Annotated in this window: 46 protein-coding genes (1 of these 46 running past the window's edge); 23 read left to right on the plus strand and 23 right to left on the minus strand. The window is 59.7% G+C overall.

The genetic code is table 11. From position 1 onward, the window contains the following. Positions 1 to 431: 431 nt before the first annotated feature. From VEB01_RS13205 to VEB01_RS13220, 4 genes are all read right to left on the minus strand, one after another. The gene (locus VEB01_RS13205) at positions 432 to 1,343 is read right to left on the minus strand and encodes a helix-turn-helix transcriptional regulator (protein WP_324876162.1); all 912 of its coding nucleotides are present in this window, start codon (positions 1,341 to 1,343) and stop codon (positions 432 to 434) included. A gap of 84 nt (positions 1,344 to 1,427) precedes the next feature. Then, positions 1,428 to 3,374, minus strand: coding sequence for a molybdopterin biosynthesis protein (locus VEB01_RS13210; protein ID WP_324876163.1), 1,947 nt, complete (start codon positions 3,372 to 3,374; stop codon positions 1,428 to 1,430). Then, complete coding sequence (locus VEB01_RS13215) at positions 3,364 to 4,584, minus strand: molybdopterin molybdotransferase MoeA (RefSeq protein WP_324876164.1); 1,221 nt, start codon at positions 4,582 to 4,584, stop codon at positions 3,364 to 3,366. Before VEB01_RS13215 ends, VEB01_RS13210 begins: the two co-directional genes overlap by 11 nt. A gap of 35 nt (positions 4,585 to 4,619) precedes the next feature. Continuing rightward, positions 4,620 to 5,051 (minus strand): YcgN family cysteine cluster protein, encoded by a 432-nt coding sequence (locus tag VEB01_RS13220; RefSeq protein WP_324876165.1) that lies wholly within the window; start codon positions 5,049 to 5,051, stop codon positions 4,620 to 4,622. Between the two features lie 375 nt (positions 5,052 to 5,426). Between VEB01_RS13220 and VEB01_RS13225 the strand changes: the two genes are divergently transcribed. From VEB01_RS13225 to VEB01_RS13235, 3 genes are all read left to right on the plus strand, one after another. Then, a complete protein-coding gene (locus VEB01_RS13225) occupies positions 5,427 to 6,341 on the plus strand; it encodes a D-hexose-6-phosphate mutarotase (RefSeq protein ID WP_324876167.1) in 915 nt (304 codons plus the stop codon). Positions 6,342 to 6,404: 63 nt separating this feature from the next. Beyond that, positions 6,405 to 7,154 carry a tRNA pseudouridine(65) synthase TruC gene (gene truC, locus VEB01_RS13230; protein ID WP_324876168.1) on the plus strand — a complete coding sequence of 250 codons (750 nt, stop codon included), beginning with the start codon at positions 6,405 to 6,407 and terminating at the stop codon, positions 7,152 to 7,154. Positions 7,155 to 7,162: 8 nt separating this feature from the next. Then, positions 7,163 to 7,993: an NYN domain-containing protein gene (locus VEB01_RS13235; protein ID WP_324876170.1), complete on the plus strand. Its 831-nt coding sequence runs from the start codon at positions 7,163 to 7,165 to the stop codon at positions 7,991 to 7,993. Positions 7,994 to 8,005: 12 nt separating this feature from the next. Here VEB01_RS13235 and VEB01_RS13240 read toward each other — a convergent pair whose 3' ends face one another. Continuing rightward, a complete protein-coding gene (locus VEB01_RS13240) occupies positions 8,006 to 8,251 on the minus strand; it encodes a hypothetical protein (RefSeq protein WP_324876172.1) in 246 nt (81 codons plus the stop codon). Between the two features lie 697 nt (positions 8,252 to 8,948). Between VEB01_RS13240 and VEB01_RS13245 the strand changes: the two genes are divergently transcribed. Continuing rightward, positions 8,949 to 9,749 carry a motility protein A gene (locus VEB01_RS13245; protein WP_324876173.1) on the plus strand — a complete coding sequence of 267 codons (801 nt, stop codon included), beginning with the start codon at positions 8,949 to 8,951 and terminating at the stop codon, positions 9,747 to 9,749. 15 nt (positions 9,750 to 9,764) lie between these two features. Continuing rightward, positions 9,765 to 10,805 carry a flagellar motor protein MotB gene (locus tag VEB01_RS13250; protein WP_324876176.1) on the plus strand — a complete coding sequence of 347 codons (1,041 nt, stop codon included), beginning with the start codon at positions 9,765 to 9,767 and terminating at the stop codon, positions 10,803 to 10,805. A gap of 450 nt (positions 10,806 to 11,255) precedes the next feature. On the opposite strand, the gene VEB01_RS13255 is transcribed toward VEB01_RS13250, so the two are convergent. After that, entirely contained in the window at positions 11,256 to 12,485 is a 1,230-nt protein-coding gene (locus VEB01_RS13255; RefSeq protein ID WP_324876178.1) for a CapA family protein, read from the minus strand. A gap of 172 nt (positions 12,486 to 12,657) precedes the next feature. Here VEB01_RS13255 and smrA point away from each other — a divergent pair, with 172 nt between their 5' ends. Genes smrA through greB form a run of 3 tightly spaced genes read left to right on the plus strand, consistent with a single transcriptional unit; the run spans position 12,658 to position 14,925 of the window. Then, on the plus strand, positions 12,658 to 13,254 hold the full coding sequence (gene smrA, locus VEB01_RS13260; RefSeq protein WP_324876180.1) for a DNA endonuclease SmrA: 597 nt from the start codon (positions 12,658 to 12,660) through the stop codon (positions 13,252 to 13,254). A gap of 27 nt (positions 13,255 to 13,281) precedes the next feature. Beyond that, positions 13,282 to 14,379, plus strand: a complete 1,098-nt coding sequence (locus VEB01_RS13265; RefSeq protein WP_324876182.1) for a phosphotransferase enzyme family protein — start codon at positions 13,282 to 13,284, stop codon at positions 14,377 to 14,379. Between the two features lie 39 nt (positions 14,380 to 14,418). Then, on the plus strand, positions 14,419 to 14,925 hold the full coding sequence (greB, locus tag VEB01_RS13270) for a transcription elongation factor GreB (protein ID WP_324876184.1): 507 nt from the start codon (positions 14,419 to 14,421) through the stop codon (positions 14,923 to 14,925). Positions 14,926 to 14,987: 62 nt separating this feature from the next. Here greB and VEB01_RS13275 read toward each other — a convergent pair whose 3' ends face one another. Together VEB01_RS13275 and VEB01_RS13280 are read right to left on the minus strand one after the other, a co-directional pair. Continuing rightward, a complete protein-coding gene (locus tag VEB01_RS13275; RefSeq protein ID WP_324876186.1) occupies positions 14,988 to 15,305 on the minus strand; it encodes a hypothetical protein in 318 nt (105 codons plus the stop codon). A gap of 240 nt (positions 15,306 to 15,545) precedes the next feature. Beyond that, positions 15,546 to 16,166: a nucleotidyltransferase family protein gene (locus VEB01_RS13280; RefSeq protein ID WP_324876187.1), complete on the minus strand. Its 621-nt coding sequence runs from the start codon at positions 16,164 to 16,166 to the stop codon at positions 15,546 to 15,548. Between the two features lie 91 nt (positions 16,167 to 16,257). Between VEB01_RS13280 and VEB01_RS13285 the strand changes: the two genes are divergently transcribed. From VEB01_RS13285 to VEB01_RS13295, 3 genes are read left to right on the plus strand one after another with little or no spacing between them, the layout of a single operon-like run. Then, complete coding sequence (locus tag VEB01_RS13285) at positions 16,258 to 16,719, plus strand: (2Fe-2S)-binding protein (RefSeq protein WP_324876189.1); 462 nt, start codon at positions 16,258 to 16,260, stop codon at positions 16,717 to 16,719. Positions 16,720 to 16,721: 2 nt separating this feature from the next. Continuing rightward, entirely contained in the window at positions 16,722 to 18,899 is a 2,178-nt protein-coding gene (locus tag VEB01_RS13290; protein ID WP_324876191.1) for a xanthine dehydrogenase family protein molybdopterin-binding subunit, read from the plus strand. A gap of 10 nt (positions 18,900 to 18,909) precedes the next feature. Further along, positions 18,910 to 20,031 (plus strand): XdhC family protein, encoded by a 1,122-nt coding sequence (locus tag VEB01_RS13295; protein WP_324876193.1) that lies wholly within the window; start codon positions 18,910 to 18,912, stop codon positions 20,029 to 20,031. 116 nt (positions 20,032 to 20,147) lie between these two features. On the opposite strand, the gene VEB01_RS13300 is transcribed toward VEB01_RS13295, so the two are convergent. Next, positions 20,148 to 20,753, minus strand: a complete 606-nt coding sequence (locus VEB01_RS13300) for a CPBP family intramembrane glutamic endopeptidase (protein ID WP_324876195.1) — start codon at positions 20,751 to 20,753, stop codon at positions 20,148 to 20,150. Between the two features lie 9 nt (positions 20,754 to 20,762). Continuing rightward, positions 20,763 to 22,157 carry a high affinity choline transporter 1 gene (locus VEB01_RS13305; RefSeq protein ID WP_324876197.1) on the minus strand — a complete coding sequence of 465 codons (1,395 nt, stop codon included), beginning with the start codon at positions 22,155 to 22,157 and terminating at the stop codon, positions 20,763 to 20,765. A gap of 575 nt (positions 22,158 to 22,732) precedes the next feature. Between VEB01_RS13305 and VEB01_RS13310 the strand changes: the two genes are divergently transcribed. Further along, positions 22,733 to 23,071, plus strand: coding sequence for a hypothetical protein (locus tag VEB01_RS13310; protein ID WP_324876199.1), 339 nt, complete (start codon positions 22,733 to 22,735; stop codon positions 23,069 to 23,071). Between the two features lie 16 nt (positions 23,072 to 23,087). Here VEB01_RS13310 and VEB01_RS13315 read toward each other — a convergent pair whose 3' ends face one another. From VEB01_RS13315 to VEB01_RS13330, 4 genes are all read right to left on the minus strand, one after another. After that, on the minus strand, positions 23,088 to 23,264 hold the full coding sequence (locus tag VEB01_RS13315; RefSeq protein WP_324876201.1) for a hypothetical protein: 177 nt from the start codon (positions 23,262 to 23,264) through the stop codon (positions 23,088 to 23,090). 629 nt (positions 23,265 to 23,893) lie between these two features. After that, on the minus strand, positions 23,894 to 24,451 hold the full coding sequence (locus tag VEB01_RS13320; RefSeq protein ID WP_324876203.1) for an SRPBCC family protein: 558 nt from the start codon (positions 24,449 to 24,451) through the stop codon (positions 23,894 to 23,896). 79 nt (positions 24,452 to 24,530) lie between these two features. Beyond that, positions 24,531 to 25,004 (minus strand): CYTH domain-containing protein, encoded by a 474-nt coding sequence (locus VEB01_RS13325; RefSeq protein WP_324876205.1) that lies wholly within the window; start codon positions 25,002 to 25,004, stop codon positions 24,531 to 24,533. A gap of 79 nt (positions 25,005 to 25,083) precedes the next feature. Then, positions 25,084 to 26,007 (minus strand): LysR family transcriptional regulator, encoded by a 924-nt coding sequence (locus VEB01_RS13330; protein ID WP_324876207.1) that lies wholly within the window; start codon positions 26,005 to 26,007, stop codon positions 25,084 to 25,086. Between the two features lie 128 nt (positions 26,008 to 26,135). On the opposite strand from VEB01_RS13330, the gene VEB01_RS13335 reads away from it, so the two are divergent. From VEB01_RS13335 to VEB01_RS13375, 9 genes are all read left to right on the plus strand, one after another. After that, complete coding sequence (locus VEB01_RS13335) at positions 26,136 to 26,597, plus strand: YybH family protein (RefSeq protein WP_324876209.1); 462 nt, start codon at positions 26,136 to 26,138, stop codon at positions 26,595 to 26,597. A gap of 272 nt (positions 26,598 to 26,869) precedes the next feature. Beyond that, entirely contained in the window at positions 26,870 to 27,451 is a 582-nt protein-coding gene (sodB, locus tag VEB01_RS13340; protein WP_324876211.1) for a superoxide dismutase [Fe], read from the plus strand. 260 nt (positions 27,452 to 27,711) lie between these two features. After that, the gene (locus VEB01_RS13345; RefSeq protein ID WP_324876212.1) at positions 27,712 to 30,195 is read left to right on the plus strand and encodes a PAS domain S-box protein; all 2,484 of its coding nucleotides are present in this window, start codon (positions 27,712 to 27,714) and stop codon (positions 30,193 to 30,195) included. Continuing rightward, on the plus strand, positions 30,195 to 30,560 hold the full coding sequence (locus VEB01_RS13350) for a response regulator (protein ID WP_324876213.1): 366 nt from the start codon (positions 30,195 to 30,197) through the stop codon (positions 30,558 to 30,560). Before VEB01_RS13345 ends, VEB01_RS13350 begins: the two co-directional genes overlap by 1 nt. A gap of 13 nt (positions 30,561 to 30,573) precedes the next feature. Next, positions 30,574 to 31,917, plus strand: coding sequence for a sigma 54-interacting transcriptional regulator (locus tag VEB01_RS13355; RefSeq protein ID WP_324876215.1), 1,344 nt, complete (start codon positions 30,574 to 30,576; stop codon positions 31,915 to 31,917). Positions 31,918 to 32,261: 344 nt separating this feature from the next. Next, positions 32,262 to 32,462, plus strand: a complete 201-nt coding sequence (locus VEB01_RS13360; protein ID WP_324876217.1) for a hypothetical protein — start codon at positions 32,262 to 32,264, stop codon at positions 32,460 to 32,462. Positions 32,463 to 32,761: 299 nt separating this feature from the next. Beyond that, positions 32,762 to 33,403, plus strand: coding sequence for a hypothetical protein (locus VEB01_RS13365; protein ID WP_324876219.1), 642 nt, complete (start codon positions 32,762 to 32,764; stop codon positions 33,401 to 33,403). A 180-nt stretch (positions 33,404 to 33,583) separates the two neighbouring features. Then, a complete protein-coding gene (locus VEB01_RS13370; RefSeq protein ID WP_324876220.1) occupies positions 33,584 to 35,881 on the plus strand; it encodes a GspE/PulE family protein in 2,298 nt (765 codons plus the stop codon). A gap of 67 nt (positions 35,882 to 35,948) precedes the next feature. Then, positions 35,949 to 38,180 (plus strand): CHASE2 domain-containing protein, encoded by a 2,232-nt coding sequence (locus VEB01_RS13375; protein ID WP_324876222.1) that lies wholly within the window; start codon positions 35,949 to 35,951, stop codon positions 38,178 to 38,180. Between the two features lie 156 nt (positions 38,181 to 38,336). Here VEB01_RS13375 and VEB01_RS13380 read toward each other — a convergent pair whose 3' ends face one another. Both VEB01_RS13380 and VEB01_RS13385 read right to left on the minus strand, forming a co-directional pair. Then, entirely contained in the window at positions 38,337 to 40,157 is a 1,821-nt protein-coding gene (locus VEB01_RS13380; protein WP_324876224.1) for a FecR domain-containing protein, read from the minus strand. Then, positions 40,111 to 41,517: a tetratricopeptide repeat protein gene (locus VEB01_RS13385; RefSeq protein WP_324876226.1), complete on the minus strand. Its 1,407-nt coding sequence runs from the start codon at positions 41,515 to 41,517 to the stop codon at positions 40,111 to 40,113. Before VEB01_RS13385 ends, VEB01_RS13380 begins: the two co-directional genes overlap by 47 nt. Before the next feature lie 122 nt (positions 41,518 to 41,639). On the opposite strand from VEB01_RS13385, the gene mltB reads away from it, so the two are divergent. Beyond that, entirely contained in the window at positions 41,640 to 42,830 is a 1,191-nt protein-coding gene (gene mltB / locus VEB01_RS13390; RefSeq protein ID WP_324876227.1) for a lytic murein transglycosylase B, read from the plus strand. A gap of 122 nt (positions 42,831 to 42,952) precedes the next feature. On the opposite strand, the gene VEB01_RS13395 is transcribed toward mltB, so the two are convergent. The 4 genes from VEB01_RS13395 to VEB01_RS13410 form a co-directional block, all read right to left on the minus strand. After that, positions 42,953 to 43,972, minus strand: coding sequence for a multicopper oxidase domain-containing protein (locus VEB01_RS13395; protein ID WP_324876229.1), 1,020 nt, complete (start codon positions 43,970 to 43,972; stop codon positions 42,953 to 42,955). Between the two features lie 18 nt (positions 43,973 to 43,990). Further along, positions 43,991 to 44,920 carry a multicopper oxidase domain-containing protein gene (locus VEB01_RS13400; protein WP_324876231.1) on the minus strand — a complete coding sequence of 310 codons (930 nt, stop codon included), beginning with the start codon at positions 44,918 to 44,920 and terminating at the stop codon, positions 43,991 to 43,993. Between the two features lie 262 nt (positions 44,921 to 45,182). Further along, complete coding sequence (pbpC, locus tag VEB01_RS13405; protein ID WP_324876233.1) at positions 45,183 to 47,453, minus strand: penicillin-binding protein 1C; 2,271 nt, start codon at positions 47,451 to 47,453, stop codon at positions 45,183 to 45,185. Between the two features lie 88 nt (positions 47,454 to 47,541). Next, complete coding sequence (locus VEB01_RS13410) at positions 47,542 to 53,997, minus strand: alpha-2-macroglobulin (RefSeq protein WP_324876235.1); 6,456 nt, start codon at positions 53,995 to 53,997, stop codon at positions 47,542 to 47,544. Positions 53,998 to 54,329: 332 nt separating this feature from the next. On the opposite strand from VEB01_RS13410, the gene VEB01_RS13415 reads away from it, so the two are divergent. Continuing rightward, positions 54,330 to 55,208, plus strand: coding sequence for a hypothetical protein (locus tag VEB01_RS13415; RefSeq protein ID WP_324876237.1), 879 nt, complete (start codon positions 54,330 to 54,332; stop codon positions 55,206 to 55,208). 156 nt (positions 55,209 to 55,364) lie between these two features. Here the strand turns inward: VEB01_RS13415 and VEB01_RS13420 are convergent, their stop codons facing one another. The 3 genes in view from VEB01_RS13420 to VEB01_RS13430 are tightly spaced (each overlapping or abutting the next) and all read right to left on the minus strand, a layout consistent with a single transcriptional unit that may run on beyond the window. Then, positions 55,365 to 56,843 (minus strand): cbb3-type cytochrome c oxidase subunit I, encoded by a 1,479-nt coding sequence (locus VEB01_RS13420; protein ID WP_324876239.1) that lies wholly within the window; start codon positions 56,841 to 56,843, stop codon positions 55,365 to 55,367. Continuing rightward, a complete protein-coding gene (locus VEB01_RS13425) occupies positions 56,843 to 57,448 on the minus strand; it encodes a cytochrome c (RefSeq protein WP_324876241.1) in 606 nt (201 codons plus the stop codon). Before VEB01_RS13425 ends, VEB01_RS13420 begins: the two co-directional genes overlap by 1 nt. Continuing rightward, on the minus strand, positions 57,445 to 57,671 hold the 3' portion of the coding sequence (locus tag VEB01_RS13430; RefSeq protein WP_324876243.1) for a hypothetical protein. 133 nt of this gene lie beyond the right edge of the window; the window shows 227 of its 360 coding nt (coding positions 134-360); its start codon lies off the right edge, out of view; the stop codon is at positions 57,445 to 57,447. The genes VEB01_RS13425 and VEB01_RS13430 overlap by 4 nt, the downstream gene beginning before the upstream one ends.

Raw genomic sequence — 57,671 nt, forward strand, 5'->3', positions numbered from 1 at the left:
GGCACGGGCGTGATCTCCCAAGGGCGGAAACGGCATCCAGTCGCTCGAACCTGGCGTGCCCGCCAGGTGTGAGTCTTAAGACACGGAGTATCTCCAAAATCTTAAGAACATCACGAAATCGATAATACAAGGGCGGGATAACGCGACAGCGGTTCCCGGCCGCTTCGTTGCCCGAAACGCTTCGCTTATTCGGGCCTACACGCTGATCCCGATTTACGATTGTAGGCCGGGATAAGCCAGTCCTGAGCCCGGTCGAAGGGGCGATAGCCGTTCCCGGCGGACGGTGCAGAACAGCGGAAATGCCGGACTCATTGGTCGGGAGCCGGTTGGCACGCACAGCGCCCGAAGGGCATGTTACCGGGAATGCCGGATACGCTTCGCTTAATCCGGCCTACAAACACTGTAAAACTGATGTGGAAAAACCGTCTGGATTACGGGCTGTTGTACAAGACTTCGCCCAGAGCTCCGATATCGTAGCCGCCCAAGCTGCGGGCTTTTTCCGAAAATTCCGGTGTGCGGGTGAATTTCAGCAGGGTCTGAAACGGCGGCTCGAAGTAATCGCGCCGGCGGATGACCAGATCGAAGCGTTCGCGCGCCAGCGGCAGAAATTCCAGCTTCATCTGGCGGGCCACGGACTGCACCGCGATGCCGGCGTCCGCTTGGCCGCTACACACGGCGAGACCCGTATCGACATGGCCGCGCGCCGGCTGGGGCAGGAGGTTCAACGCCTCGACCGAGAGGCCCGATTGCTTGAGCAAATGCCGGAAGAGCAGGCGGCTGCCAGCTCCTTCCTGCCGTTCGATGATGCGCGCGCGGGTTCGGGCCAAATCGGAGAGGGCACGGATGCCCAGCGGATTTCCGGCAGGCAGCACCAGTCCTTGCTCCCGCCAGGCCCAGTGCAGGACCACGATTTCGCTGCCCTTCACATGTTCCTTGATCGCCGGCAGGTTGTATTCGCCGCTTTCCGGATCGAGCAGGTGAAGGCCGCACAGTACCCCTTCGTCGGCGGCGAACCGCTCCAAACCCTCGGTGCTGCCGTTCATCTGCATCGCCAAAGGGTAACCGGTCTCTCCCAAGGCCCATTCCAGCAGCGGATCGTGACTGCCGACCACGACTTGCGGCAGCGGCCGGGTTTCCGTCGTCGGCTGCATCTGGAAATCGCTGTTTTGCTTGAGCCAGATATCGATCTGTTGCTTGGGAAACAGCCACTTGCCCGTAACCCGCGTGCAGGGAATGCGCTTTTGAGCGAGCAAGTCGTAAATCTTGCGCTCTTTCAGCCGTAGATAACGGGCCACTTCGGGGACCGTCATCATGTCCTGCGTGTCCGATTCGTCCTTCAGCATGATTGGGTCTCAAATCGCCTTAAGCGGAAAAGATTCAGGAATATACGTAATGAAACTAGAAGGATTGTAACCCAAGAGCTTCGGCTACGGACGAAAGCCCAGATTGCCCAGCGCTTGCCGTACCCGATCGTCCGTGAGCAATTCCCGAAACTGGCGGACGCCGGGGCGTTCCAGACGGCTTTTCGGCACCAGAAAGTCGTAATGCTCGTCCTGGACGGGTATGAACCCGAGACCATATTGAGCGGCGACCGTCTCGATGGCGACGCCCCAGTCGGCGCGGCCTTGCGCCACGGCGGCGGCCACCGCGTTGTGCGATTTGGGCTGGACGGCGTAGCCCGGCAGCGGCCGGCCTCCGAGCAAGCGGTCGATCAGGATGCGCGTTCCGCTGCCGGTATTGCGGTTGATCATGAGACAGCTCGCATCCTCGCGCGCCGCGGCGAGCGCCCCTTCGAGCGTTTTTCCCGCAAACCGGACGTCGTCCTTGCGGAAGACGATGCCTTGCATGCGGCGGTAGCCGGGGACGAGTTCGAGTTCCGGAGTCAGCAAGTGGCGGTTGTATTCGCCGGTCGCCGGGTCCATGAGATGCACCCCGGCGATGTCGCATTCGCCCCGCTTGGCCGCCGCCGCGCCGCCCATGCTGCCGACGTAGAGGGCTTTGGCCGCCAGGCCGCGCTGCTGCAATAGCGTCAGCAGGTAGTCCAGCCCCGCGCATTGGCTGCCTACGAACACCAGTTCGGCGGGTTCCAGCGCCTGGCCGAGCAGTTGCACCGAGACCGCGCTGCCGGCGGGAACCTGCTCGGTGCGCTGATCGATGGCGATAAAGCCGTCGGCGAAGCTGAAGGCCGTCACCGCCCCCGAGCCTTTTCCCATCGGGTAGGCCGCGAGCCCATCGTCGGTCGGCATCAGGCTCACCAAGAGGTACTCGGTGCGCCCGCGCTCGGATGTGATCCGCATGGGCAGCGTGGCTTCGACCGATCGGGTTCGCGCGGCCGGCAGTCCCGCCAAGCGCCTCAAAACCGGAGCGACGAATTCGTGGAAGTTGAAGATGGCCGAGGTGGGAAAGCCGGGCAAGACGATCACCGGCTTGCCGTCGGTGACGGCCAGGCAAATGGGTTTGCCGGGTTTGAGGGCCACCCCGTGCGCGACCACGCCGGGGTTCTTTAAGGCACTAACGGCTCGGTAGGACAGATCGCCCGCGCCTTTCGAGGTGCCGCCGGACAGCAGCGCCATGTCGCATTCCAAACCCCGCTTCAATGCGCTCGCAAGCGCCGTTTCGTCATCCGGCACCACGCCGAGTTCGACTGGTTCGCCGCCCAATTCGCGCACGGCGGCCGCGAGTATCGTGCCGTTGGAATCGTAGACCTTGCCGGGTCGCAGCGGCTCGCCCGGCGAAACGATTTCGTTGCCGGTGGAGATGATGGCGACCCGCGGGCGGAGGTAAACCTCCACCTCGTCCAGACCGATGGCGGCCAAAACCCCGAGTTCCCGCGACGTGAGCCGTTGCCCGGCGCGCATCACGGTTTCGCCTTTGGCGACGTCGGTGCCGGCGAAAGCGACGAACTGGCCGGGCAAGGCGGGCTTGCGGATTTCGATGCGGAGCGGCCGCCGGTCTTCCAACAGTTCGGTGTGCTCGATCATCACCACCGCGTCGGCGCCGCGGGGCAGCATGCCTCCAGTGGCAATGGGCGTGGCGGCCCCGGCCGTGACGGCAATCGAAGGCTCGACGCCGGGCGCGAGCACTTCCGGGTTCAGAGACAACACGGCCGGAGCCTCGGCGCTTGCGCCGAAAGTATCTGCGGACCGGACCGCGAAGCCATCCACGCTGGCCCGGTCGAAAGCCGGCACGTCCACGGGGGCGCTCACGGTGCGCGCCAGTACCCGGCCCAAGGCTTCGGCGAGCGGAAGGGATTCGTTGCCGGACGGCTCCAGCCGAAGATGGGCATGAAACCGCGCCGCCGCTTCCGTGCGGTCGATGACATCCAGAAACTGTTCCTGGCGGGCCGCGCGCCGCAGGTCGTCGTTATCGGACATGGTTCGGTTCCGAGTCCAGGGAGTTATAAAGGAATACGGTCACTTCGGCGCCGGACGGATAGCCTTCGCAATCCTCGGGCACCAGCAGAAATCCGTCGGCGGCGGCGAGGGCCGAGAGGCGGGTGTTGCCGCCCGTGGCGACGGGCTCGGCGCCGTTCGGCGTAAGCCGCACCCGGCAATAGTCGACGCTGCCGAGTTCCGAGCTGATTTTCTTGGTTAAAACGACCCGCCGTTCCGGATACGGCCAGGCCGTGCTTCGGCCGGCCATACGCCGTATAGCCCGGCCTGCTAAAAGATCGTAGGCGCAGAAGCAGGCGACCGGATCGCCCGCCAGGAGAAACACCAATGTGTTCCCGATGCACCCGATGCACCCGATGCCGGCCGAGCGGCCCGGTTCCAGGGCGATGCCGTGCCAGGCCAGTTCTCCGGCGGTGTCCAGCGCTTCGGCGGCGCGGTCGTTCCAGCCTTCGCCGCTGCTTCCCACGACCAGCGTCGCTTCGATTTCATTTGTGCGGAGCGCTTCCGCGATCGCATCGTCGGACACGTGCACGCACGCTTCGACTTCGCCGCCGTCCCGCGCCACCAGCGCCTTCAACATCGACGAACCGGCTTCGAAATGCTGGTGAGTACTACGAGGCTGCCCCGGGACGGCCAAATCATCGCCGGTGGTCACGATCCGTACTTTCGGGCGCCGGATGACCGGAATACGGTCGATCCCGCAGGCGGCCAGCAGTGCCAAATCCTGGGCGCGCAAGGGTCTTCCCTCGGGTAAGATCGGGCTGTCGCAACCGATGTCCTTGCCGCGGCGCGCGATGTTTTCGCCCGGCGCAACGGCGGCCGCAACGTTCACGAAGCCGCTTGTTTCTTCGACTAGCGCGAGCGGAACGATCGTATCAGCTCCCTCGGGCAACGGCGCTCCCGCCGCGATTCTCGATGCCGTTCCGGGCTGTAGGACGAGTGATGTATCGTGCAGGATCAGCGAGACCGGGCTATAAGCCCCCGCCCCGATGGTTTCGAGCCCGTGTACGGCATAGCCGTCGACGGCGGCGCGGTCGAACGGGGGGACATCGATGGGCGACGGCACCGCTTCGGCGAGAACGCGTCCATAGGCTTCGGATACGGCGATTCGCTCCGGCGGCAACGCCGAAATCCGCCGGTCCAGCCAGCGCAGCACCTCGTCGACGGATTCGTAGCGGGTGAAGGTTTTCATGGGTGACGATTTAGCACCCCGGTTTGAAGGCCCATTCAATCCCGCCATTCGATAACGTGATCTTCCAGGCAATCCGCCTCGGCTTCCGGTATGGCATATCGGCGTACGGAAACGCCGGCATCGTGAACGGATTCAGGATCACCGGAAACCAGGGGATGCCAAGCGGGCAGGTCTTTGCCTTCCGCCAGCAAGCGGTAGGCGCAGGTGGGCGGAAGCCAATGGTATTGCGTGAACCCGGCACGCAAATTCAGACATTCCGGAACCGATACCGTGCGCTCTTTGTAGTGCGTACAGCGGCAAGCCTCGATGTCGAGCAGTCGGCACGCCACGCTGGTGAAGAACAACTCACCGGTGTCTTCGTCCTCCAGCTTGTGCAGGCAGCATTTCCCGCACCCGTCGCACAGCGACTCCCATTCGTGCTCGGTCATCTCGGCCAGTGATTTTTCGTGCCAGAAGGGATTTTTCATGGGTCGGTTACGCGGCTGATGAGTTCGGAAGGCTCATTTTAGTCGCAAAACCGTCCGGTGAGTTCGATGGCGAGCCCTCTCCCGTAAGGGGAGAAGGGATTCCATCGGAGCTTTTTAGCCAATTTTGTTTATCCGAGCGCGACGCCTGTTGCAATAGTGAGCCGCTTTTGCAATAAAGTTCGCCCCCGGTTAGACGGTAGTCGCAATCCGATTAGAACATCATGCCGCAACTCACCAGGCTGGGCGACGCCCAACCCAAACATGCCGCCTGCCGCGTGCCTTCATTCGAGCGTTGCCCGCGATCCGATTTGCCGGCGGCGAGACTTGTCTAATGGCTGAGTCTTCATATCAACCCCAACCCTGACAGGAGGATTTATGGACCCGAACGACATTTCCGTTTTAGACAAGCGTTTCGGCATCGCCGGCGAAGTAGTCTTCAAGGAGGGTCCCAGCGGGCTGGGGGTGGTGGAAATCAGCAACGGTCTTGCCATGGCGAGCATTGCCTTGCAGGGGGCTCACTTGATGAGCTGGGCGCCGCATCGGGAGGAACTGGTCATTTGGCTGTCGCCGAAGGCGAAGTTCGGGCCGGGCGAAGCGATCCGCGGCGGTGTGCCGGTGTGCTGGCCGTGGTTCGGGCCTCATCGGAGCGAATCCGCTTTTCCCGCTCACGGCTTTGCGCGCACCGTGCCGTGGGAAGTGATCGAAGTGCAGGCGTTGGAGGACGGTTCGACCCGATTGGGTTTCCGCCTCATCCAGAACGACGAGACGCACGCCCAGTGGCCGCATTCGACGCCGCTCGCGCTTTACATGACCATTGGCACGGCCCTGGAGATGGAACTGGTGACGCACAACCTGGGGCTCGCGCCCGTCACGATCGGCGAGGCGCTGCATACCTATTTTCAAGTCAGCGATATCCGCCGGATCGCGATTCACGGTCTCAAAGGCTGCCTCTATATCGACAAAACGGACGACGGCCGACTCAAGCAGCAATCGGGGCCCGTAACCTTCGACGGGGAGACCGACCGCATTTATCTCGAGTCCACCGCCGATTGCCTGATCGACGATCCGGGTTTAAGCCGCCGCATCCGCATCGCCAAGCGGGGCAGCCGTTCCACGGTGGTGTGGAATCCGTGGGCCGAGAGGGCCGAAGCGCTGGGCGATTTCGGCGAGAATGGCTATCTCGGCATGGTGTGCGTGGAAAGCGCCAATGCCGCGGACGACGTGGTGACGATCGCGCCGGGCGGGACGCACCGCCTGTGGGTGCGCTACACGGTGGAGTCGATGCGTTGAGCGCTGGGCGGGTTATGCTTTTCGGTTTCGCGAACCTCGGCGCTGGATTAACCTAGCCGAGCCATGGAAATCCTCTATCAGGACGACTCTCTCGTGGCGGTGGACAAGCCCGCCGGCTTGCTCGTCCATCGAAGCGATATCGACCGTCATGAAACCCGGTATGCCATGCGGATCGTGCGGGATCGGCTCGACCGCCGGGTATACCCGATCCATCGCCTGGACAAGCCGACCTCGGGCGTGTTGGTATTCGCGCTTGATTCGGATACCGCCCGGCGGATGACGGAATTATTCTCCGGCGGAGCCGTCGAGAAGAGTTATCTTGCCGTGGTTCGCGGCTACACGGACGAAACCGGCATGATCGACTATGCGCTGGAAGAGCAACTCGATCGGATGACCGACGCCAAAGCGCGGCTGGACAAACCGGCCCAGCCGGCGGTAACGGTCTATCGCCGGCTGGGGATCGTGGAGCTGCCTTTCGCAGTGGGCCGTTACCCGACCGCCCGTTACTCGCTGTTGCGGGTCTCGCCGAAAACCGGGCGGAAACATCAGATCAGGCGTCACATGAAGCATATTTTTCATCCGGTCGTGGGCGATACCAGCCATGGCGACGGGCGCCACAACGATTTCGTCAGGGCGCATTTCGGCTGCCATCGATTGCTGCTCTGTGCGACCGACTTGGTGTTTACTCATCCCCATACGGGGGAGAGGCTCCACGTGAAAGCGCCCTTGGATGACACTTTTCAAAGCATCGTAAACGACCTCGGTTGGAGCTTCGTCTTGAGCGAAGCCCTCGAATTCGGCCATTCACACTAAAGAAGCCTATGAGCCATACACCCAAAACCCAGATCATGGCCTTGTTCTGCGACTTCGAGAACATCGCTCTCGGCGTCCGCGACGCCAAATACGCCGCCTTCGATGTTCAGAAGGTGCTGGAACGGCTGCTTCTCAAGGGCAATATCGTCGTCAAGAAGGCCTATTGCGACTGGGACCGCTACAAGGAGTTCAAAGGCGGCATGCACGAGGCGGCCTTCGAGTTGATCGAAATCCCGCACGTGCGCCAGTCGGGCAAGAATTCCGCCGACATCCGCATGGTCGTCGACGCGCTCGACTTTTGCTACACCAAGTCGCACGTCGACACTTTCGTGATCATCAGCGGCGATTCCGACTTTTCGCCCCTGGTCAGCAAGCTGCGGGAGAACAACAAGGTCGTCATCGGCGTCGGGGTGAAGAAATCCACGTCCGATTTGCTGATCGCCAACTGCGACGAGTTCATTTTCTACGACGACCTGGTGCGCGAGGCGGCAAAGCCTAAGCCGAAGTCGAAGCGCGCGCCCGTCAAGACGTCGCGCCAAGCTGTAGCACCCGGCGAAGGCGAAAAGAAGACCGAGGAAGACAAGAAACAGCAAGCGCTGGATTGGGTGCTGGAAACGGTCGAAGATCTTTTGGAGGAGCGCGGAGAAGAGGAAAAGGTGTGGGGATCGATGGTCAAGCAGGCGCTGAAACGGCGAAAACCCGGCTTCAACGAAAGCTATCACGGGTTCCGCACGTTCGGGAAATTGCTGGAAGACGCGCAAGAACGGAAATTGTTGAAACTGGAATACGACGAGAAATCGGGTGGCTATATCATCAACAGCTTAAGCCGCGAAGATTAGAGGATCTCACTCTTACCAGGGCTTGCCGAAATACACCGGGCCTTGAAAGCCGCGTCTTTTGTATTCGCGCTCGATTTCTCCTTTCAGCACCGTCGGAATCCCCGTCAGCTTCAACGCGGTTAACTGGTATTCCAGATAAAAGAACGCTGCGCGCGGATCGCCCAGCGTTAGATTGTCGATATAAGTCCTGGCGATCATCGACCACCGTCTTGGATCCGGAAACTGGATGATTTGAGCGGTTGATTCGACTGTTTCCATTTCGGGCCACCTTACTCCGTTCGACTTCGGCGGGCGGCGCTTTGTTCACTGCGGATGTCGATTTTCGGGCTATAAGTTGATCCTGCCAAAAGAATCGATTTTCGTTATGGCATATCGGTGATGGGGATTTGAAAGCCGCCTAAACAGTGCCGCCGTTGGCAGCGCCTTGTTTGAGAGCGGGTCTCGCCCCGCAGGCGAGTTACTTTTCTTTGCTTGCCCAAAGACAAATTTGTCTGGAACAAATTTGGACGCGCGAAGTGCGCCCGAAGGGTTTGCGCCAGGACAGGCGCAAATCCAAAGTAACCCAAAGAAAGGGCACCCGGAGAGCGCCCTCGTCCTGCGCGTCACCGCCTTGAGCCGGGGGCGACCGAAGGCACGTCCGTGTGCCTCGGCCACCGCACCCGATCCATCGGGTGCCCCTATGGGCTGTTCCGGCCCAAGACGGCGATGCTCGGAGGCGCTCTAACGGGATTCAAACGTGTAGCGCCCGCCATGGCGGGCGCTACACAAGATCAGAAAACGCTCTAACACCCCGGTAGCGATTGCCGGTTCTGGCAACCCGCTGCCGTTTGATCGCGTCAAAAATCCGACGCAAGATCGGTGAAAGTCTTCAGATTGCTGATTGCAAAAGAAATATTTGATAGGAACGGAATCTGCATAAACGCATCCGGTAAAACCAAAATCGAGCGGAAGCGTTATGAAAGCCGTTATCGTAAAAGCATTGGGCGGATTGGGGCTGCTCGGCCTCTTTTCTCTGCTCCTGTGGGCCGACCCCTCGGGCCGGTACTTCAATGTCTCGGGTCTTTTTCTGGTGGTCGCGGGCACGTTCGCCGCGACTGTTCTTGCCCATTCGTTTCGCGGGGTGACCGATTTGTTGCGCAGGCTTCGGAGCAAGCTTGGAAATAAAGCGTCGATGGACAACGACGATCTGGACGTTTTCCTGCGCGTTGTGGAAGCCCATCGCCAAGGCGCTGTTCGCGCGGCCGAGCAGGCGGCCCGCCGGCTGCAGGAGCCTTTGCTTCGAGCCGGCGCGGAACTGGTGATCAATCGCACCCCGCAAGCCGACCTGACGCGGATGCTCCAGTGGAAAATCGGGGCGCAGCGGGAGCGGGATCAGGCCGAAATCCAGATCATTCGCACCATGGGTACCTTCGCGCCCGCCTTCGGCATGCTGGGAACACTCTTCGGCCTGATCGAGATGATGTACGGTTTGGACGCCAATCGCATGGAGCAGATCGGTGAGGCCATGGGCTTCGCCATGCTGACCACGGTGTACGGGCTGGTGCTGACCAACCTGGTGTTGAAGCCCATCGCGACGCGCTTGGAAAGGCGCGCCAAGGAGAATCTGGCCTGGTCGTACGTGCAGATGGAATCGGTGCTCATGCTGCACGACCGGTGTCATTCGGCGATGTTCCGGGACTATTGGCAAGCCTTCTTCGACCAGCCGGAGACGAACGAGCCGATCGATTCGCTCCCGCTTAGCATGGCCAACTCGTAGTCACAGGATTTCGGTATGCCATTGAACGACGCACCGGCGACAACGCGTTCCCGGCGGCCGGACACCGGGCGGGAAGCCGTCATCGATCCCTGGCAAGCGGCGGCGGCCGAACGCACGACCGAGCAGGGCGGCTGGCTGCTGAACTATTTGGATGTGATGACCTTGCTGTTCACGTTCTTCGTCATGCTGTTCGCCTATCAAAAGGCGATAACGGCAGAGTCGAAAATCGCTCAGGCGCCAACGTTGGTTAAACCGATGGTGGCAACGGCCCCGATTCCGATTTCTCCCGCGATCATGAAGGAGTCGAAGCCGGTATCGGCGAACGAAACCTCGGCCTCTCCGCCGGTCCAAAAGATCGCGGATAGAGCCCCTAAAGCCAAAGCCGAGATCAAGGTTCAGCCCGCTTACCCGGTACAGATGCGGGTTGTGTCCGAGGCAAACGCGTCCCTTGGCAAATCCGAGGCCGAAGAAGCGGATGTCGAGGCGAGTCCTTCGGCGCAAAAGGCCGGGGAAACTCCAGCTTTGGCCGAACGATCCGGAAAGTCGTTTCCGCCTGTTTCCGAGAAAGGGTGGATAAGCGAAGTCGGCGATACGACCGTGAGCCCGGCGGCTTCTTTGGGTGAAGCGTTCTCGGACGCGGAGTTCAGTGGTTCGGTCGAGGTTTCGGCAGGGAGCGGGGAAGTCCGCCTGGAGATCAACGACGCGATTCTGTTCGATCCGGCCAGCGCCGATTTGAAGCCCGAAGGCTCGGACCTGCTCAACCGTCTGGCCGGCGTGCTCGGCACGCAAGGCGGAACGATCGCCGTCGAGGGCCATACCGACGACCGGCCCATCGCCACGCCGCGGTACCGGTCCAACTGGGATCTGTCCACAGCTCGGGCGAGCACCGTCACTCGCTATTTGATCGCGCACGGCGTTTCCCCCGAGCGCTTGCGCGCCGTCGGCCTGGCCGACACCCAGCCGCGCGAGGCCAACGGCACGCCGGAAGGGCGGGCCCGGAATCGCCGCGTGTCGATCGTGATGTTCCTGGCGCGCAAGGGCGGCGTGAAAACCTGAGCGGGGCCGGTTTTAGCGTTTTTCGCTATGGTGTAGCGGTGGCGTGGATTGGGAAGGCGCCAAACGGTACCGCTAAACGCGGCGATGGTTTTAGAGCGGGGAGCCGCCCCGCACGCGGGGTACGCTGCGAACTCCGTCCCTGGAGTTCGCCCTTCGGGCCAGCCGCTGGCTGTCCAAATTTGTTCCGGACAAATTTGTCTTTTGCTTGGCCAAAAGAAAGTACCTCAAGGCCACCCGAAGAGCGCCCTAATCCTGCGCGTCACCGCCCAGCACCGGGGGCGACCGAAGGCACGTCCCTATGCCTCGGTCGCCGCGCGGCATCGTGCCGCGCCCCTTCGTGCTAATCCGGTCCCAGGCGGCGATGCTCGGGGACGCTCTAACGGGGCTAAGACGTATAGTGCCTACGATGGCGGGTGCTACACCAAACCAGAAAACGCTCTAATCGTTCGATTACCGCCAGCGAAGCACCAAACGCCGGCCGTCGAGCGCCTCGACGGCTCCGCCGAATTGGCTATTTTCCCGGTCGAGCCGATCCCGAATCCAGTGGACATCCGCCTCGGACGGCCGGTTCAAGCGAAACCGCTTGATTTGCAGCGGGATCATTTCAAGGCTCGATAATTTCCCGTCGGCGGGATTGACGGTCGGGAAATACATCAGCGCCAAATCGCCCCGGAACGATTCATAGCCTTCGATCCCTTCGTAATCGTTGATGAAATCGCCGCAGCCGTAGAGGATAAGCTTGTCCCGGTAAACCTCCAAGGCTTTGGGGTGATGGGACGAATGGCCGTGAACGACATCGACGCCTGCATCGTCGATCAAGGCATGCGCAAAGCCGCGCTGTTCGTCGGGAATTGCGTAGCCCCAATTGCCGCCCCAGTGTATCGACGCCACGACGATATCCCGCTCCTGTTTGATGCGCCTTATCCGATCAGCAAGCCGCCGTACCGTTTCGGAAGACAAATCGGGCGGCCGGTTCACGCCGGGTTTGTCGTCCGCCGCCGCCCATTCGGGCGGAATTCCGCTTGAACCGCAACCGAAGCCGAAGACCAGCACCCGCCCCTGGCCGGCGATATCCAGAATCGCCGCAGCTTCCGCTTCCCGGCGGTTTCGGCCGGCGCCCGCGGTTTTCAACGAGCTTTGTTCCAGAGTGTCCAGGGTGTCGGCCAGACCCCGATAGCCCCAGTCGAGCACATGGTTGTTGGCCAGCACGCAGCAGTCGATCCGGGCTGCCGTGAGGCAAGCGATATTGGCGGGATGCATCCGATAATGGATGTCTTTGTCGCGCCAGTAATCGTTGCTGGCGGTGATCGCCGTTTCGAGGTTGATTACGCGAACATCGGGCCTGGCGCGCTCGAATTCGGCGAGGGCATCGCCCCAAACGTAGGAAAAGCCGACGGGATGCGAAATGGGGCCGTAGAGCTGTTCGCCCAGCTTTACGTAAGCCTTCGCGTTTTTTAAATAAGGCTCGTAAAGACGCGGATCGCCGGGATGCGGCAGGATCTGGTCGATACCTCGTCCGGTCATCACGTCGCCGCACAAAAACAGCCTTATGCTGTTTGGGCTCGGCTCCATGGGCGCAACCTCCTTACCGTAGAGTTGTCGAAAAGGTTCGCGGGCGGCGAGCAGGCCAAGGCCGACGATGCCCGTGCGTGCGATGAAATTTCGGCGACCGCGGTTCATGAATCATCCGCCATCCGTCGACATAAGTTCCGCCTCCGTTTTAACTAGCAGTGTCGGGGAAACCCTCTATGCCTGTCGGTAAAGTTTGCTATGCTCTTCCGGGCTTTGTACTTCATCAACCAGCGATTACCAAACCCGTCGCACGGACTCGACATTAGATCGGGTAGAAGATATGACCGACGACGACCTGAAATTATTTCACCAAGAAATGGCGGATGTACGGCCCATCGATGATTCCGGCCGAGCCATCCTCACCCAGCGCGAGACCCCCACGCCCGGTCAGCTCTACCGGCGCGAGTCGGCCCAGCGCGGCAATGCCTTCGACGAAAACCGGCTTCCGACGGCTTTTGTCGAATTCGTTCACCCCGAAGCCGTCATCAGTTTCAAGCGCGACGGAATTCAAAACGGCGTCTTTCGAAAGCTGCAGCAGGGGAGGTATGAGATCGAGGCCATGTTGGACTTGCACGGTCTGACGGTGGAGCAGGCGCGCCACGAAGTCTATCGGTTCATCCGCGACTGCCTGCGCAACGACGTGCGATCGGCCTTGATCAGCCACGGTAAGGGACGGGGGAATAAGGAGCAGAAGCCGTTGCTGAAAAGCTATCTGACACGCTGGCTGCCGATGTTCTCGGAGGTGATGGCGTTTCACAGTGCGCAGAAATGGCACGGCGGCGCCGGCGCTGTTTATCTGCTATTGCGCAAGAGCGAGAAGCAAAAGGAAAAGACCCGTGAGCGCTTAGGGTTATCCTCCGGCAAACCCGTTCCCTGACTGTTTCGGCGTGTAGGAGACGTTCGGATGGCTATGGACTCGAGCGAAATCGCGGACCGTATCGCCCGGCATTTCGTGACCGAAAAGGGTGATCTCAGCGTCAAGCCCTTGGGCGACGGTCTCATCAACGATACGTTCCTGGTGACCGAAGAACTGCCCGATGGGGAACGATTCGTCCTCCAGCGCATCAACAGCCGGGTTTTCCCTGAGCCTAGGCTGATCATGGAGAACCTCCGGATTTTGTTGAGCCATGTCCGGGAGCGTCAAGCCGGTACCGCTGATGTCCGCGACCTAAAACTTCCCGAAATTCGGCCCACCCGCGCCGGCTTGGATTTCTGGGCGGACAGCGAGGGCGATTTTTGGCGCGCCCTGAGCTTTATCCCGAATACGGGGAGCCACAACGTCTTGCATGATTCCGTCCAAGCGGAGGAAGCGGGTTATGCGCTGGGACGGTTCCACGCCCTGACCGCCGATCTTGATCCCGGATTGTTGCACGACACCTTGCCGGGTTTTCATATCGCACCCCGGTACCTCGCCCGCTTCGAGAAGGTTGCCGCCGGCGTCCAAACGGTTCCGGACAGTGAGGAGCTTCGTTTCGCCCTGGACTTCGTCGGTGCGCGCCGCTCTTTTTTTGCCGTGTTGGAAGACGCAGCGCTGCCGCTCAGAGTCATCCACGGCGATCCGAAGCTCAATAATGTGTTGTTCGACGAGCATAGCGGACTCGCCGCCAGCCTGATCGATCTCGACACGGTGAAACCGGGGCTCGTTCATTACGATTTAGGGGATTGCCTTCGCTCCTGCTGCAACCGATCGGGCGAAGCCGCGGATGATGCCTCGACTGTCGCGTTCGATCTCGACGTGTGCCGCGCCATTCTCCGGGCTTATTTCGCCGAAACCGGAGCCTTTTTGACCGCTATCGAGCGTCGCTACTTGTATGACGCGATCCGGCTGCTTCCCCTGGAATTGGGTTTGCGGTTCCTGACCGATCATTTGGAGGGCAACCGTTACTTCAAGGTCGAGCGGCCGGGGCAAAACTTGCAGCGGGCATTGGTCCAATTCCGGCTGGCGGAAAGCGTCGAGACCCAGGAAAAATCCATCCGGCGCTTGATCGACGAGCGGGCTTGATATACTCCCCAGCCACAAAATAAACACGATATTTGATCCATGGCACGCTGGCGGCCTCCATCCTCGAAATCCTCACCCTACATCACCGCGGAAGGGGCAGAAAAGCTTCAAATCGAACTCAAAGGCTTGTGGGAGCGCCGCGCCGATGTGACCAAGCATCTTTCGGCCGCCGCCGCCGAAGGCGACCGGTCGGAGAATGCCGAATACATCTACCGGAAGAAGGAATTGCGGGAAATCGACCGCCGCATTCGCTATCTGCAGAAGCGCCTGCCGGAGCTCAAGGTAGTCGTCCAATTGCCGTCGGATAAGAATCGTGTGTTTTTCGGGGCTTGGGTGACCCTGGAGAATGCCGATGGCGAAGAATCCACCTACCGCATCGTCGGTTCCGATGAATTCGACCCTCAAAAAGGCTGGATCAGTGTCGATTCGCCCATGGCCCGAGCCCTGCTCAAAAAAGCCATCGACGACGAAGCGATCGTGAATACGCCCACGGGACCTTTGCGGTGCGTGATCGTGGATATCCGTTACAAGCCCGAGATGTCCTGAGTGCGTATGGAAACTTAATTTGGCCTAGCGAATTTTGGGCAAACTTTTTGGCTTTGAGTGCGTTAACCGCCCAACCTTTTCTTCCGTTCGTCGATGTAAGTACGGTGTCCGGCGCGGATTTTGTCCCGCTCCGCCCTATCTTTCGTGCTATCCAGCTTGAGCAGATATTCGCAGCGCTCTTTTTCGCTCATTAGGTCCGCGCCATAAATATGCGAGAAGACTTGAACGGTTCGGGCTTTATCGGTCAACTCCTGAACCGGCTCGCTGAACTGTTCTTCCTGCTGCGTCTCTTCCGTACCGGGTTTTTCAACGGCCTGAACAAAAGAGCCGGACAAAAACAAGAGGGTTAGCGAAGAAGCTATTAATCGTCCCTTTTTCATGACGCGCTTCCTAACTGTTGAAGTGTGGAAATGAAAAGCAATAACCCCAAAACGACGGTTCCGGAGCCTTTTATGGCGCCGCGCCGTTGGGAAGGAGTCAATAACGATTTAGAAGAGTTATCAGGCGGGAAGTTCTTAAGAGATAGGCGGATCGATCGATGGAAAGCCAGGGGGCCGTGTGTTCTTGGCAAAGGGAGTCGGAATTGATTCTGAACGGGTTTGGGTGCTGCGTGACAATGGTTAGTGGCTATCCGGCGAACTCGTCAGCCGCGCATAATCTTCCTCGGTATCTATGTCCACGCCGGCTTCCGGTAAATCGACGAATACGGTGGATTGAAGATGCCGAAAGATGATCTTCTTCGCGCCCTGATCGCCTGTAAGCTGGCCTAGATCGCCAAAAAGCGAGCGGTGAAACACCGCCGGTGCGCCGAACGTATCGCCGTAGCGGGAGGCGGCGACGGGCGGGTGAGAAGCGCAAAAAGCCTCGACGAGGCTGTCCAAATGACGATGCTCGATCACAGCCTGATCGCACAGGGCCAGAAGCACCGCGTCCAGCTCCGGAGCCTCGCCGTTCAGCGCCGTTACGCCTGTCCGGATCGAGCCACCGATACCTTCCTCCCAATCCGGATTAACGACGGTCAGCAGCCGAAGCCCGGCCAGTTCACTTCCGAGCTCCTCCACGCTGGCGCTCAGAACGACGACAGCGGGCGAACATTGCGAGGCCAAGGCCGCCTTCGCCGCCCGGCGCAGCAGGCTTTCGCCGCGATAAGTCAGCAGTTGTTTCGGTCTGCCCAGACGCCGGGAGCCCCCAGCGGCGAGCAGTACCAGGCCGATTTTCGGCTCGTTCGGGTTAGTTGACATCGTCAGGCGCCTCGGGCATTTTGCCGACTAAGCGGCTTAAACCGCGCGTGCGGTGCGGCTTCCATTATAGACACCGCCGAGGAGGGAACACATGATCGCGCTGAACGTTAACGGCAAGAGTTATCAAGTGGACGTTTCCGGAGACACCCCGTTGCTCTGGGTCTTGCGGGATCATCTCGGGCTCACCGGCACCAAGTACGGCTGCGGCGTGGCCGCATGCGGCGCATGTACGGTGCATGCCGATGGGGAACAGACCCGCGCCTGCATCACCCCGGTCTCCAGCTTGGGCGGCAAACAAATCACGACTATCGAAGGATTGTCCGCACAGGGCGATCACCCCGTGCAGAAAGCCTGGATCGAAGGGGACGTGCCGCAATGCGGCTATTGCCAGTCGGGCCAGATCATGGCGGCCGCGGCGCTGCTTGTGAAAAATCCCAATCCCAGCGATGCCGATATCGATAGCGCGATGTCGGGCGTGCTGTGCCGCTGCGGAACCTATCAACGCATCCGCAAGGCGATACACCGCGCGGCGGATATGGCCAAGGGAGGCTAACCATGAGCGTCGAACTCACCAATCCCGGACGCCGGCAATTCCTCAAATCCTCCGCGCTGATCGGCGGCAGCCTGGTCATTGCGTTCTATCTGCCGCGCACCATGAAGTTCGCCATGGCGGCGGAAGAACCGGCCAAGACTTATCCGCCCAATGCGTTCATCCGCATCGGCGAGGACGAAACGGTCACGATCCTGATCAACAAGTCGGAGATGGGGCAGGGCGTTTATACCTCGCTCGCAATGCTGGTCGCCGATGAGCTGGAGGCCGATTGGAGCAAGGTGAAGGTCGAATCCGCTCCGGTCGCGCCGGTTTACAACCATACCGTCTGGAACATACAGGCCACGGGCGGCAGCACCAGCGTGGCGACCTCCTGGGAGCAGCTCCGCAAGGTCGGCGCGGCCGGGCGCATGCTTTTGATTCAGGCCGCCGCGGATACGTGGAAGGTCAAGCCGGATGCCTGCCGTGCGGAGATCGGGTATGTGATCCACAAACCGACCCAGCGGCGGCTCTCTTACGGTGCCTTGAGCGCCAAGGCCGCCGAGCTGCCGATGCCGGCCCAAGTCAAGCTCAAGGACCCCAAGCAGTTCAAGCTGATCGGCAAACCGATCCGCCGTCTCGACACGCCGGCCAAGACTAATGGCACGGCCCAGTTCGGAATGGACGTGCAGCTGCCGGGGCTGCTGACCGCCTTGATTGCGCGGCCGCCGGTGTTCGGTGCCAAAGTTAAGAGCTTTGATGCCGCCCAATCTAAGGCCGTTGTCGGCGTGGTCGACGTGGTTCAGGTTCCGTCCGGCATCGCCGTGGTGGCGAAGGATTTCTGGTCGGCCAAGAAAGGGCGCGATGCTCTGGAGATCGTGTGGGACCGGGGACCGAATGCCGATCTGTCTTCCGCGAAGCTTCGCGAGGAGTTCACCCGATTGGCCCAGACCTCGGGCCTTCCCGCCAAAGAAAAAGGCGATGCGACTAGCATTCTCGCCAAGATCGCCAAGATCGCCAAACCGCTCAGCGCCGAGTACGAAGTGCCCTATCTCGCCCATGCCCCTATGGAGCCCTTGAACTGCACGGTGGACCTTCGCGAGGACCGCTGCGAGATTTGGACCGGCACCCAGTTCCAGACGATCGACCGCAACCAGGCCGCGGCGATCGCGGGACTCAAGCCGGAACAGGTCGAGCTTCACACGACCTTCCTCGGGGGCGGTTTCGGGCGGCGGGCAAACCCGCAGTCGGATTTCGTGAGCGAGGCCGTGCACGTCGCGAAGGCGGTGAAGAAACCGGTCAAGGTGGTTTGGACCCGCGAAGACGACATCAAGGGCGGCTATTATCGCCCGGCGTTCCACGACCGGCTGAGCGCGGGTCTCGATTCGAAAGGCAAGCTGGTCGCCTGGACCCACACCATCGTCGGCCAGTCCATCGCTATCGGCACGCCGTTCGAGGCGAGCATGGTCCGCGAGGGGGTCGACGTATCGTCCGTCGAAGGGGCGGCCGATCTGCCCTATGCGGTTTCGAACATCCGGGTCGATCTGCATAGCCCCAAGCTCGATATTCCGGTGCTTTGGTGGCGTTCGGTGGGGCATTCGCATACTGCGTTCGTGGTCGAAAGCTTCATCGACGAAGTCGCACACGCCGCCGGCAAAGACCCGTACCGGTTCCGTTACGAGCTGCTGACCAAGTATCCGCGGCACCGAGGCGTTCTCGACTTGGCGGCGAAGAAAGCCGGCTGGGGCTCGGCCCTTCCTAAAGGCCGAGGGCGCGGCATCGCCGTGCATTCCTCGTTCGGCAGCTATGTGGCGCAAGTAGCCGAGGTCTCGGTGGAGGACGGAAAGGCCAGGGTGCATCGGGTGGTCTGCGCCATCGATTGCGGCCAGGTGGTCAATCCGGACACCATTGCGGCGCAAATGGAAAGCGGCATCGTTTGGGCGCTCTCCGCGGCACTCTACGGCGAAATTACCCTGAACAACGGCGAAGTCGAGCAGAATAATTTCAGCGACTACCCGATTTTGCGGATCGACGGAATGCCGGCGGTCGAGGTCCATATCGTACCGAGCCGGGAGCCGCCGTCCGGCGTGGGCGAACCGGGAGTGCCGCCGCTGGCGCCGGCCGTTGCCAACGCCTTGTTCGCCGCGACGGGGAAGCGCATCCGATCGCTGCCTTTGTCCAAACACGATCTCAAAACCGCTTAAGGGAAGCCTCATGTCGCAGAGCAAGGAACTGCAGGACATTCTGGCCGCACTTAAGGACGGCGGAAAGCCGCGCGCCCTGGCGACGGTGATCGAGGCCAGAGGCTCCACTTATCGCCGTGCCGGCGCGCGTTTGCTGATTTTCGAAGACGGGTCGATGGTCGGCGGGATCAGTGGCGGCTGCCTGGAAGCCGATATCTTCGCCCGCTCCGAAGAAATCGCCGCAAAAGGTCGACCGGTGGTCGTAACCTACGATCATACCTCCGAAGCGGACTTGATATTCGGGCTGGCGTTGGGTTGCAACGGCGTGATCCGCATTCTCGTCGAGCCGCTGCTCGATCGGTCGCTGCCGGACTATCTGCGAGTCCTCGAAAACAGCCTCGGTTTGCGGCAACCGGCCGTAGTGGCAGTGATCGTCCGCTCTGACGGCAATCTTTCCAGCGAGCCGGGCGAACGCCTATGGCTTTGCGCGGATAACACCATCGGCGGAGAGCTTGGACAAAACCCATCTGCCGAACGAATCGTCGATGACGCACGAGCTGTATTGGACAGCGGCCGATCGGAGCTGAAGACTTACCGGGATGATTCGGGCGAGCTGGAGGTATTCGTCGAGGCGGTACAGCCGCCGCTGGCTTTGACGATCTTCGGCGCCGGCCATGACGCGATTCCCTTGGCGGATCTGGCCAAGCGGCTCGGCTGGCATGTCACCGTGGTGGACGGCCGTCCCGCCTATGTCGCACCGGAGCGCTTTCCGACGGCGGACGCCGTGCGCCTGTGCCGGGCCGAAGCCGTGCCGAACGAGATTGCCCTGGACGAGAGCGGTGCGGCAGTGGTGATGAACCACAACTATCATCACGACCGGGCTATTCTCGCCCACCTGTTGCGCTCCCCGGTGCGCTATATCGGCATGCTCGGCCCGTGCAAGCGTACTCAAAAGATGCTCGAAGAACTGGCGCAGGACGGCTCGAACTTCGAAGAAACCCAATTAAACCGCATTCACGGCCCGGTCGGCTTGGACATCGGTGCGGAAACGCCGGAACAGGTGGCCCTCTCCATCATCGCCGAGATTCTGGCCGTGTCGTCCAGCCGCTCTGGGGCGCCTCTCAAGTACCGCGAAGCTCCCATACACGGATAGCCGGCGTTTTAGAGCGTTTTTCGTTTCGATATCGCGATGATGCTCAGGGGCGCTACATCAGGCCAGAAAACAGCTAGCGGCTGGCAACGGCGGTACTTTCTGAAAAAACCAGAAGATCAGAACGGCCGGCTCTTTTCTCGGCGGTAGGTCTGTGCCACGGCGATGAACGCCATGAAGTCGTAGATGGCGTGGATGAGGATGGGAACGACCAGATTACGTTCGCCGCCAACATCGAGCGCAACGCCGAGATAAACGCCGGTGAGCCCGGCAAGCAGCGCATAAAGAGGCGTGACCCAGTGCACTAGGGCAAACACCAAATTACTGAAGACAATGCCGCCAATCCATCCCCAATTTTGCTCGAACCAAGGCTGAAGCAGGCCGCGAAACAGGATTTCTTCGGAAATTCCGGCCAAGAACCCCAAATACAGCAACTCCTGCCAGCGGTAGTGGCTCAGGAAAGGCCCCAATTTTTCCACCAGAAAATTTCTTACGGCACGCATGCTGCCCCACGGCAGGTTGTAGGACAGGGCAAAGAGCAAATAGAGCGGCAATGTGCCCACGACGCCCCAGACCAGTGCCATGGGGCTGAATCCGATATGCGCCAGGGGATTTATCGAAACGGCCCAGCCTATCCCGTAGGCAACGAGAATTAGGCCGCCTTCGAACCAGGTGGCGATCTTCAGGAATTGGTTGTATCGAGTGGGTGGTTGTTGGTCTAGCATCGTTTCAAACTATATGGAGGCTTCAGCAGCCGTATTCACGGTACGACTCTCCCAGGCGGCAACGATAAGATAAGCCAGTAGGCTGGCCACCAGGGACGCGAGATAAGGCGTGGCAAGTTCCATTGCATAACTGCCGACGAGCCACGCGATCATTCCGACGATCAATGCCGCCGCGGCGCTTTTGGCGTGGCCTATGCGGGTGAACAGGCCGAGCAGGATGACGACGAAAATCGCAGCGCCGCCGAAAGCCGACGCCTCTTCCACCAGTTCATGCACCCCATCGGCATAGAGTGCCAGCACATAGGCCACGATCCCGAAAATCAATACTCCGGTGCGGGCGATACGCACCTTGCCTTGCTCGGACACAGTCCCCGCCAGGGGTATCACGAGATTGTGGGAAACTAGGGCCGAGGCGGCGAGGAGGGCGCTATCCACCGTCGAGAGAATGGCGGAAATCAAGGCTCCGGCGAACAGCACGTAGGCAAAGGTGGACAGATGCTGCTGGGCAAGTTTAGGGAGGATTTGTTCGGGATCTTCGAGGCCTGGCAGCAACTGAACTCCGAGCAGTCCGATAAAGACCGGCATCAATCCGACCAGCAGGTAAAGCCCCCCTCCCGCCAGACAACTCGCCCTGGCAACGCGTTGGGAACGGCTCGCCAGGATGCGTGCGCACAATTCCTGCGCGAATAAAGAGCCGGTGATCGGGATTGCCCAAGTTTCGATAACCTCCAGCAGCGGCTTTTCGCTTCCGCCGAACAATTTCAGCCGCGCGGGGTCGATTTTCTCGAAGCTGGCCAGGAATCCGCCGTTCGCTTCCGTCACGAAGTAGAATAGTACGCCCAAGCCCAAAATTAGGGCGATGCCCTGGACCAAATCGGTAATGACATCGGCAAATAGGCCGCCGTAAACGGTATAGATAATGACCACCGCGGCCGCGATCGTGATAGCGATTTCCACCTCGAAATCCGAGGAGGCGGAAATAACCTGTCCGAACGCGCGAATCTGTGCGGCGGCCCACATGATGGACGTCGGGGCGAGCATGAGCACCGCCAGCCGCTCGATCTTGGGTGAATAACGGATTCGGAACAGATCGGCCAAAGTCGTGAGTTTTCTTCGCCAGAGCGGCACCGCGAAAAAGAGTCCCATCAGAAGCAGGCACGCGGCATAGCCGAAAGGATCGGCGGACCCGCCGGAAAGCCCCGATTGATAAATCGATCCTGCTGCGCCGATACAGGTTTCCGCGCCGAACCAGGTGGCGAAAACCGTGAAGGTGCCTAGCTTAAGCCCCAGCCTACGGCCCGCCAAAAGATAATCGTCCTCGCTGGAAATCCGTCTCGACACCAGCATGCCGATCAACAGTTGGACCAAAATGTAAGCGACGATGCCGAGCAGCACGACATTCATGGGCGGCAGCACTCTTCCGAAAAATTGGTGAAGCTTTGGGCGCGTAATTCTAGCGGATTGGCGGGGAAATGGCCTCAGCGAAAAGAGGCTTCCAGTGCACTATTACGCGTCGAATATTGGGTAAAGCTTGAGGGATTGAAAAGACGTATGTGTGCGGAGGACCAAGGGATTTCTGCATCCGGTCGCGATCCTGGAGTGATATTCACGCCAAATCGCCGCATGGCAAGCCTCGAAGGCTCTGGCTGGCAACGTCTGAGTGGCCGCTCTAAAGGGCAGGTTGGCTTGCTCTATCCGGCAAACAGGAGATTTTCAACGCGGACTCGGGAGCCCCGCTTACCGCGAAGACACTGGCCCGAGTACTCAAAACGCCCGCTATCGCCATCAACAGGGACGACAAAGGCGGGCGTTGGAGAACATTTTGGCGGTATGCCGCCGGAGTGCGCTGAACTACGAGCAGCTCTGATTCAACTGTCGAGTTCAGCAGCGGTAGCGCATAAGCGGCTTCAACCCTCTCCGGGAAATAGCCCCACTGAGCCGGGCTTGAGCCGTTTGCAGGTTACGACGATATCCTCCACATGGCATCTGTATTTATCGGCCCCGGTATCGCCGCTGCATTCTTCACAGACCAACTTCCCTTGGTTCTTTGCCTCGGACAAATACCAGCCGTAGCCTTGGGTTTCGCAAAACAGTTTCGTGAATTTGTTGATGTTGTACGAATCGGTAGCTTTTTCGGAGGCTTCGGTTTTTGTGGCACATTTTTGCGGTGCTATCGTATTTCCCATAAGGTCCCGTTCAATATAGTCCGCCGCGAACGCGGTGCCGCAGGAAAAGGACAAGGCGGCCAGCAGGCAAAGCAATTTGGAACTCAAGGCTCTTGTGCTCATAAAAATACTCTCTCGATGGTAGTGTCGTGATACGACGCGACGATGATTAATTCAAAACCCGAATGTTCATTTTGGCCGCCTCTTCTGCCAGTTGCTGGCGAATGGGGTCGTACTTGTCGTTTTCACTTAACTTGACCATCAAGATGACGCCGACCAGCGCCACCGTTGCGAGGGCGACATACACCCAGAAATAATCTCTTTTTGCTTGGTTCTCGACATTCATTTTTTTCACCCTAGTCCGGTTATAAGCTGGCCTTCAATAGCCAGGGGTCATTAGGAGTCAGAGTCGCCGTAGGCGCTAAATATTGGGCCATTGCGGTTACTGCGTTTAGAATACGAAGAAGCCCATTTCGGAACCCGCGACGAGTTCCGCGTCGATACCCATCGGCAAGCGGCATCGGAAAGAAAGCCATTCACTGCTTATAGTATCGGGTCAATACTTTATGCCTGGCTTGCGGGCCCTGTCAACTAGGATGTTCCGATTTATTGAAGATCGACGGTGAAGCTTGCGGGCCGGGTTTTGAACCATTGACGGGATACAAGTCCCGAGATGCAATTCGGTGATCCTTCGCGGGCTGAAGCGGCCTCTTATTTCTCTCTGTTTCGCAATTTTTCGCTGCCCGTTTTTCCGGCTTTCAGGCTGATTTCTTCGGCTCTGATCAGTACGGTGATCATGAAAGCGACGACTAAGGCGCCCTAGAAGGCGTTATGAATCCGCACAGCCATATATGCAAACAATGGCTTGGCTGCTCGGTACACAGGTCGATGAGATTGGTTGGCGGGCTGACGCGAATCAAAGTTATGCCAGGGAAGCCGCCGTTGGACGTGCGGCGGCCCCTCGCCTGGAGCGAGTCAGGCTGTCATGCCGGGATCTTCGATCCTAAGGCTAAGATGTTCCGGTCTAGCCGAGTCGCCCAGCTTTATTGCCAGGGCAATCAGATAGACGTCCATGACGCCGTAGTAACAGATCACAAAACGGTCGAAGAAGCGAAGCAGCGGATTATGGATATTTTCCCGCTCGGTGATGGTCAGCACGGTACCGCCATCATCCTCTTTGAGCTCGTAAATCCAAGTGCCGCTCAAGGGGAGATCGTCGCCGACGATTTTGGTGACGAGGCGCCAAGGCGCCTTACGCTCAACCACTCTGAAATGAACTCGGCTGTGCCTGGAACAAATCTCGTACCAACTGGGCAGGCCTTCGATATCGGGACCACGCTCGGTACGATTCAAACCCGGTCGCCAGGTCGCATAAGACTCGAAATCGGTGATGATGTCCCAAACCTCCTTCGGCGGGGTGCCGAGGCGGATTCGGCTGGCGGCCACATGGGTTTTGGGCAGTTTTTTTCCGACGAACGTCGCCGCCATAATCGAGACAGCGAGTAGCAGCAGGACGAAGAGAAAAGTCATCATGTTGGCGGCTCCGGCGGTCAGGAAGTCCGGCTTCCGTTAAAAGCCCCGAAGAACAGCGGGGAAACACTCCCCGTTTTACCTAATCTTGCCAGCTTTTATAAGGAGTCGTCGACAAACTCGTGTTGTAGTAACGGGGGTCGTACGTCACTTCTTCGCCCAGCCAGTCGGGTTTCTCGAACGTTTCGTCCGGATTTTCCAATTCGATTTCCGCCACCACCAGGCCGGCGTTGTCGCCCTCGAAAACGTCAATTTCCCAGGTATGGGGTCCCGCGTCAACGAAGTACCGGGTCTTTTCGATAAGGGGCCTGCGACTCAATGTGCTCAACATCGTGTGAGCGTCGTTTACGGGAATCTCGTACTCGAACTCCTGCCGCTGAGCGCCTATTGTGACGCTCTTGATGTTGAGCCAAGCGCGGTCGTCACAAATTCTCACCCGTACGGAGCAATGGATTTCGTTATTGAGATACCCCTGGCGAAAGTAGGCGGATTCCCGCACGGAGTCGCGCCAGCGATCGTCGAGGACCAAAAATTTACGTTCGATTTCAAGAGCCATGGCCGATCTTCACTGCGGAAGAGAGTGACGCGGTCCCGAACCGGGCACAGCGAACCGGATCGGGATCCAGATGCATCGATTATTCCGTTGCATCCGCCCAGTCTTCCCAGTAGGGCTTCGGATGAAAGCGCTCGTTCAGAAAATCGACAAAAGTCCTCACCTTGGCCGACAGGTGTTTGCGATGCGGGTAAACCGCATGAATCTCCAAGGGCGCGGGTACGTAATCGGTGAGCACGGGGTTCAATCTGCCTTTGCGGATGTCCTGGCCGACCATATAGGTCGGCAGCAAGATCAAGCCCAGGCCGCTGATCGCCGCCATACGCAAGGCATCGGCGACATTCGCCTCCATGTTGCCGGTTACCTTGATCACCGTGGTTTCGCCGCCGGGTACGCTGAATTGCCATTGGTCGCGGGGTGGCAGGCTAGAGTTGATCAGGCAATTGTGCTTCCGGAGATCGTCCGGCGTCTCGGGTACGCCATGCTTCTTAAAGTAGTCGGGCGAGCCGCAGACGATACGTTGAGAGCTGCCCAGCTTGCGGGCGATGAGGCTGGAATCGCGCATTTCATCGAGATGAATCGCGAGGTCGAAGCCTTCCTCGATCAGGTCGATGTAGCCCGCCTGCAGCACCAATTCCACGTTGACGTCCGGAAATGCCTCCATGTAAGCGGCTATCGCCGGCGCCAAATGGTAAGCCCCGAAGAACGGTGTCGCGTTCACTTTAAGAGTCCCGCGCGGTTCCGTCTGTAACCGGGTGACGGCGATTTCCATTTCTTCCATCTCGTCGAGAATCTGCAAGCACCGCTCCAAATAAACCATTCCCACCTCGGTCAGGCTGAGATTGCGGGTGGTGCGGTTCAGCAGCCTGATCCCTAGGCCATTCTCCAACTGCATGACGTGCTTGGTCGCCATGGCCCTGGATAAGCCGAGTTCCTTGGCTGCTGAAGCGAAACTACCGGCTTTCGCGACCTTGGTGAATACCAACATGCTGGTCAATTTATCCATAGAGATCTGAGTTGATAGTTTTGTTTACGGAAACAATTAGTAAAGGTTATTAGATATTGTAAACCAAATTTGTTCTTCTATAGTCTATCGTTGTGTGCAAAACGTTTTAGCCTCAGGAGGGCCATCACATGAAACGTAGCTTAGGGTTAATAATCGCTTTAGTCGCTGCCATGGGGGCGGGTACGTCCCAGGCAGGCGAGAATGTTAGACAAATTGCGGAGTCCAGTATTGCAAAGTGGAATGCGGCTTTCGCCAAAGGCAAAGTCGAAGAGATTCTGTCTTTGTATGCCGATAACGCGATGCTGGTACAGCCCAATGGTGCAGTGTCGAAGAGTACCGGCGAAATCCGCGCATTTTGGCAAATGCTGATCCAGAAAGGCGTTTATGCGATGGACGTCGTGGATGCACGCAGCGAGAAGGATGACACCATCGTCGCCACCACCAAGCTGTCCGACGTCAAGACGCTGCAAGGTCCGCTGCAGGTGATGAAATATCGCTACGACGGGGTGCTTTACAGTGTATTGAAACGACAGGCGGACGGAAGCTGGAAGGCGCAAGTTCAGCAATGGAGCGGCAACCACAAGATTTAAAGCCTGGATTAGGAACGGCCAATCCACCTGCGAAGAGGTAAGAATAGCGATGGTCCGAAATCAACCTGTAAGCCAGGTATTCCGAAAAAGAGCTTCATAAGAAGCTCTTTTTTTTGTCAAAAGAAAAGATGGCCGGATATGCCGGCGCACGTTGCACACGCTTTTTAGAGTAACTTTCAAATGTTAGACTATATTCCCTACTATTTAGGTTGGAATATCGCCCGTTAAGTATTGGGCGCCCTGGTTCACTCAATTGACAAAAGGAGAATCTGATGACTCATGAACTTCCCCCTTTACCGTATGCCAAGAATGCATTGGAGCCGCACATTTCAGCTGAAACTCTCGAATATCATTACGGCAAGCATCATCAGACGTATGTCACCAACCTCAACAACCTGATCGGTGGGACCGAGTACGAGAATCTGCCCCTGGAAGACATCATCAGAAAATCCTCGGGCGGCATTTTCAATAACGCGGCTCAAGTCTGGAATCACACGTTTTATTGGAACAGCCTAAAGCCCAACGGCGGCGGAGAGCCTGCCGGCGCATTGGCTGACGCGATCAATAAGGCATTCGGCTCGTTCGACAAGTTCAAAGAAGAGTTCAACAAGTGTGCCGTCGGCACGTTTGGTTCGGGTTGGGCCTGGCTGGTGAAGAATGCGGACGGCGGTCTGGCAATCGTCAGCACCAGCAACGCCGGTTGCCCCTTGACGACCGGCCAAATGCCGCTGCTTACCTGCGACGTTTGGGAGCACGCCTACTATATCGACTACCGCAACGCTCGCCCGAAATACGTCGAGGCATTCTGGAATCTGGTCAACTGGGATTTCGTCGAGAAGAATTTCGGCGCTTAGGCATTCGATAACGGATCGGCAGTTCGTCGATCCGAGTCATTCTGCGAGGCCGTTAATCGTTTCCGATTAACGGCTTTTTTTTCGCATAATCAGGCATTGCGTTTTCATCGGGACGGAATACCGAAACGGCGGCTTTCTCAAAAGCCGGAATATGGGCGATGTCTATCAAGATTTGAATTGCTCGATTCCCGAGTCGACGAATTATTGATTTTTATGCAAATGCGCATAAGCTCGCGTCTACGATTAAATCTAGCTGTGGAATGAAAAACGTCATATCCCTCAATGACCACCGGATGCTTGAATTGATCGAGCCCGGGTTTGTTTTCGTGGGCCTGCTCCGACCGGATGGTGTCTTAGTGGAGGTCAATCGGGCAGCCATCGACAGCATTCGGGCCCGACGAGGTTCTGTGATCGGGATTCCGATTTGGCAAACTCCTTGGTGGAGCCACAACCCTGAACGGCAGGACGAGCTCCGCGAGGCGGTGATTAAGGCTGCCGGAGGCGAAACGGCGCGGTTGATTTCCGCCATTCAGGCCCAAAATATGGCGGTGAGCGTCGATCTGACGATCAGACCCTTTCGTAACGAGGCTGGCGAAGTCCTGTGGCTTTTTGCAGAAGGCCGGGGAGGGTACAACAGCATCCCCGAGGAAATCTTGCTTCGGGAGAGTGAGCTCCGCTTTCGGCAGATTACGGAAAGCATCAATGATGTTTTCTGGATGATGGACCCGGAGCGGACTCATCTACTCTATGTAAGCCCGGCTTACGAGAAAATCTGGGGACGGAGTAGGATTGGCCTCGATAATAACCCGATAGGCTTCTACGAAGCGGTGCATGCGGAAGACCGCGAGCGCGTCGTGAGTGCTCTTTCACGACAAATCCTCGGGAGCTACGACGAGGAGTACCGAATTGTCCGGCCCGACGGAACCATTCGATGGATTCGGGAGCAGGCTTTTCCGGTGCGGAACGAAAGGCAGGAAATCTATCGGGTGACCGGCGTGGCATCCGACATCACCGCCAGCAGACTGGTTCAGGAGGAACTCTATCAACTAAATCGCGATCTGGAGGAGCGGATCGCCGAACGCACCGAGAGGATGCGGATGATGATCGAAACCTCCGCGGAGGCGGTGGTCACCATCGACCAGCATGGCTTCATCGAGGAATGGAACGCCTCTGCCGAACGGATTTTCGGTTGGCCGAGCCACGACGTGATCGGCCGCCGCCTGTCCGAAGTGATCATCCCCCATCGTTACCGGGGTGCCCATGAGCGAGGCATGCAGCGCTTCGTGGCGACGGAGCAGGGTACGATTCTGAATCGGACCATCGAGCTTTCCGCGCTTAACCGGCAGGGCGACGAGTTTCCGGTCGAACTTTCGGTGTGGCCGGTGCGTTGCGGCGATGGTTATATCTTCAGCGCCTTCCTGCGCGACATCACCGGACGGAAAAAGGCTACTCAGGCAGCTATGGAGCTGGCGGAACGGGCTCTTCGATTCCGCTCGGTTCTGTACGATCTGGCACGGACGGACAAATCCGACTTTTCCGCCTCCCTACTCCGCATCCTCCGTTCCGCTGCGAAAACCCTTGACGTTGCCCGCATGGTGTTCGCTCGATTTTGCGGCAACCAGCTTAGTTTGAGCTGCCAGATGATTTATCGGGCGGATCGAGACGACGTGGTTCCCGAAGCGGACTTGGCCAGCTTCACCATGGAGCAGTATCCGCAGTATTTTTCGGCCATCATCTCCAACCGTCCGGTGGTTGCCAACGATGCACGGAGCGATCCGGCGACCGTGGAGTTCAAGGATAATTACCTGGTGCCCTTGGGCATCACCTCGATGCTCGATGTGCCGGTTTGGCTGGACGGGCGGGTGGTCGCGATGGTCTGCTACGAACATATCGGGCCACCTCGGGTTTGGGACTCCGAGGAAATCAGCTTTGCGCTCGGAGTGGCCAATCTTGTGGCGCTAACCTTGGAGGCTTCGAACCGTGCCCAGGCCGAGGCGGATTTGCGGCAGGCTGAGGCCGGGGTGCGCAAGGCACTGATGCGGGAACAAGAACTCAACGAGTTGAAATCCCGCTTCGTGTCGATGACCTCCCATGAATTCCGTACGCCTTTGACGGCGATCCTGTCTTCCGCCGAATTGCTCGAGGCCTATGGGGAACGGTTGAGCACCGAGAAAAAGGGCGAACTGATCGGCATGATCAAATCGTCCGTGAAAAACATGACCCATATGCTGGAAGAGGTATTGTTCATCGGAAAGTCGGACACCGGTCATCTGCAGTTCAACCCGTGCCCGTTGGACGTGGACCAGTTCTGCCAAGAGCTTCTGAAGGAAGTTCGCGCCGGGGTAGGAAAGGAACATCACTTCGATTACACCTCAAGCGGAGATTGTTCGTCGGTAAATCTCGATCCGCATCTGCTCCGCCAGATTCTTCTGAACCTGTTGAGCAACGGCGTGAAATTTTCGCCCAAGGGATCGACGGTGAGCTTGAATTGGCACCGGGAGAACGACGCCATCCATTTTGCGGTGGCCGATCGGGGCATCGGCATTCCGTCGGAAGATCGATCCAATTTATTCAATACGTTTCATCGTGCCCGCAATGTCCAGAATGTGCAGGGGACCGGGCTAGGGCTGGCGATCGTGAAAAAATGCGTGGACCTGCACGGGGGAGAGATCGGCTACGAAAGCGAGGTCGGGAGGGGAACCCGTTTCGTGGTGCGGATTCCGTTCGAGGTTGGGGGAGTTTGATGAAAACAATCTTGGTGGTTGAAAACGAATTGTCGATTCGCCAATTGGTCGTCCAGCTACTGGAGTTGGAGGGCTATTCGGTGCTTCAGGCGGAGAATGGTTTGACGGCCGTCGAGGTCGCCGAGACGGCTATGCCGGACCTCATTTTGTGCGACCTGCTCATGCCGGAATTGGACGGCTATGGCGTGTTGCGCAGGCTGCAGGAAAACCCAGCCACGGCATCCATACCGCTGGTCTTTCTCACGGCCAGCGCAGCCAAAACCGAGCAGGAAAACTGTCTTCAGCAAGGCGCAGCCGGTTTCATGATCAAGCCTTTCCATCATGTCGAATTGCTGGATCTGATCCGCAGTTTTCTTCCCCATTAGCCCCGCCAAGACGATGCAACAGGAAATCCTCGTTGTGGACGACGATCCGTCCCTGCTCAAACTGCTGGCCATGCGGCTCGACTTCGAAGGCTACAAAGTCGTAGAGGCGTCCAGCGGCGAGGAGGCCCTGGTGAAAATGGCGACTCACCAGCCGTATTTGGTTATCACCGATGTCAGCATGGGCGGAATGGACGGAATCATGCTGTTCGACACCCTGAAAAGATCGTATCCGGCTTTGCCGGTGATCATTCTCACCGCCCATGGTTCCGTATCCCATGCGGTTGAGGCGATGCGGCGCGGGGTGTTCGGCTACCTGACCAAGCCCTTCGAAGCCGAGGCGCTGATGGCTGAAGTGCGGCGCGCATTGGGGCAAAGCGGCGGCTCCGGCACCGAGCCGGAGTTTGACTGGGCCACGGCCATCATCACCCGAAACGCCCAAATGGAAGCCGTGTTAACGGAAGCGCGCATGATCGCGAAACACGATGCCAGCGTGCTGATCACCGGAGCTTCCGGAACCGGCAAGGAACTCATGGCGCGGGCGATTCATCAAGCCAGCTCCCGTGCCGGCAAGCCTTTCGTCGCCATCAACTGCGGGGCGATTCCGGAAAATCTGCTGGAATCCGAGCTGTTCGGCCATGTCAAAGGGGCCTTCACGGGAGCCGCCAGAGACCACAAAGGTCTTTTCGCAGCGGCGCACGGAGGCACCGTGTTTCTCGACGAAATCGGGGACATGCCTTTGCCCTTGCAGGTAAAACTTCTCAGAGTTTTACAGGAAAGGGCAGTGCGCCCGGTGGGCGCATTGCAGAGCGCCCCCATCGATGTGCGCATCGTTTCCGCGACCCATCGCGATCTTGAGACTGAAATCGCGGAAGGGCGCTTTCGGGAAGATCTCTACTATCGCCTGAATGTGGTCAACCTTTGCCTGCCCGGTCTCCGCGAACGGTCGGACGATATTCCCCTGCTGGCCAGGCACTTCCTGGTTCGGCTCGCGGAAAAATACGGCAAGACCGTCAACGGCTTCGCGCCGGAAGCTCTGGAACTGCTGTTGACTTGTCCTTGGCCGGGAAACATCCGGCAGCTTCAGAACGCAATCGAAAAAATCGTCGCACTCTCGACCACAGAGATTGTTCCGATCACCCTAGTCCAGCGCGCACTCCAACGCCAGGCCGACGATATGGTTTCGCTGGATGACGCGAAAAAGCATTTCGAGCGCGATTACCTCGTGCGTCTTTTGCGAATCACTCAAGGCAACGTCACCCACGCCGCTCGGATCGCCAAGCGCAACCGCAGCGAATTCTACTCGCTGATGCGCCGCCATAATCTGGAGCCGGCGCAGTTCAAGGAAAGCGCGGAATAGCGCTTTCTTTCGGTCGGTTATGCAAGTTTTGCCCCTTTGCATCGATTGTCTACAACGTCTTTCGATTTGACCGGCTGAACCTCCCGTCAAAGATTCCTCGTCCTTTTTCCTGCCAAGTCAGAGCTATAGCGTTTTCAGTTCTGTTGTACGGGCGGAGTCGCGTGAGGCGCTGTAAACAAAAAGGAAGCCGCCGTTGGCGGCGACTTGTTTGAGAGCGGGTCTCGCCCCGCTGGCGAGATACTTTGCGCGGCCAAAGAAAAGTATCCAAAAGAAAGGCCGCCCGGATGGCGCGCTGATCCTGCGCGTCACCGCCTGGAGCCGGGGGCGACAAAAGGCACGTCCGTGTGCCTTTGTCGCCGCGCGGCTTCTTGGCGATGCTGTCCTGCATCGCGGCGAAGGCCGGGGTTCGCCTTCCTTGGCGAACCCGCTCGGCGGGACGCGTGTTCACCGGACACGCGTCTTATCCGCCGCGCCCCTTTGGGCTATTCCGGCTCCAGGCGGTGATGCTCGGGCTCGCCATACGGGACCATACCGAAAATCCATAGATCAGAATTGAAAAGGCCGATGGCCGTGTCCTGACATCGAACACTGTTGGTTCAAGCTAACGGCAAACAACTGTATATAAATCAGTGCCATAAGGTGCTTTCAACGTAAGGCTGTTGGTGTGTCCCAACAGTGGAAGCCCAGGCTCTTTGCTTCGGCGAGATCGATAAGCATTTGATTATTAAGTGCTATTCACGTTTGGCATGGTTTGTTCAATATGTCGGTCACGGATAGGCAAACCGGCATATCCAGGCAAACCCAACGATTCAATCAAAAGCCAAAACACTGAGGAGATAGCACCATGAGCAAGAAAACCGTTTTCGCCCTTTCCAGCCTCGTTGCAATCGCATGTCTGGCTACCGCCGTCAATGCTCAGACCGATAACCTTTATCCCGGAGCCAATGGCAAACCGTTTCAAGCTTTGCAAGGGCAGGTGGACGATTTGCAGAGCCAGCTGGACCAGGTAAAAGCCTCGCTGCAAGCGCAAATTGACGACGCGAGCGCCAAGATAGTCCTGTTGAGCCAAACGGCCAGTGAACATGAAACCGAACTGGACACGCTGAATACTCAGCTTGACCTGTTACAAAGCCAGTTGGCCACTCTGGAGCAGACCAAGCAGGACCGGATCAGCGGTGCTTGCGAAGAAGGATACGCAATCCAGGAGATTCTGTCGGACGGTACCGCGATCTGCGCTCGCGACGGCGGCAACGGCTTCAAGATCGTGAAAGAGACCTTTAACGTAGTACCCGGCCTATACCTCAATGAGGTCCTGAAATGCCCGGACTCTCACCCGGTCGTTACGGGCGGTGGCTACTACGAAGGCGGCACGGTCAGCGCAGTGGCCAGCATGCCCACTCCGGAGGGGGACGGTTGGACCGTGTACTACGGCGCTATCGTTCCGGGGGACCTCTTGGTGGTTCACGCGATTTGCACGGTGCAATGAACCTTGGGTCGATCGCTTCTTAAGGGCCGGCTTTGCCGGCCTTTTTTCTTCAAGCCTTTTCAATTACAGGTCCGGAGGGAAGGGGACAAACGTCTACACTTAACCGTTGCCTCGTCCGAATCCGCTCAACATAGGAGTTTCGAACGGGGTGTCTGTTAGGATTTTCAATAAGGTCAGCTCATGGCAAAGCAGAATCTGGAAAGTGCGATCAACAGCTCATCGTTCCGTCTGAAAGAAATCGATGAAGGTGCGCTGCGCATCCGGCTGAAGGCTATGGCCCAATTCGTTCAGGAGGCGGCCAGTCTCGCGGAGATCTATCCGAAAATCGAACGGGAGATCCTGTTGCTGCTGCAGGCCGAGCGCATGACCATTTATCAGAGAAGCAAGGACGAGGACGAAATCGTGTCCCGCTTCAAGACCGGCACGGATGTGCGCGAGATCAGGGTGCCGCTGTGCGTCAGTTCGATCGCCGGTTACTGTGCGCTTATTCAGCAGCCCATTCTCATCAGCGACGTTTACGACGATGGGGCGCTTCGCGCGGTCAGCTCCCAACTGCGCTTCGATCGCACCTTTGATCAGCAAAGCGGCTTCAGGACTCGGTCCGTCATGGCGCTCCCGATCAAGGAAAACGACGGCGTCATGCTGGGCGTCATGCAACTGATCAATTGCTCGGATGGCAGCGCTTTTTCCGACCGCGAGTTACAAATCGGCGACTGGATAGCCAGGATCATCGCCGCCAAATTCCGTTCGGACTTGAAAGCGACCGATTCTCCCTATGCCTATCTGATTCAGAACAAAAAGATCACTCAGGAGCGTCTGGATCAGATCTTGGCGAGCGCCGCCGAACGGAAAATTCATCCGAGCCGGTTGCTGATCGAGCAGGGACATGCCACGCCCGAGGAAATCGGCCGTTCCCTCGAGGCGTTCTATCAAATCCGCTATCAGCCTTACGACCCGGTAGTTCGCCCTCCGGAGACATTGTTTACCCGCCTCAACAAGGCTTATCTAAAGCGCGAGCGTTGCGTGCCGCTCGAAGTGGCCGGCAACCGCGCCGTCGTCGCGATAGACGACCCGACCGACCGCCGCCGGATTCTCGAGGTTCAGCGGGCGCTCAAGTGCGAGCACATCGTATTGCGCGTCAGCTTGCCCGACGACATCCTGCGGTTCCTGGGCGAAGCGGATGCCGGTTTTTCCGCCGATATCAACACGCTGGTGGGCCAGCTCAACGCCGAAACCGAGCCCGATCCCGGCGAAGCGGTCGAGCGGGACGCGACGCTGGATGAAAACGCAGCGCCCATCATCCAACTGGTCAATCGAATCATCGCCGACGCGGTGACCATGGGGGCGTCCGATATTCATATCGAGCCGGGCAAGGATCGCATGCCGACCCAAGTTCGGATGCGCATCGACGGGCTTTGCCGGGAGATCCTGCAAATTCCGGCCAGCCACGCCGCGGCGGTCATATCGCGCATCAAGATCATGTCCCGCCTCGATATTTCCGAGCGGCGCAAGCCCCAGGACGGCAAGTGCAAGCTGCGCTTCGGCGGCCGGAACATCGAACTGCGCGTCGCCACGATTCCGACCGTCAACGGCGAGGGCGCGGTCATGCGCGTCCTGGCGGCGGCCGGGGCGCTGCCGATGGAGAAGCTCAATCTGAACCCTGAGAACCTCGAAAACATCAAGCAGCTCGTGTCCCATCCTCACGGCATCTTTCTCGTGGTGGGCCCCACCGGTTCGGGGAAGACCACGACCCTGCACGCCGTGCTGGGCCATCTCAACACGCCGGACCGCAAGATCTGGACCGCCGAGGACCCGGTGGAAATCACCCAGCCGGGGCTTCAGCAAGTGCAGGTCCAGCCCAAGATCGGCTTCGATTTCGCGGCGGCGATGCGGGCGTTTCTGCGCGCCGACCCGGACATCATCCTGATCGGCGAGATGCGCGACCGGGAGACCTCCCACATCGGGGTCGAGGCATCCCTGACCGGACATTTGGTGCTCTCCACGCTGCACACCAATTCGGCGCCGGAAACCGTCACCCGGTTGCTCGATCTGGGGCTCGATCCGCTCAACTTCGCCGACGCGCTGCTCGGCGTGCTCGCGCAGCGCTTGATGCGGACCCTGTGCCCGGACTGCAAGGAGTCTTATCAAGCCGAAACCCGCGAGATCGCGCAACTCCGCCATCTATACGGTGAAGAAGCGTTCGACACCGCCGGGTTGGGGGCGGGCGGTGTCACTCTTTATCGGGCCGTGGGGTGCGAACGCTGCGCGAATACCGGCTATCGCGGCCGCACCGGTATCCACGAATTGCTGGCCGCGACGCCGACCATGCGGGCCCTGGTCTCCCGCAAAGCGACCGTCACCGAAATTCGGGAGTTGGCCATGACAGAAGGCATGAAGACCCTGACTCAGGACGGCGTGCTCAAGATATTGAAAGGGCAAAGCGACCTGACCCAATTGATGCGCGTTACCGGGGGATGAGGTCGCTTGGAGCCCCGATAAACGCAAATTGTTCCGTTCGGATTAATGCGGCGGGACGCGGTTAAGCGTGTTCGGGTTTCTTAAGCGATTCCGCCGCCGGTACTTGATCGCATTCCTTTACGGGATCGCCGTAACGGTGATCTTTCTTTGGTTGCAGTACAGCCGTCTCGGACTGGTTGCCGAGTTGCGGCAACGCCTGGAACTGGTCGCCTATGATCTCCGCCTCGTCGCTGCCTTGACCGATCGAGCCGCCGACGACGTGCCCGTTTCCATCGTCGACATCGACGACACCAGCCTGCAGCGCGTGGGGCGCTGGCCGTGGCCCCGGGCTACCCTGGCCCAACTGGTGGACAGGCTGTTCGAGTCCGGCGTGGCGGTGGTCGCTTTCGATATGGTGTTCGCCGAACCGGAGGGGAATTCGCTGAAAGCCGCGCTGGATCGCGTCATCGAGGCGGACCCGCGACAGGCTCGAACCGTCGAGAAATTGCGGCCGCTGATTTCCGCTACGGACGGCGACCGGCTGCTGGCGGATCGTCTCCGGCAGCGGGATGTCGTGGTCGGCACCATTCTGCATCATCGCGACTTGCCCTCGGTCGGGCGCTTGCCGGCGCCATTGACTACGGTAGCGCCGGAGAATGCGGCCGCTTTTCCCGAGATGCCGCGATTCACCGGCAATATCCCCGAAATCCAGGAGGCAGGCGTACCAGGCGGGTTTCTCACGACGCAGCCCGATTCCGACGGGGTCATCCGACGGACGCCGTTGCTGCTGCGTCACGGCGACCGCCTGTACCCGTCTTTGGCGGTGCAGGCGGCGAGACTCTTGCTCTTGCTGGACGAGAGCGAAGTGGGCGTCGCGACGCAGCAGGTGGGCGGGCGGACCCTGCCCGATGCCCTGGTGCTGGGATCGGCGCGGATACCCCTCGATGCCGCGGGAAATCTCTTGGTGCCCTATTTCGGCGGCTACGCGAGCTTTCCCTATGTTTCAGCCGCCTCGGTGCTGAGCGGCGAGGCCTCACCGGAGCTATTGCGAAACCGGGTGGTCCTGATCGGCACCAGCGCGGCGGGGCTCGCCGATCTCAAAGCGACTCCGGTCAGCCAGACCTTGCCCGGCGTCGAAGTCCACGCCAATGTGATCGCGGGGATCGTAAAAAACCGTTTCCTGCAGGAACCGGTTTGGATGGACGGCGTGAATTTCCTGGTGCTGGCGCTGGCGGGGCTGATTCTTTCGGCGACTTTGCCGGTGCTCAGCGCCTTGGGGGTGGTCGTCGCGACGCTGGTCGCCTTGATGCTCGCCGGTTCCGCGAACCTCTGGGCTTGGCATCGGCACGGCTTGGCTCTGGGACTCGCCATGCCTAGCCTCGAGATTGTGTCCCTGGGTATCGTGAACCTTCTCTCCGGCTATCTTGCCGAGAGCCGCGCCCGCGATCGGCTCAAATCCATGTTCGGGCAGTATGTGCCGCCGGAGTTGGTGGAGCGGATGAACCGCAATCCGGAAAACTACAGCAACGACGGCGAGACCCGCGAATTGACCGTGCTGTTCGCCGACGTGAGGAATTTCACCACCATCTCCGAAAGCCTTACGGCGGCCGGCTTGAAGGATTTGCTGAACCGGTTTCTTACCCCGATGACCGAAATCATCTTTCGCCACCGCGGCACGATCGACAAATATGTGGGCGACATGGTGATGGCGTTCTGGGGAGCGCCGGTGGAGGACTCCCGCCACGCCGTCCATGCCGTGGAAGCCGCCTTCGCGATGCTGGCGGCGGTGGAGCGCTTGAAACCCGAATTCCGGGCGCTGGGGCTGCCCGAGGTCAATATCGGCATCGGTCTCAACACCGGTTTGATGAGCGTGGGCGATATGGGGTCGGCTTTCCGCCGCGCCTATACGGTGCTCGGGGACTCGGTCAATCTGGCGTCGCGCCTTGAAGGGCTGACCAAATTTTACGGCGTATCGCTCGTGGTGGGCCCAAAAACCCGCGAGTCGGCGGACGGATTTCTTTATCGCCGGCTGGATTGGGTTCGGGTAAAGGGCAAGCGGACGGCCGTGGAAGTTTTCCAGCCGGTCTGCCGGAAGGAACGGGCCGATGCGGCGATACTGGAAGAACTGGAACGCCACGAACGCGCATTCGCCCATTACCTCCGTCGGGAATGGGACGATGCCGCGCGGCTCTTCGAAGACCTCCAGCGCCGCTCGGCCTATCCCGATCTCTATGCCATGTACCTGGCGCGAGTGGCGTCGCTTCGCGTCGTATCGCTTCCGGAAGACTGGGACGGCGTGTACGAACGCCGCCAAAAATAACCGGAACGCTTCTCAGAATCTGTTTGAAAACGTCGCGAGCCCGTTCAGGACAAGGCGCGAAAGGCTAAAAAACCGAAGTGTACACAGAGTACATGAGGATTTTGAGGCCTTGAGCAACGCCGTCATGGACGGGCGCAGCAGTTTTTCAACAGCTTCTCAGCAATTTCCTCCGGGACATTGCACCAGGAAAACGCCCTCCACGTGCCGAGCCGGATTTCCGCTCTGCTCGAGGTCGAACAAGCCGCCCGCCGCCTGCGCCCGATCGCCTACCAATATGGTGCCGATGTCCGCATTCACTCCCGGTACACCGTTGACGGTGCTGACGGATGCGGTCGCGGGGGACTTGTCGATGTCGATGACCGGGCCGATGATTTTTCCGGCAAAACGCACATCCCAGGCGTCGGCGTTGTAGATTTGCATGCGCCCGTTGGTGACTTCGCCGCTGCCGAAGTTCACGTCCATGCTGAACAGGAAGTTGGCCGGGTTCACCATGCCGCCGCTGCCGCCCCCTTGCGCCATCAGGACTTGGTTGTACGTCACCGTTCCGGTGAGATTCCGGATGGCTTCGATCGGGGTGGGGAGCGCGGTGATCCAAAACGCCGGACGGTATTCCTGTGCGATCTTGGCCGGATCGTTGAGGTCGAACTGAATCTCGATCGGATTGACATTGCCATCCCAGACACCCCATTGCACCGGGTATTTATCGCTGGAATTAAGGCCGACGATTGCGGCTCCTCCGCGGCGGATGACTTCGACGATCGGCTCGGTCACGAAGCCGGGTTCGCCGGGGGCGAAACTGTTGTCGGCGAATATGGGATTGCCGTCGGCACCCGGAGTCGCGTAGCCGCCGCGGAACATGTCGAAACCCATGCCGCCGAATACGATTGCGCCGATCCGTGTCATGGCCAGCTTTTCCGCCTCGGTAAGCCTCGGGTCATTAGCCAGGGCGGGGGGCAAGGTGGCTAGGGATGCGATGGCGGGCGTTATGGCCTCGGTTACCGGATCCGGGGTCAGTTGCCGATCCGATCCCGTGAAGCCGGCTATACCGGTAGTGGTGTTGGCGGGATCAGCCGAGGATAACGGATTGGTCCGCTGAGGAACGGGGCTCGAATCGCTATTGGCCACGAGTACCGTGGTGGGTTGGTCGGCCGGAGGTGGATCGGTCGATTCGCTGGCTAGCGGCTGGGTATCGCTGGTATCGCCACCGTCATCCTGATCGTCGCTTGTTTTTGCCTCGGTTTCGCCTTCTTCGACCGGCGCGGCGCGGCTTTGGCCTTTGGCGACCCGGTCGCTCTGGAATGCCGCCGGCGGTTCCAGCAGGCCCGCGGGCGCAACGTCGGGGCCGTTGACGCGGGCGAAATTGAATTCGCCGCCGGTCCCGAGGGATATCTCGCCGCCGCCGTTCCGGACGTCAATGCCCCCGTGCCACACGGCGACGCTCAAATCCCTGCCCATGACGGCGCCAAAGTGAGTGCCGCGGACGCCGATCGTCGCAACCGGGGTATTGAGGCGATGAGACGGGGGCGATTTCTGGGCGATGGCGCCGGTGATCACGCGCAGGCCGCCCTTGACCAGAGTGCTGACGCTCTTATCGGAACCGGCTCCTTGCTCTTCGAAACGGAATTCGTCCACTTTCAGTTCGGATTCGGCGGCCAACGCGACCAGCGCACCGTCCAGAAAGCGGACCTGGGCTTCCGATCCGGTTCCCGTACGCAGGGCTTCGCCCGTGTAGAATTCGGAGCGGCGCTGCAGTGCGCGCGGAGCCGAGCCCGGCTTGACCGCCTCCAGACTTCCCGAAACGAGAATCACCTTGCCGGCCGGTTGCGTGCCGGACGCCGGATCGGATCGGGCATCCCGCGGCTGAAGCAGCGCCAGAAACGCCAGAACGATTGTTGGGAGCAGCGTTCGGACATCCGGCGAGAGTACGGGCTTAGTCGAAGCGATAGCGTACGCCGAAGCGTGCCTGATTTCGATCATATTCATAAAGTTCCAGCGTCGAGTTGTTTTCCGCCATTTCCACTTCGAGCCGCATGTCGAAGCTCTTGCTAATCAGCCAGTCCCAGCCCAGCAGGACCTGAACGTAGGTCTCCTCCCGGCGATCCACGAATACCGGATCGTCCGCATGATGCCGGGCAAATTGCCAGCCGGCGAAACTGTAGAAAATATGGCCGTCAACCGGCCTCCATTGCACCTCTCCCCGCACGCCGGCGTAGCCGCGGCCGAAATGCTCTCCTTCTTCGCGGACTTCGAACTCCTTTCCGAGGTAAGCGCTGAGCGAGGTGGTCAAACTGTCCTTCCACCACAAGCCGGTCAGGGTTTCGCCCACCAGCAGCAGATCGACATCCCGGATACCCTGTCCGTCATAGCGGATTACGCCGGTTTCGACGAACGTCGTGGCATTGTCGGATGCTCCGTCGAAGAAGTGGGTCCATTCGAACCCGGCCGTGCCCAGGGTGCGGAAATCTTCGGCGTTCAGAAACACCCGCTGGAATTGGACGGGAACGCGAAACCGGTCGCGCTCGCGCAGCCACATATATCCGCCGCCAGCTCCGACGGTGAGCGCATCCAGTTCGTTGGAATCGAAATTGTCGTGATCCCGCACGCCGGCCTGGAAGTACACGCCTCGCTTTTTACTTAGCGCATGTTGCACCTGACCGCTGACGGCGACCTCGAAAAAGCCGTCCTCTTGCTGACGGCTCGAATCTCCGAGAAGCAGCACTCCAAGAGCCGGAATGGCGACGCTGGTAAGGTCGGTGGATGAGTTGATGTTGGTGTCGTAGCCGACCGAAAGCTCCGCAGCGCCGCTGAAGCGGGTCTGCTCGAACTGGCTGCGCCGATCGATTTCATCCAAAAACTGCTGGATGCGGGCGGCAACATTGGGCGGCGGCTTGCGGTCTTGTACAGCGTGAAACTGAGTGGCCGCTGATTGGTATTCGCCGAGCGCAAAGTAAGCGCGGCCCAATTCCAGCCGCGCGCGGTCATTCCAATCCTGCATCAGCAGGACGCGCTCCAGCGGAAAGACCGCCAAGTCCGCCCGTCCCGTGGCCAGCGCCGCCAGGGCATAGCGAAAGTCGAAAACGGGATCGCCTTCCTCCTGAACCGCCCGGCACTTGGCCAGCTCGAACGCTTCCGCCCCTTTGCCCTGTTCGAGCAGCGCATCGATGTCGACGGAAGTATCCGCAGCCGCGGCCGGGATCAGCATGGCCAGAAATAAGCCCAGAAACTGTTTGTACATGGTGAGTAATGGTGATGAGGCGCCGGTGCCGGCGAAAACTTTTTTGGCTTTAAGCATAGAAGCGATACGGAAAACCCCCAAATTCCGTGACGCACTTCTCATTTTCAGATTCCGTCGGGGAAACGAACATGTCCGGGCCGGGTCAAACTGGCCGTTGACAATTACGTAGTCCTACGTGTGATATGTAGCTTTCGGCCCTTGCTCCTCCCCGTTCCGAGACACCCATGACCGTAAAGCTGAAACCCGTGGTCCTATTGATATTGGCGGCAGTCCTAGTAGCAGGCTGCGCTACCCGGTCACCTGCCAAGCCGCCGAAAAAAATCGGCAAGGCCAATGTCGCTCATCCGGCCCGGTTGCCCCGGAACTCATCTGAACAGGCCGCGGCTGCGCCGCGCATGCCCGAATCGTCCTACCGTTCGGTCCGCAGCGGTTCATCGGGCGGCGGTTACTACAAGGTGTCCCAAATCACCGGCGATTACGCCGGCTACCCGGAGTTGCAACAGTTCATCGACCAAATGGTCAGCCGGCACGGGTTTTCCCGCGAGTATCTGAACGGCGTGTTTTCGCAAGCCAAGCGCAAGCAGTGGACGCTCGATTACCTGGGCAAAGAGTCCAGCGCCGCACAGCCGCGACCAGGCGCCTGGTCGCGTTATCGCGCCAAGTTTCTCACCGAGAAGCACATTTCCAGCGGAGTCGCCTTCTGGCGCCGCTATGCGTCGGAGTTGAAACGCGCCGGCGCGCTGTACGGCGTGCCGCCCGAGTACATCCTCGGGATCATGGGGGTGGAGACGATTTGTGGCGCCAATATCGGCAACCATCGGGTGATCGATGCGCTGACCACGCTGTCGTTCGACTATCCGCGCCGCGGCGAGTATTTCAAGACCGAGCTGGAGAAGTTCCTGCTGATGGCGCGGGACGAACGGGTCGATCCGTCCTATCCGGTGGGCTCCTATGCCGGCGCGATGGGCCTCGGCCAATTCATGCCGAGCAGTTTCCTGCAATGGGCGGTGGATTTCGATCACGACGGCCATCGCGATCTGTGGAACCCGGTGGACGCCATCGGCAGCATCGCCAATTATTTCGCGGCCCATGGCTGGCAGCCGGACGAGCCGGTGGTGACCGCGGCCCGGGGCAGTATCATGGCCAGAAATCTCGAATCCGGATTCGATACCCGCTATTCGCTGGCGGCTTTGACCAGCTACGGAATTCAACCCGTCGCCGCCTCGTTGGGCCGCGACTCCACGGTGCGTTTGCTCCGCCTCAGCGGCAATTCCGGCGACGAATACTGGCTGGGCCATCAGAACTTTTACGTGATCACCCGCTACAACCACAGCACTCACTACGCCATGGCCGTGCATCAACTTGCGCAGGCGATCAAGCTGCGTTATTTCGAGAGTGTGGCTCTATTGCAGTAATGGGGGCCGTGCCTTTGAGTCTCCTACCGCTCTTATGACGGTATTTGCCTAGAAAAAAGCCCGCACGAAGCGGGCTTTTTTCGTCTGAGCCAATAGCGGCGCACGGCCTGAACGGGGGAGTGTTAAAACGTGATCTTCCCGTAAACGGTGGCATAGGGCGAGTTATCCCGCAGCCGTTTGTAGGTGACTTGCGGATACCAGGTTCCGCTTTTGGTGGGTAAGATCGTCAGCACATCGAACCGCTGACCGGGGGAGACGTCCACGCTGGTCACGGTTTTCGGGGTCGGGAGGGCTCGCCCGTCCTGGACGTAAATCGTGAAGGATTTGAGGTTTCCGGCGCTGTCCTTGATGGCGAAGGTGCTGTTGGTGGAGTGCAGTCCGACGAGCCGCAGCGCCACTTTTTTCGATGTCGCCGCAGTGAGTGATAAAGCCGGTGCGGACGTGGTTTTTCCTTCCTTGCCGTCGATCAGGAAATACTGCGGATTGTAATCGCCGAATACCGTCGAATCGCCGGTCACCGTGTGATAGGCCGGGTCCACCGTGCCGAGCACGTAGATCTGCGAGTAGTTGTAGGCGCTGGCCGGATTGGGGGTGATCTGGTTGAGCAGGTTGCCGGCGGCATCTTTGGGCCGAACGACGATCGCGCCGTACATGCCCATTTCCAGATGTTTCACGGTATGAACATGGCAGTGGTACATGTAGGTGCCTTCATGTCCCGTTTGCGGCGTCCAGGTGTAGGTATCGCCGTTCACCTTGTTGTTGTTGGTTTCCGGCACGCCGTCTTCGGAGGTGGGCACGTCGGCCCCGTGCAGATGGATGGTATGGCCGTTGTAGGGGGCCGCTTCCTGGGGCGTCATCATGTTGATCATCAGCGACAGATTGAGCGTATCTCCCGCGCCCAGTTCGATCGCGGGGCCCGGCGACGTTCCGCCGCCCATCATGCCGCCTCCGCCCATTCCACCCATGCCGCCACAGTCGCCGAAGCCCCAGAAGCGCACCGATTGGCCGCTGAGCGATTTGCTCAGCGAGCTGACGCAAAAGCTGCGATTGATCGTGGCGGCTTCGGCACCCGTACCGAAACCTAGCAGGTCGACGCCGAGCAGCAAAGCCAGCGCGAGTTTTTCGTAGTTTCCGATCGACATAAATCTTGGTCTCCGTAATCAGTGCATCATGATCATGGTGCTGACGCCGTTGAGATAGACGCCATTTGCCGTTTCCATCTGCGAGGTGTGGTTGTGCATCGGGTAATGCCCCGGCTGATTCAGATAGAACAGCACATCCGCAGTGGTCATGGGCGGCACGTTGATGGTGTCGAGCTCCTGATACGGGCTGGACTGACGCACGCCGTTGCTCGTCAAAACCTTGAAGTGGTTAGCGTGGAAATGCAGGGACTGGCTGTACTGCCCGGCGTTGATGATGCGCACCAAGGCCGTCTCGCCGACCATGCCGTCGATGGTCGTAGCGGCGTCCATCATCCCGTCGAATCCGCCGAGGCCGTTGATGAGAAAGTGTGTGGGTTTGTAGACCGCGGTATCGACGGTGCCGCCCAAGCCGGCGACATCGTTCCAGCGCGGCTTGTCCATGTCGCTGACCACCCAGGTGCGTTCGAAGGTGTAGGCGGGACCTCCGGTCCAGGCACTGTTGCTGCCGTCCGCCGGCCGGACGACAAAGGCGCCGTACAAGCCCATCTCCCGGTTCACGTTGTTGTTGAGCGTGTCGGAATAAAGATACGTGCCAGCGCTGGGTGCGGTGAATGAATAGATTTTGCTGCCGCCGGGCGGGATGGCCGAAAGATCGGTGCTGACCCCTTGAATCACCAGGTTATGGTCCAGCGAGTGATTGTTGACGACGGTCAGGTTGACGGTATCGCCTTCATAGACCGTCAGGGCCGGACCGGGTATCTTCGGACTGGCAGCCTGGTCGCCATAGCCCCAGACGTTGACAACGGCGCCGCCGGCACCATTGATGGGCCAGGTCCCGGAGGAGACGTACAGTGTGAAGTTTTGGGTTGCCGCTTCAGCCTGCCCGAACAAGGCCGCGAGGCACCAGGGCAAGACATGTCTTAGTTTTAATGGTTTAGTTTTTTCCACGTTTTACACTCTTTATGGAGGATTAATAGCCGAGCGATTCATTCCGGGGCTAAAGCCCGGGTTGGATGAATTGCTTGGGACGAGCTCTGAGAAGATTCGCGAGGGCGGATCAGGCTGACCTGCGAATGCCGGCGGCTAAAGATGGCAATTTGCAGGCCAGCGGAAGAGGAAAAGTAGATCAATGGCTTGCGATCTTGTGCCGGTTTCCGGTGCGGGAAATGCCGTGTGTGATGCGGCAAAAAGCTCAGCGCGGGCGTCGGCGTTATTCGGCGGAAACTACTGTGAGAATTGTCGCCGAAGATTGGCCTTGATCGTCGACAACGCGGACTAGATAACGGCCCGGCCGCCCAGGCCACAGGACCGTATCGCCCTCGCCCACGTATGCGTCGTCGACGAACCAGAACAAACGATGGCGGCCGCCGGAACCGACGGCGGAGAATTCGATGGCGTTTCCGCCTTCGGCGCGAGTCGGATAGGTCATGGCCGGCTGCGGGGAGACGATGGTGGGCGGATGGGCGCCCGAATCGCCACCGGCCAAGTCTTCGCAGGGCCGCTCGAAAGGCGGCGGGGCATCTCTGCGCACCCCGGCCAGACGGAACAGTTCGAGCACATCTCCATCCCAGAACTCGGCCACACGGGTTTCCCCCCGCTCCTCTTCGCCCCGGCACAGCCGCAGGCCGCTGGCCGGATCGACGCGGATTTGCCGATGCACCGTACAGGTCTTTACGGGCGAGACGCCGGGGATGATCCAGCCGGACTTGCCATGGGGACACCAGGGTGAGCGCAGGGCTCCGGAGAGGGGGCAAATCTCCACGCGTTTCAATCCCGGCGGTGGCGTGGGTCGGGCCCCATCCGTCGAACGTTCCAGGCTAACGGCTTCCAGGATGCCTAACAGCAGAGGCCCGGCCAGCTCCCGTCCGACCAGTTGGCGATTGGGCGTGCCGTCGAAGTTGCCGATCCAAACGCCGGCCAAGAGGTTCCCCATCAATCCTACCGCCCAAGCATCCTTGAGACCGGAAGAGGTGCCGGTCTTCCAGGCGACGGGCATATCGTAACCGAAGGATCGCACGCCGAAGCTACGTTGCGGGCGCGGATTCGCTTCCAGCATCTCCCGGACCAGGAAAGCCGCTTCCGGCGAGAGAAGACGTCGGTTCTCCGGGGTTTTCGGTGCAGACATGCTCGGAGCTTTTGAAAGATCCGTCGCGCAGTAAGTTTTTTCACAAGCTCTCAGCCAGCGCAGGTCCCGGTATTCGCCGCCATTGGCCAGCAGGCCATACAGGACGAGCAATTCTTCCATAGATATTTCGGCCCCACCCACGGCCAGGGTCAGCCCGTAGTAGGATTCCTCTCTCGGCAGGCGCAGTCCCGCCTGGCGCAGAAACTGGAACAGGGTCGGCTTTTGCAGCCGGGCCAGCAGGGCGACGGCTGGGATGTTGCGGCTGCGCACTAATGCTTCGGTCGCGGACAGTGGACCGTAATAATTGCGCTCGAAGTTCTCCGGCTGGTATTCGCCTATTCGCAGCGGGGCGTCCTTGAGCAGGGTGTCCGGCGTGATCAGGCCCTGATCTAGAGCCAGCCCGTAGATGAAGGGTTTGAGGGTCGAACCGGGCGATCGCCGGGCTTTGAGGCCGTTGACGAAGCCTTGGATACGGGCGTTCAGATAGTCGGCTGAACCCGCATAACCCAGCACCTCCATGGAGGGCGCATGAACCAACATGGCTGTCGCGTTGACGATGCCTTGGGTCCGGTGTTGGCGGATGAAGCTCTTCAACAGATCTTCCGTCAGACCTTGTACCGTCGGGTCCAGAGTGGAAGGCAAGATTCCTTTGCCAGGGAACAGTTCGTGCAGGCGCTCGGCGAAATGCGGCGCCCTAAGCGGCAATTCCTCCCGTTGCCGGAACCACAGCCGTTCGATGCCGGGATCGTCGCCGTAAGCGATCCGCCAAGCCTGTTGCAGAGTCTGCCTGCCGTCGGTGGTAAACGGCGCGCGCAGTTTGGGATTTTGCGGGATTAGCGCGAGGGCGCGGGCCTCGTCCTGGGAAAGTTCGGCGGCGGGCTTGTGAAAATAGATCCGGGCGGCGGCGCCGACGCCTTCGATGTTGGCGCCGTAGGGAGCGAGATTTAGATAGGCTTCCAGCAATTCGCGCTTGGAAAAATGCCTCTCCAGCCAGAGGGCGTAGCCGATCTGCCGGAGCTTTCCGGAAAAGGTGTGGGTCCTGAGGCGCCAGCGCTGACGGGCCAGTTGCATGGTCAGGGTGGAGGCGCCCATCCGTCGATCCCCGGCAACGAAACTGCGCCAGGCCGCCCGGGCCAGGGCAAAGGGGTTGACGCCGGGGTGGATGCGGAACCAGCGGTCCTCGTAATTCAGCGTCGCTTCCTGAAGGGCCTCCGGTATCTCCTCGAGCGCAGTCCACAGGCGGTATTTCTCGTCGGAGGTCAAGCTCAGGCGCAGCAGCCGTCCGTTCCGGTCGGTCACCGCGTAAGACCCGTTCGCCCGGTTAACTAAAAGGGGCGGCGGAACCGACCCTATCAATGCCCACCCGAGTACCAGGAGCAGGCACAGACTCGTCGCGCTCCATCCGAGTTTGGCTAATCTCGAAAGTTCGGATTTCGGCAGGGATTCACTCCTTCACCCGGATGGTTTCCGCTAGGCCGCGATATTGGATGTCCGTGTCGTACATGCCTTCGGCGAAGGCCGGAGGCACCGTGTACGTCCCTGAGTTCAGCGGCTTCAGGCGGAACTCGAAATATTTTTCGCTGCCGTCGAGACCGCCAAAGAATACCACCCGGTCTTCCTGAACATCGATGTAGTCCGGCTGCCACAAGGGTTTGTCGGCGATGGGCAGGGATTTTCGGGAGCCTAGCCCTTCCTCGCCCAGGTCTATTTCGAAGCCACCGGGGATCAGCATGACCACCGCGATATCCTTCATGGTACGGTCCGAGTGCAGGGCGAAGCGGATGTGCAGCTTATCCTCCAAATCCAACTGTTCGGCCTTTTCGCCTTTTCCGTTCAGCAGCATTCGGTTGATGGTGAGGCCTTGGCTGATGGGCTCGGTTGGTAGCAACCGGTCGTAGCCGCGCTCCGTCAACTGGTAGTAGAGATTCCAGGTACCGTCACCGCGCATTTCCAGGGGGCGGGCCGAGCGTTCCAGAACCGCCCGCTTGATGGTCTTGCCCTGTAAATCCAGGGGTAACGGCGGCTGGCCGGCGAGCACGCTGAAGGCTTTGCCGTGGTCTTGGTCGAAGCGTGTCCAGAGGCTTCCCAGGCCGAGCACGGCCATAGAGCCCCGGAAGGAGCTGATCCTTTGTTTCACCAGGTCCTGGGCCAATTCCAATAGATAGCGCCCGAATTGCGGGTCCTGGGTGTCTATGAAATCGGGGGCGTGCTTGTTGATCAGGTAAAGGTATAGGCTCATCGCCTCAGGGTTGTTTTGAATGTTCCAGGGCAGCAGCCCGGTTTTTTTCCACTGGCGCTGGAATTCGCCGAAGAAGCGGTCTGCATCGGCATCCAAATGATGCAGCTTATAGGCGGCGCCGAGGAAGAACCGTACCCGGCTGGCCGCCGCTCCGCCTTGGTCCCACTGCCGCTCCAGTTCGGCCTCGAAGGCCTTGAGCCGTTCGGCCGCATTTTGGCCGTTACGGGCCAGCAGGTAGAGAGCATAGGCCTGCGCTTCGTGGTCCGGCCAGGCGTAATGCCGCTCCTGGGAGTATTGATCGGCGTATTTCATGGCCCGCTCGAACATCGCAACGGGCGTCTTGAGGCCCCGCTCCCGGGCTTCCAGCAGCAGATGGGTGGCGTACATGGAGTAGAACGGGTTGCCGGCGTCGGCGACGGACCAATAGGCGAAACTGCCGTCGTGTTTCTGACGGGTTTGCAGGATGTGCAGGGTTCGGTCCAGCAGTTTATCCACATCCCCGGACGATAGGCCCAGTTCCGGGTTCGCGCCCAGCACTACCGACGGGAAGGCCTGGCTGACCAGTTGTTCGGTGCAGCCGTAGGGATAGTGTTTCAGGAACTCGACGATGCCGCGGAGGTAGGCGGTAGGCGTCATGGCGACCGCCAACTCGGCGTAACGCTGTTCATCGTATACCGTGCGTGTCAGATCGAGTCCCCGGCTTTTACCGGACCGTTGCTCCTCGATCCGCAGCACGCCGCTTTGCAGGGTAGTGAGCAGGGATTGAACGGGGCGGATGCTCATTTCCTCGCTATAGCCGGTTTCCCGCCCGTCCCCGGCAACCCGGTAGCGCACCGCGACCGGGCCGAGCTTATCCTTGGCCCGCGCCTTGAAGCGCACCATCCCGTCCCGAGCGGGTCCCAAGGTCAGGGTTTGCGGATTGGGCGAGAGCAATTCCAGTGAATCGCCGGCAGCGACGGAAACCTTCAGGGTCTTTTCCCCGCTTTCGCCGGTGGTATCGGCCACCAGGACTCCCATGTCGAACTCGTCTCCCGGCGCTACCGCCAGCGGTTGCTGGGGCTGGATCACGAAGGGATTGCGGGCGACGGTACGGGCCGCGGACACGGCGAACTGACTGGTATTGGCGGCCACCGCCAACACCCGGATGGTCCCGTTGAAATAATCGGGCACCGGCACGGATACTCTATGCTCGCCCCGCGAGGCGTCCAAGATGCCGGACCAGAATGCCAGTGGGGGCTTGTGCTTGCGGGCGAAGGGATTCTTATACTTGCCGAAGGTTTCGGCGTCTTCGTCCCCGCCCGGTGCGGACAGTTTCTGCACCAGGGCGTAATCCGGCAGGATCAGGTCCAGAATCTGATGGGTTTTGAGCTGCAAGGCGCGCTTCCGGAAGAAGTGGTCGAGAGGCGCCGGATTGTGGTAGTGGGCGAACTGGAGAATGCCTTCGTCCACCGCGTAGAGCACCAGCTTGGTAGCCTCCTTGACTCGGTAACGTACGTCCAGGTTGGTGCCGGGTTGAACCGTTTCCGGTACCTCGAGTTTGACCTCGTTGGTGAAGTCCTGCCGGGAAATGGCAAAGGGAACCACCCCGTAGCTGAGGGGACTCATATAGATTTCCTTGGAATCCAGGGAGCGGACGAAAGCCACCGACAGATAGGCGTTGCCGCTGGTTCCCTTGGGCAGGGTGATGCGGTGAGTGGAAGCCGTGGTGCCGGTCTTGATCCATTGGCTGGCGAGGACCCTGTCCTGCTCGATGGTGATGAGCCCGGCACCCTGATAGGGGGCGACGATTTGCAGTTCGATTTCCTCTCCCGGCCGGTATTCCTTTTTGTTCAGGCTCAGGTTCAGCTCGGCGTTGCGTTCGATGTTGCGGGACACGTTCCCTTCGCCGGCCACGGTATAGGACACTCGGTTCATTTCCTCGCCGCGTGCGTTCTTGAACACGACGAAGAAACTGCCGGGATTTTCGGTTGGTAAGGTCAGGCCGGCCCGCCCTTCGGCGAGAGCGATCTGCTCGGTCTTGCGCTGTTCGTCCCGCATAACCGACTGATAAGCGTAGAGGCCGTCGTTCCGCTTCACCAGAGTGGAGACAAAGCGCGTTTCATGGATTTCGGCGGTGATGGCGTCGGCAGCCTTCGGTTGGAAGTCCGGACCCAAGGCCAGCAAATTCAAACTGCGCCGGGTTCCTTGCGGAATGTAGTCCAGGCTGCCGTCGGCGGCGTAGCCCAGCAGGAAGGGCTGTTTGGAAACTAGGACGGAAGCCACGCTAACCACGGAACGCCCGGAGCCCTTCTCGAAGCCTTCCCCGGCCAGGGCGATTTCGAATACGGGCTCGCTGATGGCGGCCAGAGGCAGGTCGAAGCCGGCTTCGCCCTGGACATCGGTGGTCACTTCGCCCAGATCTCTGGGCAGCTCCGGAATATTGGCCGCGACCGTGCCCCGAAACCGGTAGTCCGGAAATCCGGGCACCTGGCCGAACCAGGGCCGCACGGTCATTTCCAGTTTGGCGATGTTGCCTGCCGCCGGTGTGCCGAACAGGTTGCGTACCGTGACCTTGGCCTTGGAGTCTTCGGGAGCTAGCCAGCCCCCGGCCGGCGCTCCGAGGATCTCGGTCTTGACCTGCAGCCGGTCCGGCTGGAATTCCTCCACCCGCACCGTAGTGAGCCCCAAGGATTTCTTCTGCTTGTCGGCGACGAACAGTTCGACGCGGTAAGTGCCGGTCTTGCCGGCTTCCGGGGTCGTCCAGCTCAGTTCCTCGAAACCTTCGGTGCCGAAAGCGAGGGTCCGGCTCCAGATTTCCTGATCTTCCGGATCGGTGATCACCGCCTTGAGAGGCAGGCCGGCGGGCAAGGGAGACCAATCTCGTTTGCGCAGGATCAGCCCAATGTGCACGGTATCCCCCGGCCGATAGATGCCGCGGTCGGAGAACAAATAAGCGTGCAGGGAATCGGCGGTGTCGCGCAGCCCGTCGATGTCGAAACGGGAGACGTCCAGCAGTCGGTTGTCCCGGGAGAAGGGCAGGAAGGATAGGTCGCCGTCCTTTTCGGCAAGGTAGACCGTGGGCGTCTTTTCCGCCTTGAAGCCTTCGGCCGAGGGGATGCTCACCCGGCCCTTTTGGTTGGTTTTGCCGGAAAATATCGGCACGCCGTTTTTCCCCAGCAGGGAAACCTGCGCCCCGGCCAGCGGCTGGCCGCTGCGGAAAGACATCACGAAGACATCCTGGCGGCCGTCGGAACCGGTCTTGACCAGCAAGCCTATGTCAGTCAACAGCACCAGGCGGCGATCCTCGGGCACGGTCGCACCCACTTCCGTCGCGTCCGTCCCGCTTCCGTCCCCGGAGGTCTCCCCGCAGCCGCTTCGTCCGTCTTCGGCGGGCTCCTCCGCCTTGGGGTTTTCTTCCCAGTCGGCGTTCGACGTATCCTCGGGGGGGCAGGGCTCGGCGGGGACGGATGCGTCGGCCTTTTTTTCCGATACCGAGAGGAGGAACAGTCCCCGCGGCGAGTAGCCCTTGTTGCGGACGAAGCGGGCGAAATCCACGGCGAAATACTGCCGCTCCATTTCCTTGCCGGCGGGCAGGATCTCGTCGTAGCCGAGGCGTTCCGCGAAATGTTCGATGGGCACTGTGAACGAGGGTTGCTGGAAGGCACCTCGGGTAAACTGAGCCAGATGATGGATGTTATGCGGAAGCACCCGTTGCAGTTCCATGTGAAGCTTGTTCACCCCGCGCACCGCTACGCCGAGTTTCTTCGTTCCGGTCAGGCTTAGGAGGGCGCCGTTGTGGAGAATCTTGAGCTCCCGCTGATTTTCCCCGAGTTTAATCAGATAACGGGCATCCTTGTCCAGGCGAAAACCGTCCACGCTCTCTAACCCCTTGTTGATCTTGACCAGAAGTTGGCGTTTTTCCGGGGCCGAGAAGGTCAAGTAATGAAGAGTCTTGTCCTCGTCGTCGGATTCCCGCGCAGAGACCGGAATTGCCTTCGAGAGCGTGATGGTGTCCTGACCCGCCTGGTCGGCACTCTGCCACTCCAAGATGTCTTTTTCCGCGCACAGGGCGGGCCGCTCCGGGTTTTGCTCCCGGCAGTCGGGCAACAAATAGGCTTCGACCGACCTGAACAACGCGGAAGGTTCCTTGAGCGGAACCGTGGTCCGGAGTACGAGTAGACGCTCGATGTCGCCGTCTTCCTTGATGACATCGCGGGTCGCGAGATCGGTGACCTTCAGATAATCCCGGGCACCCGGAATGGCGAGATTCCGCTCGGATCCCCGTCCCGCAGGTTCACCGCCCAGGCTGGAAATCACGCCTTTATCCAAGGCAATCTTGACTGCGCCGGGCTCTTCCGGGATCGGGATGGCTACGGTCTTCAAATAGGCGAGCCGGGGGTCCTTTTCGTCATAGATCAGTTCGAAGGGTATGGAGCGTACCCGGCTATCGTCGAAGGACTTGGCGGGCTCGACCCGAAGGCGCACGGACGTCTTCGCCGCGAGGCTGTCCCGCTGCGGCGGATAGGCGAAGGAGAGGGTGGCCGTGACCCGTTTGATCTTGGGATCGACGGGGTCGCTGTACAGTTGAATGCCGGCGATGGAGCCCGTCATTTCCGGTGTTTTGATAGTCGTCGAAACCCTAGGCTTTGCAAAGACGAGACGAGGGAACGCCTCGGCGGTGACGGCGATTTCGTAGGATGTTCCGGGCTTCAGCATTTCCGGACTGGCAGGCGTAAAAAGCAGGTCCGCACCCGCTGCCGAGTCCCCGTAGATCCAGGTTCCGTCCACGGCGGGGTTGACGGTTACCCCGCTGCCGACCTGCTCTCCGGCCGTGGTCTTTTTCGCCGATTCGGCCAGGTCCCGGCCCTGCAGCCGTACGGCGAACTTGCCGTCATTCAAATCTACGCGGATATCGGTGACCGTGGGCGGCTTTTTCACCGGCTCGTCGATCCTGTCCCAGGAACTGCGAATCATCGGGAGTTGGCAGGCGGCGCCTTTGGCTAGAGTGGTTGACGCCCCGGCGGTACTGCGATCCCTCAGCTGGATGATGCCGGGCTTGATCTCGAAGCGCAGGGTGCCGTCCCGGTTCGGGCGCACCAGGGGATCGGAGGCGACGGTGATGCGGGAGCCCCGGCCCGCGCGCAGCGGTACCTTTAGGCCTTCTCCCGTCATGACCGTGAAAGAAGGATTGTCGACCGGATAGTTGAATTCCACCAAGGCTTCCAAGGCACGGCGCATGGGCGCTTCCAAGATATCCTTCCAGCGGCATTCCTGACGGACGATCGCCAAGGGCGGAGTCCGGAAGACCAGTGTCCGGGTTTTGAAGCCATAGCCTTCGCGCAGGTTTACTCCGTTTAGAGAGATCCTCAGGCGCGAATCGGGTTGAAAAGTCGTACTATCCGGTACGAAGACCAGGCGCGAAGGATCTTGCCAGCGCCACGCGCCGGAAACCGGGGGATCCAGTTGCGGCATAGCGGCCGGAGGTTTGCCCGCGTCATCCAGCGGCGCTACCTCCTGGGCAAAATTGAGTACTAGCAGCGGCGTCCATTGCTGGTGGTTAAGGAGGTATACCGATGGGCTCACCGCTTCATGGCGCCGTTCGCAACCGGCAAGAACCAACAGGAACGCTGGCAACAGCAAAAAAGTAAAGACTTTCCAAAATCCCCGTGGTAATCCGATCATAATTTCGCCTTTTCCCCGACCGTTCCGTTTCTGCCGGTAATGAAAGAAATGCCAGTTACCCGTCACCCCTTCCAATCGCAAACGGCGTCTCCGGGAGCGCCAGAGCCGCCCTTCCAATCGCAAACGGTCGCTTTAATCGCGATCCTTCCAAATCGCAAACGGGCCTTTAATCGGCCCCTTCCTTGCCGGGGTGACGATGTGGTTTTACTTTCGTTACGAGCAGTAAATATAGATAGTGAATTCGATCCGGTAACAACGGACCTCTGCTGTCGATGGCCTCCACTGTTGCATTGAGCGAAAATTAGGTCGAATACCGATCATCCGATAGTCGAGTGGAGCACCCTAACCGTTTATCCAAGATTCCCGAGCTGGCCGCGCGTTGGCGTTCTCGGGATTTAAGCGATGCCGCTTATGCGGCGCTGTATTTCTTTATCTGGCAGATCGCTACGCACGGTCAGCGTTTCGCCTCCCGCAAGTCGAAGAACGATCCGAGGCCGAACGCTTCAAGCTGGGTGGCCGATTTCGACCGATCGGTGGGCAGGGAATTGGAGTTGCTGCTGATAGACCGCGTGGAGCGCTATCACTTTCTCGGCGTCATTCCGAACGTTTCAGTAGCGCTCTCGGCCTGGCTGCGCGGCGAGTGGCCGCTATTGCTGATCGAGCGGATTCCGACGCCCGAAGAGGTTTTGCTCATGCAGGCGGCGGGCCGTCGGCCGATTACTGTCGTGGCGGATTATCCGCGGCTCTTGCGGCCGGTTCTCAAGAAGCCGAATGGGTTCGCTTTTTTCGTGCACGATCTGGAGCATGCCTTCAAGTTCTTCCATGACTGGGATCTTCACGAAGGCCAAAGGAAATTTTTCGGGTTGATCCTTCAGGCCGTCCGGCAAGATTTATTCGACCCTTATCTGGGCGATGAGGTTTTCGCGGAGAAATTCGATTACCTCATCAGCGACATGAATACCCATGTGATTCATAGTCTGCGCTTCCTGGGCGCGATCCTGATCGAGTGCTTTTTGCGCCGGGAAGAAAAGACGCCGCGTGAAACGCTGTCGCGGGCTGCCGAGGACGAGATCGCCGCATTGCTGCATGCATTGAGTTCTTGCTGGGAGTTTCCCCCGGCTGCGGAGAAAGCGCTGCTGCGTCTGGTCAATGGCGCGTTCGGAGAGTCGGATGCGGCCCTGATCGAGGAAACGGTCTTGCTGGCGGGGTAGCGAGTTCCGGCTGAACTCCCTGGTGGATGGGTGTTATTTGATTCTTGTAGGGTGGGTTAGGCCGGGAGGCCGTAACCCACCGAGCGACCCTGAACCGGTGGGTTACGCTACGCTAACCCACCCTACAAATGATATTCATCTGAATGCCGAATGGGATTACGCCGTTTGTACGACGGCGGCTTTGACTCCCGGTTCGTCGTGGCGTTCGATGACCAGCGCGGGCCGGGTTTCTCCGGCGCCGATAGTCAGTAAATCCCAGATCAGCAGGACCAGGCCGGCGGCGGTGACGATCCCGAGGATCAGCCGCCAGACCATGGCCTGCGTGAACCAGTAATGGGTCTGCCCGGCGAAATAGCCGCTCCAGGTCGAGCCTTCGATAGCGCGTTCGATGAACGATTGCTCGTAGCCGGCGATGAGCAGGGCCACGGTCATGCCCAGCACGCCGAAATTCAGCAAGGCCATCGACCATTTCCATTTCCAGCCGTTGTCGGCGAGATTGGCGCCCATCCACACGTTGCCGCGCCACTGCTGCGCCGCGAGATAGAAGAAGGCGATGTTGATCGTGGCGTAAGCGCCGAAGAATGACAAATGGCCATGGGAGGCGGTCCATTGGGTGCCGTGGGTGTAGAGATTGATCTGCGGCAGGGTATGCATGAAGCCCCACACGCCCGCGCCGAAAAAGTTGCCGAAGGTATGCGCGATCACCCAAGCCAGCGCGGGATGATTGGTGCTTTGGAATTTGTGCACGCCGGCGTCGTAGATTGAATGCACCACCATGGCGACCAGCGGAATCGGTTCCAAGGCGGAGAAGAAGCCGCCGATGGGGAACCAGTACTCGGGCGTGCCGATCCAGAAATAATGGTGGCCCAGCCCCAAAATGCCTGAGCCGAACATCAGCGCCACCTCGATGTACAGCCAGGTCTGGACGATTTTGCGTCGTGCGCCCAAGAGCTTCATCAGGCTCCAGGCCATGATGCAGCCGACCAGTACCTCCCAGGTCGCTTCCACCCAAAGGTGGACCACCCACCACCACCAATACTGATCCACGGTCACGTTGGTCGTGTAGAACATGCCTGCCATGTAGAGACCGGCCAGGGCGACCAGGTCGAGCGTGAGCACGCCGGAGACGCCGGACCAGCGGCCCTTGGCGAAAGTGCCCGCGACGTTATAGAAGAACACCAGCAGGACCGCGACGATGCCGAGATCCGCCCAGCGCGGCGCTTCGATGTATTCGCGCCCCTCGTTGATCAGCCAGCGGGTCGTGTCGTCGCCCGCGCCGGTTTGCAGGAACAAGTACACCAGCACGACGATGGCGACCGCGGCCGTCAGCACCCAGAAAGCGATCTGCCCAAGCTTGAGCCCAACGATCTCGACCCCGCTCTCTTCTTCGAGAAACCAATAGACGGCGCCGATGAACCCGTACAGCATCCACACCACCATGGCGTTGATGTGAATCATGCGGTTCACGCTGAAATCCAGCGTTTCGAAGAGAAAGCCGGGGGCGATGAATTGAATGGCGGCAAGCAAACCGAAGAGAATTTGCGCTACGAAGAGAACCATTGCAACGATGAAATATTTCACCGCGAGCTTCTGTCCACCGTTGAGATTGCGACTATCCAGGACGCCGGCGCTCATTATTGATTCTCCTGTGCGTAGAGGGTCTTGAAGTTATGCGGGAAGCCGTTGGTGTCGATGGCCGCGGTCCACTTTAGAAAGGCGATCAGTCCCCTGGCCTCGTCTTCGGTGATGCCGAGATTGGGCATCTTGCGCCCGGTGCCGTAGGACCTGGCGTTGCCGGCCGGATCCTGGAGGAACGCCAGCATCAGCGTCTCCCGGTTTATTTCGTCCACCCAATTGGGATCGAGCCAGGCCTTGGTCAGGTCGGGTGCGTAATAGGCGCCGTTTCCCAGGATGGTGTGGCAGTTGATGCAGTTCTTCGCCTGAAAGGTCTTTTTGCCGAGCGTGACGAGCCGTTCGGCGTCCTCGTTGCTCAAGGTGTTGCCGAACAGGGGCGCGTCGCCTCCGATGACGGGCATGTAGCGGTTCAGCTTGGCGTCGAGACGGTAGTCGATCTTTTTGTTGATGACGCTGTAGGCGGGCACTCGATTGCTGTTGCCGGCCGACACTTTGGCCATCGAGTCGAACGTCAGGACGATCAGCAGCAGAAACGAAACGGCTGTCACCCAGATGGCGGTTTTTTTCCAAAAAGTTTCGGATGCCCATAGCGGCGTGGCTTTCACGATTGCTCCTCCTCCTCTTGTTGTTGTTGGTTGATGATCGGACGATCGTGTTCGGAGTGTTCGCCGGCATGTGTGGCCGTGCAGAGCAGCCAGATCGCCTGCGGGGCCGCGAAGTACCCGATCAGCATGACGCCGGCGATGACTCGCCAGAAACCGGCGAAATGGGATGTTTCCGCCAGCACCCAAACCGAGACGGCCAGAAAGCCGTAGCTGACATAGGCCG

Source organism: Methylocaldum sp., from assembly GCF_035627495.1.
In the GTDB taxonomy this organism is placed as follows: domain Bacteria; phylum Pseudomonadota; class Gammaproteobacteria; order Methylococcales; family Methylococcaceae; genus Methylocaldum.

Coding starts and splice junctions, on each gene's coding strand:
- VEB01_RS13205 (WP_324876162.1), bottom strand. CDS start 1,343: ATGCTGAAGGACGAATCGGACACGCAGGACATGATGACGGTCCCCGAA.
- VEB01_RS13410 (WP_324876235.1), bottom strand. CDS start 53,997: ATGATCGGATTACCACGGGGATTTTGGAAAGTCTTTACTTTTTTGCTG.
- VEB01_RS13215 (WP_324876164.1), bottom strand. CDS start 4,584: ATGAAAACCTTCACCCGCTACGAATCCGTCGACGAGGTGCTGCGCTGG.
- smrA (WP_324876180.1), top strand. CDS start 12,658: ATGACCGACGACGACCTGAAATTATTTCACCAAGAAATGGCGGATGTA.
- VEB01_RS13395 (WP_324876229.1), bottom strand. CDS start 43,972: ATGTCGATCGGAAACTACGAAAAACTCGCGCTGGCTTTGCTGCTCGGC.
- VEB01_RS13420 (WP_324876239.1), bottom strand. CDS start 56,843: ATGAGCGCCGGCGTCCTGGATAGTCGCAATCTCAACGGTGGACAGAAG.
- VEB01_RS13385 (WP_324876226.1), bottom strand. CDS start 41,517: ATGAGAAGTGCGTCACGGAATTTGGGGGTTTTCCGTATCGCTTCTATG.
- VEB01_RS13315 (WP_324876201.1), bottom strand. CDS start 23,264: ATGAATGTCGAGAACCAAGCAAAAAGAGATTATTTCTGGGTGTATGTC.
- VEB01_RS13330 (WP_324876207.1), bottom strand. CDS start 26,007: ATGGATAAATTGACCAGCATGTTGGTATTCACCAAGGTCGCGAAAGCC.
- VEB01_RS13345 (WP_324876212.1), top strand. CDS start 27,712: ATGAAAAACGTCATATCCCTCAATGACCACCGGATGCTTGAATTGATC.
- VEB01_RS13245 (WP_324876173.1), top strand. CDS start 8,949: ATGAAAGCCGTTATCGTAAAAGCATTGGGCGGATTGGGGCTGCTCGGC.
- VEB01_RS13210 (WP_324876163.1), bottom strand. CDS start 3,374: ATGTCCGATAACGACGACCTGCGGCGCGCGGCCCGCCAGGAACAGTTT.
- VEB01_RS13265 (WP_324876182.1), top strand. CDS start 13,282: ATGGCTATGGACTCGAGCGAAATCGCGGACCGTATCGCCCGGCATTTC.
- VEB01_RS13310 (WP_324876199.1), top strand. CDS start 22,733: ATGGCATCTGTATTTATCGGCCCCGGTATCGCCGCTGCATTCTTCACA.
- VEB01_RS13350 (WP_324876213.1), top strand. CDS start 30,195: ATGAAAACAATCTTGGTGGTTGAAAACGAATTGTCGATTCGCCAATTG.
- VEB01_RS13335 (WP_324876209.1), top strand. CDS start 26,136: ATGAAACGTAGCTTAGGGTTAATAATCGCTTTAGTCGCTGCCATGGGG.
- VEB01_RS13220 (WP_324876165.1), bottom strand. CDS start 5,051: ATGAAAAATCCCTTCTGGCACGAAAAATCACTGGCCGAGATGACCGAG.
- VEB01_RS13235 (WP_324876170.1), top strand. CDS start 7,163: ATGAGCCATACACCCAAAACCCAGATCATGGCCTTGTTCTGCGACTTC.
- VEB01_RS13365 (WP_324876219.1), top strand. CDS start 32,762: ATGAGCAAGAAAACCGTTTTCGCCCTTTCCAGCCTCGTTGCAATCGCA.
- VEB01_RS13295 (WP_324876193.1), top strand. CDS start 18,910: ATGTCGCAGAGCAAGGAACTGCAGGACATTCTGGCCGCACTTAAGGAC.
- VEB01_RS13285 (WP_324876189.1), top strand. CDS start 16,258: ATGATCGCGCTGAACGTTAACGGCAAGAGTTATCAAGTGGACGTTTCC.
- truC (WP_324876168.1), top strand. CDS start 6,405: ATGGAAATCCTCTATCAGGACGACTCTCTCGTGGCGGTGGACAAGCCC.
- VEB01_RS13380 (WP_324876224.1), bottom strand. CDS start 40,157: ATGATCGAAATCAGGCACGCTTCGGCGTACGCTATCGCTTCGACTAAG.
- VEB01_RS13305 (WP_324876197.1), bottom strand. CDS start 22,157: ATGAATGTCGTGCTGCTCGGCATCGTCGCTTACATTTTGGTCCAACTG.
- VEB01_RS13250 (WP_324876176.1), top strand. CDS start 9,765: ATGCCATTGAACGACGCACCGGCGACAACGCGTTCCCGGCGGCCGGAC.
- mltB (WP_324876227.1), top strand. CDS start 41,640: ATGACCGTAAAGCTGAAACCCGTGGTCCTATTGATATTGGCGGCAGTC.
- greB (WP_324876184.1), top strand. CDS start 14,419: ATGGCACGCTGGCGGCCTCCATCCTCGAAATCCTCACCCTACATCACC.
- VEB01_RS13280 (WP_324876187.1), bottom strand. CDS start 16,166: ATGTCAACTAACCCGAACGAGCCGAAAATCGGCCTGGTACTGCTCGCC.
- VEB01_RS13275 (WP_324876186.1), bottom strand. CDS start 15,305: ATGAAAAAGGGACGATTAATAGCTTCTTCGCTAACCCTCTTGTTTTTG.
- VEB01_RS13255 (WP_324876178.1), bottom strand. CDS start 12,485: ATGAACCGCGGTCGCCGAAATTTCATCGCACGCACGGGCATCGTCGGC.
- sodB (WP_324876211.1), top strand. CDS start 26,870: ATGACTCATGAACTTCCCCCTTTACCGTATGCCAAGAATGCATTGGAG.
- VEB01_RS13300 (WP_324876195.1), bottom strand. CDS start 20,753: ATGCTAGACCAACAACCACCCACTCGATACAACCAATTCCTGAAGATC.
- VEB01_RS13225 (WP_324876167.1), top strand. CDS start 5,427: ATGGACCCGAACGACATTTCCGTTTTAGACAAGCGTTTCGGCATCGCC.
- VEB01_RS13290 (WP_324876191.1), top strand. CDS start 16,722: ATGAGCGTCGAACTCACCAATCCCGGACGCCGGCAATTCCTCAAATCC.
- VEB01_RS13370 (WP_324876220.1), top strand. CDS start 33,584: ATGGCAAAGCAGAATCTGGAAAGTGCGATCAACAGCTCATCGTTCCGT.
- VEB01_RS13355 (WP_324876215.1), top strand. CDS start 30,574: ATGCAACAGGAAATCCTCGTTGTGGACGACGATCCGTCCCTGCTCAAA.
- VEB01_RS13325 (WP_324876205.1), bottom strand. CDS start 25,004: ATGGCTCTTGAAATCGAACGTAAATTTTTGGTCCTCGACGATCGCTGG.
- VEB01_RS13320 (WP_324876203.1), bottom strand. CDS start 24,451: ATGATGACTTTTCTCTTCGTCCTGCTGCTACTCGCTGTCTCGATTATG.
- VEB01_RS13240 (WP_324876172.1), bottom strand. CDS start 8,251: ATGGAAACAGTCGAATCAACCGCTCAAATCATCCAGTTTCCGGATCCA.